Raw genomic sequence first — 55583 nt, forward strand, 5'->3', positions numbered from 1 at the left:
CCCGTTGGGCTGCAAAGCAGCCCCGAAACCTGCCTCCACGGTTTATGCAGGCACACCGCATGTCAGCAAGTTGCGCCTGCTTCGCAGCCGAGCGGGGATGAATCCCCTCGCCACAATAGATACACCTATTCCATAGAACTATGGCGCTCAGAGCCAGCAGGCATCCCAAAGCGGGTAGTCACCGAGGTTATCGACCAGCCCGGCTCGCAAAGGATTATTGATGATGTAGCGGGCAAAGGGCTCCAGGTCCTCGCCGTCACGGATCGCACGGTCGTGGTAGCCGGTTTGCCACAGCGGTCCGTGACGTCCGGTTTTTCTGTTAACCGCATGCGTACAGCGAGCCTTTACACCGCCGATGACTTCGCCAAGTGAGCCTCGTTGCAATTGCATCAGCCAATGAAAGTGGTCAGGCATGACAACCCAGGCGATGGATTGCGCGACTCCTTGCTCATGAGCCCGGCGCAGTTCGGCAACCAGTAATCGGCCGGCCTGCCAATCTGCAAATACGGGCTGGCGTTCGTGGATGACGGAGGTGATGAAATAGGCACGACCGTTTTCCGAGAAACGACCTTGGCGCAGACGGTGGGAATTGGGGCGGACTGGCATGTGAGCTTCCTTGCATGTGCTCCTGGCTTTTTCAAAGGTTAGTGGTTGGCCGCCCCGGTCGGCGCTGCAACTGTTGAACGAAATTTCTGAATCCGTAGGGCGATTTATCCGTGATCAAGCGAGGCGAGACATCACACAGTGGATCAAATGCCCCAGAGCTGAAACATGACGCTGCACCATCGCTGTGCAATACTTCGCGGCTTTTTCAGTGGCGACTTTTCCTACGTAATGCAGGTAATGCCTCTCCGAGGAACCCACTATTGCCGAGAGTTGTCGCTGAATGTTGTGACTTTTAGAGTGAAAAATCCTGCCCTGAGCTTTTTATACTGCACGCCCCGCTGATCTTTCAGGCCCGCCCTGCAAGACGCGTCAGCCCATGAAGCAGACGCGGTTTCCTGCCCAGCCAAGGCCTATCGGCCGACGCTTCGAAACCCGGTGGTCATATCCAATAACAAGACGAGGTTGTACCCCTATGCCAGTTGGCAATCCTCTGCCGCACGACGACACCGCTTCGGGCGGTCCGCTCAAACGTGAACTCGGCGAACGGCATATCCGCCTGATGGCACTCGGTGCCTGTATCGGCGTCGGTCTGTTTCTCGGTTCGGCCAAAGCCATCCAGATGGCCGGCCCGGCGATCATGCTTTCCTACATCCTTGGTGGTCTGGCGATCCTGGTGATCATGCGCGCACTCGGCGAAATGGCCGTGCATAACCCGGTGGCCGGTTCGTTCAGCCGCTACGCGCAGGACTATCTCGGTCCGCTGGCAGGCTTTCTCACCGGTTGGAATTACTGGTTTCTGTGGCTGGTCACCTGCGTCGCGGAAATCACTGCGGTGGCGGTGTACATGGGTATCTGGTTCCCGGATGTGCCGCGCTGGATCTGGGCCCTGGCGGCGTTGATCAGCATGGGCTCGATCAACCTGATCGCGGTGAAAGCCTTCGGCGAATTCGAATTCTGGTTCGCCCTGATCAAGATTGTCACCATCATTGCCATGGTCATCGGCGGCATCGGCATCATCGCCTTCGGTTTCGGCAATGACGGCGTGGCGCTGGGCATTTCCAACCTGTGGGCCCACGGCGGTTTCATGCCCAACGGCGTGACCGGTGTGCTGATGTCGCTGCAAATGGTCATGTTCGCCTACCTCGGTGTCGAGATGATCGGCCTGACCGCCGGTGAAGCGAAGAATCCGCAAAAGACCATTCCTGACGCAATCGGCTCGGTGTTCTGGCGGATTCTGCTGTTCTACGTCGGCGCGCTGTTCGTGATTCTGTCGATCTACCCGTGGAACGAAATCGGCACCCAGGGCAGCCCGTTCGTGATGACCTTCGAGCGTCTGGGCATCAAGACCGCCGCCGGCATCATCAATTTCGTGGTGATTACTGCGGCGCTGTCGTCGTGCAACGGCGGCATCTTCAGCACCGGGCGCATGCTCTACAGCCTGGCGCAGAACGGCCAGGCCCCGGCCGGTTTCGCCAAGACCTCGAACAACGGCGTGCCGCGTCGGGCACTGTTGCTGTCGATCGCGGTGTTGCTGCTGGGCGTAATGCTCAACTATCTGGTGCCGGAAAAGGTCTTCGTCTGGGTCACCTCGATTGCCACCTTCGGTGCGATCTGGACCTGGGTGATGATCCTCCTCGCCCAGCTGAAATTCCGCAAAGGCCTGAGCGCCAGCGAACGTGCCGGGCTCAAGTACAAAATGTGGCTGTACCCGGTCAGTTCGTATTTCGCCTTGGCGTTTCTGGTACTGGTGGTCGGCCTGATGGCGTACTTCCCGGATACCCGCGTGGCGCTGTATGTCGGGCCGGCGTTTCTGGTGTTGCTGACGGTGTTGTTTTACGTGTTCAAGTTGCAGCCGAACCAGGTTTCGCAAGACGCGGTGCGTTCGATTTCGTAAGTTCCAGCCGCTGAAAAAAACAAAGCCCCGGTCGCAAGATCGGGGCTTTTTTGGTTCGAGCGAGCTGATCGCCAGTCTTACGCCGCTACCACTTCCTGCGGCTCAAAACTGTCCGCCCGTGCCATCTGCCACATCCGCGAATAGAACTCGCCATTCACTTCGCCAGTAAGCAATTCCCCCGGTTTCAGAAACACATGCAGCTGCGAGAACAGTTTGATCTCGGTTGCCGACATGCGACGCACCAGATGCTTGGCCGACAGTTGCGATGGATGATCGAGCCCGGCGGCAGCGAGCATCTCCGCCAGCGCTTTGAGCGTGCTGCGATGGAAGTTGTAGACGCGCTGGGCCTTGTCCGGCACCACCAGAGCGCGTTGGCGCAGGGCGTCCTGGGTGGCGACGCCGGTCGGGCATTTGTTGGTGTGGCACGACTGCGACTGGATGCAGCCGATGGCGAACATGAAGCCGCGCGCCGAGTTGGCCCAGTCGGCGCCGATGGCCAGCACGCTGGCGATGTCGAAGGCGCTGACGATCTTGCCGCTGGCACCGAGTTTGATCTTGTCGCGCAGGTTCAGGCCGACCAGCGTGTTGTGCACGAACAACAGGCCTTCGCGCATCGGCACGCCGATGTGGTCGGTGAACTCCACAGGCGCTGCGCCAGTGCCGCCTTCCTTGCCATCGACGACGATGAAGTCGGGAAGAATGCCGGTTTCCAGCATGGCCTTGGCAATGCCCATGAATTCCCACGGATGGCCGAGGCAGAACTTGAAGCCCACCGGCTTGCCACCGGACAGTTCGCGCAGTTGCTGGATGAACTGCATCATTTCGATCGGCGTGGAAAACGCACTGTGGCGCGACGGCGAAACGCAGTCTTCGCCCATCAGGATGCCGCGGGTCTCTGCGATTTCTTTGGTGACCTTGTGCTTGGGCAGGATGCCGCCGTGGCCGGGTTTGGCGCCCTGGCTCATCTTGATTTCAATCATGCGCACTTGCGGATTCTGTGCCTGTACGGCGAAGCGCTCCGGGTCGAAACGGCCGTCGCTGGTGCGGCAGCCGAAGTAGCCGCTGCCCAGCTCCCAGGTCAGATCGCCGCCGTGTTCGCGGTGATACGGGCTGATGCTGCCTTCACCGGTGTCGTGGGCAAAGTTGCCGAGTTTCGCGCCCTGGTTCAAGGCGCGAATGGCGTTGGCGCTGAGCGAGCCGAAGCTCATTGCCGAAATATTGAAGATCGACGCCGAGTAGGGCTGCGTGCACTGCGGCCCGCCGACAGTGACGCGGAAACCGTTCGGGTCACTCAACGGCGCCGGGCGCATCGAGTGGCCGATGAATTCGAAGCCGGACTGGTAGACGTCGATCAGCGTGCCGAACGGTTTGTCGGCGGTTTCGTTTTTCGCTCGCGAGTACACCAGCGAACGCTGGGCGCGGGAAAAGGGCAGGGCGTCGCTGTCGGATTCGAGTAGATATTGACGAATCTCCGGGCGGATGCCTTCGACCAGATAACGGATGTTGCCCAGAATCGGATAATTGCGGCGCACTGCATGGCGCGTCTGCAACAAGTCGAACACGCCGAGCAGGCTCAGCACCCCAGTGACGGCAGTGATCGGCCACAGCCAGTCATGTTCGAGAAAGGGCAGGCTGGCGAGGGTGAAAATCACGCAGACGGCAAAGAAGGCGTAGCGGCTCAGCAAAGACAGGCTCATACGGTTTCCTTGGTTCGGACTCAATTTTGTGCAACGGCACGCATTTCTGTGGGAGCGAGCCTGCTCGCGAAGACGGCGGACCAGCCAACCTTGATGTCGGCCATGCGGGCCTCTTCGCGAGCAGGCTCGCTCCCACAAAAAGCGTTAAGCACACTGTTTCAGGCGTTCTGCGCCTGCAGAAAAATCGAAAACAGCTCGGACTGGGATTTGATCCCCAGCTTGCTGTACATGTGTTTCTTATGGACTTTCACGGTTTCCACGGAGATTTCCAGCTTGCGGGCGATTTCCTTACTGGAACAACCGCTGAGCATCAAACGCCCGACGTCCAGTTCCCGCGCGGTCAATTGAGCGCCCTTGAGCTGTTGCACCGAGGCTTCCAGTTGCACCCGCCAGTCTGCCTGCGCAGGTGCGACGGCGAGGGCCACGGTTTCGTTGATCTCGTATGGCAAGCGCTGGCGCAACAGACCCAGCACCCACGGTTGAATCAAAGACAGCAAAGCGATCTGTTCACCAGTGAAACGTTTTTCACTGCCCAGCGACAGGCACAGCGTGCGCTCGCCTTCGAGCTGGCAATTGAACTGGATTTCGTCGGCCACCACATTCAGACGAAAGTATCGCTGGTAGTACTCGGTCAGCTCGAAATGCTCCGGCGCGACTTCCGAGAGGCGATACAGGCCGGTGCGCGAGTGCTCGCGGCAGGCGATGTAGAACGGATCGAGCAGATACAGCCCGCGCAGGTAATCCTGGAACAGCGGGTCCGGGCTGCCGTCCTCGCCGGGGCATTCGGCGAAGACTTGCGGATGCTGATCGGCGCTGAACAGCAGCACCACCCAGCTATCGAACGCCACGTACTGCTCTAGCAGGCGCACCAGTTGCGCCCAGAAATTCGGCTTGTCGAGCGCGTCGATCAATTGCCCGACGGCGCGGTGCCAAGTGATGTCATTCAACGAAAGTGTCATCGATCTACCCCTATCGGGTTACCCCGGCCGCGTGATTCCCTGGCCGGTTGCTTGCTGCGCATACTGGCCCACAGACAGGCACCGGGCAATCTTTCCGGGCCGGGCCACATAACAAGGGATAACCATGAAAGTCGAACTCGCCCAACTGGCGGGCCGTGACAACGACACGGCTTACAACCTGCAACGCGCACTGGCGGCGATTGCTGCCTGCGCGGCCGACACGCAGATGATCGTGTTCCCGGAAACCCACCTGATGGGCTTCCCCAACGCCGAAACCGTGGCGCAGATCGCCGAACCGCTCGACGGCCCGACCGTCAGCGCCGTGCTCGCAGCAGCGCGTGAGCGTGACATCGCTGTGGTGATCGGCATGGCCGAGAACGACAACGGCCGCTTCTACAACACCACGCTGCTGATCACACCCGAAGGCATCGCCCTGAAATACCGCAAGACCCATCTGTGGGCTTCGGATCGCGGCGTGTTCGAAGCCGGCGACCGTTACGCCACCTGCGTGTGGAACGGTGTGCGCGTGGGCCTGTTGGTCTGCTACGACATCGAGTTCCCGGAAACCGCCCGCGCCCTGGCGCAACTGGGTGCGGAATTGCTCATCGTCACCAACGGCAACATGGACCCGTACGGCCCGACCCACCGCACCGCGATCATGGCCCGCGCCCAGGAAAACCAGGCGTTTGCGCTGATGGTCAATCGCGTTGATGCAGGGGATGACGGCCTGGTGTTTGCCGGCGGCAGCGCGCTGGTCGATCCGTTGGGTGCGCTGCTGTTCGAGGCCGGACGCGAAGAAGGGCGGTTCAGTGTCGAGCTGGATTTCACGCAACTGGAGATTGCGCGCAAGGATTATCGCTATCTGGATGATCAGCGTTTGAAGTTGCCGGGGGAGGTGGTGGAGCAGGCTTCTGGTCTGCGCGAGCTGCTGATTCCTTGACCTGCTGTACCTGATCGTTCCCACGCTCTGCGTGGGAACGCAGCCCGGGACGCTCCGCGTCCCAAGAGCGGACGCAGAGCGTCCATTGAGGCATTCCCACGCAGAGCGTGGGAACGATCAGCCACACCCGAAATTTTTGCCGAACCCGGCTCTGCCATAAATCCAATAACATTCGGAGTAAGTCGCCCATGGCTCGTTTGCAACGCACCCTTTCGCTAGGGTCGGTGGTGCTGTTCGGCATCGCCTACATGACGCCGATCATTGTCCTCGGCACTTTCGGCATCCTCGCCCAGTCCACCGCCGGCATGGTGCCGGCCGCCTACCTGACGGCGCTGGTGGCGATGTTCTTCACCGCCATGAGTTACGGGCGCATGGCCGCTGCCTTTCCGGTGGCCGGTTCGGCTTACAGCTACGTGCGCAAGGCAATCAGCCCGAAACTCGGTTTCATTGCCGGCTGGGCGGTGTTGCTCGATTACCTGTTCCTGCCCATGGCCATCTGGCTGATCGGCGCCGCTTATCTGGCCTCGGCGTTCCCGTCGATCCCGCAGTGGATCTGGGTGCTGGCGTTCATCGGCATCACCAGTGCGATCAACATCGTCGGGCTGAAACTGGCCAACGGCATCAACGCCTTGCTGATGCTGGTGCAGTTCCTCGTATTGATTGCCTTCGTTGCGCTGTGCGTGCACTACATCGGCGGCGATGCGAGCACGCCGCTGTGGTCGATCAAACCTTTCTTCAACGGCGACATGCAGATGCCGCTGATCATGAGCGGCGCGGCGATTGCCTGCTATTCATTCCTTGGCTTTGACGCTGTGAGCACCCTGACCGAAGAGACCCGCGATCCACGCCGCACCATTCCCCGGGCGATCATGCTGATCACCCTGATTGGCGGCCTGATCTTCGTCGGCGTTTCGTACTTCGTGCAGATCGCTCATCCATCGTTCCAGTTCGACAGCGTCGACTCGGCAGCCTATGAAATTGCGCGCAATATCGGTGGCGACCTGTTCGTGTCGATCTTCCTGATCGGCCTGATCGTCGGCCAGTTCGCCTCGGGGCTGTCGGCCCAGGCAAGTGGTTCGCGACTGTTGTTCGCCATGGGCCGCGACGGCGTCTTGCCGAAGTCGTTTTTCGGCACCTTGCACGCGCGTTTCGGCACCCCGGTCAACAGCATTCTGTTGTGCGCGGCGGTGGCGTTGCTGGCGCTGAAACTCGACGTTACCACCTCGACCTCGTTCATCAACTTCGGCGCGTTCCTGGCGTTCAGCCTGGTCAACCTGTCGGTGATCTTCCACTACTGGATCGGCGGCGAGAAAAAAGGCCCGCGCGAGCTGCTGCTGTTTCTGCTCTGCCCGCTGATCGGTCTGGTCGCCGACCTGTGGCTGATGGTCAGCCTTGATCATCTGGCGGTGTGGCTGGGGCTGAGCTGGCTGGCGATTGGTGTGGTGTATCTCGCCGTGCTGACGGGTGGTTTCCGCCGTCAGCCGCCGGAACTGGATTTTCAGGAAGCGACCTGAGCTTCGTGGCTTGGCTTCCCTCTGACGGGCATGGGATCCTTGGCGCTTTTGCGCCAAGGGATTCCTTTATGTCGACCATTCATATCGCCGCTGCGCTGCTGCTCAACCCGCAAGGCCAGACTCTGCTGGTGCGCAAGCGCGGCACCACGGCGTTCATGCAACCGGGTGGCAAGATCGAAGCCCACGAGTTGCCAGTGCACGCATTGGCCCGTGAGCTGGAAGAAGAACTCGGGCTGCAGATCGACCCGGCGCAGGCGATTTTCCTCAACAGCTTTTCCGCCCCCGCCGCCAACGAGCCGGGCTTCATTGTCCATGCGGAAATATTTCAACTGACCATCGATACTGACGTGTGTCCGGCGGCGGAAATCGAGGAAGTCATCTGGGTCGATCCGGCTACTGATCCGGCGCTCGAGCTGGCGCCATTGACACGCGAACACATCCTGCCGTTCTATCGCCGTTCATTGACTGCACTCGCCTGATCATTCCCGCAAAGGACTCCGCCATGATCCCGCTGCAAGACTTGCTGATATTTGCCGCCGCCGCATTGCTGATGGTGCTGACGCCGGGGCCGAACATGATCTATCTGATCTCGCGGTCGATCTGTCAGGGGCGCCGCGCCGGAGTGACTTCGTTGCTTGGCGTGGTCGGCGGGTTCTTCGTGCATATGTTCGCCGCGGCGGCGGGTTTGACGGCGGTGTTTCTCGCCGTGCCGATGGCTTATGAAGTGTTGAAATGGGCCGGCGCGTTGTACCTGCTGTGGCTGGCCTGGCAAGCGCTGAAACCCGGCGCACGTTCGCCGTTCGAAGCGCAGCAATTGCCGCCGGACTCGTCGCGCAAATTGATCACCATGGGCTTTCTCACCAGTGCGCTGAACCCGAAAATCGCCGTGTTCTATCTGTCGGTGTTTCCGCAGTTCATCAGCCCTGAGCACGGCTCGGTGTTCACCCAAAGCATCATCCTCGGCCTGACGCAGATCAGCGTCAGCTTCAGCGTCAATCTGTTGATCGCGCTGTTCGCCGCAGGCATTGCCTCGTGGTTCGTGCGCAATCCGACGTGGTTGGCGATGCAGCGTTATTTCATGGGCCTGGTGCTCGGCGGCCTCGCCGTACGGCTGATGCTCGAACAACGCCGGACCGCCTGAGGTGTGGATCGAACGGCTGGATGCCAGCCATGCCCTGGCTTACCGCGAACTGATGCTTGAAGCCTATGACCGGCATCCGCAAGCGTTCACCTCCAGCGTGCGCGAACGCGCGGTGATGCCATTGAGTTGGTGGGAAGGGCGCCTGACCAGCAAACTCGATGTGGTGCTGGGGGCATTCGATGCCGGGACGTTGGCCGGGATTGTCGGCCTGGCGTTCGAACCGCGCGAGAAGGCGCGCCACAAGGCCACGCTGTTCGGCATGTATGTCTCGGCGGATTTTCGTCGCAAGGGTCTAGGGTTTGATCTGGTCCAAGCGGCTCTGTCCGAGGCGCAAAAGCATCCGGCGCTGAAACTGCTGCAGCTCACCGTCACCGCCGGCAATGACGCGGCTTTTCAGTTGTACCAGCGTTGCGGCTTCATTCAGTACGGCCTCGAACCGCTGGCGGTGCGGGTGGGCGAAGACTACTTCGACAAGATCCACATGTGGCGCCAGCTCTGACCCACCACGACAATCCTTGTGGGAGCGAGCCTGCTCGCGAAGGCGTCCGTCCAGCCGACATCATCGCTGAATCATCCACCGCTTTCGCGAGCAGGCTCGCTCCCACAGGGGGAACTCTTGCTCGGAAAAATCAGCGTACGGCGCTGACACCATCGAGGGTCGAAAACGAGGTGTCCTTAGCGGTCAGGAGGAAATCGCGCATGTACGGCGCGTCGAGCATGTCGGTGCGAATCGCCGCGTACAGTGTCGCGAACAAGCCCTTTTCACCCAACCGTTTGCCCTTCACATAACCGCGCGAGCTGTATTCATGCAGCGCCCAGTGCGGCATGCCGCAGACGCCACGGCCGCTGGCGACCAGTTGCATCATCATCACCGTCAGTTCCGACGTGCGCACCTGCGCCGGTTCAATGTCGGCCGGTTCGAGGAAGCGGGTGAAGATGTCCAGGCGATCGCGTTCCACCGGGTAGGTGATCAGCGTTTCCGTCAGCAAGTCTTCGGGAACGATGTACGGCTTGCTCGCCAGCGCATGCTGATTGGCCACCGCGAGCATGGCTTCGTAAGTGAACAGCGGCACGTAAGTGATGCCGGCAATTTCCAGCGGATCGGAGGTCACCACCAGATCCAGATCGCCACGGGCCAGTGCCGGCAGCGGGGCGAAAGCGAAACCCGAAGCCAGGTCCAGCTCGACTTCCGGCCAGGCATCGCGGAACTGGTCGATGGTCGGCATCAGCCACTGGAAGCAGCTGTGGCATTCGATCGCCATGTGCAGACGCCCGGCGGTGCCACCGGCCAGCCGACCAATGTCCCGTTCCGCAGCACGCAACAGCGGCAGAGTGGCGTCGGCCAGTTGCAGCAGGCGCAGACCGGCGCTGGTGAAGCGCACCGGTTTGGTCTTGCGCACGAACAATTGCATGCCCATGCGCTCTTCCAGCTCTTTGAATTGGTGCGACAGTGCTGACTGTGTCAGATGCAAACGGTCGGCGGCGTCGACCAGGCTGTCGGCCTCGCGCAGGGCATGCAGGGTTTTCAGATGTCGGATTTCAAGCACCGGCGGGCTCCATGAAGAAAACTTGTGACGAATGCGTGGAAGGTGAGTTTGTCTCATGAAGCACGCTTTGTCGATCTGCCGGCCAGGATCCGGCGATGCAATCGACAGCCGACCGCTCGGCACTCTTCATCAAACTGTCATGCAACTGTGGCAGCGCGCTCGCACGAACTTCATCAGACTCGCGCTCTACTGGGGTGCTGCGTTTTGGTGTTTTTCATGTTCAAGAGATTGTTTTCAGTCGCGGCCGCGTTGGCCGCGCTTTTGTTCGGGGCCGGCTCGTTTGCAGCCGGACGCTGCGATGTCAACGTGCCGACCGAGCACGCCGAGCTGGCGCAGGTCAGTCTTGCCTATCAAAGTATCGGCCGCGCATCAGACCCGGCGCTGTTGCTGGTCATGGGCCTGGGTGGGCAGTTGATTCACTGGCCGGATGAAGTGGTTGTCGCTTTGTGCCAGCAGGGTTTCCGGGTGATCCGCTACGACAACCGCGACGTCGGCCTGTCGACCTGGCGGCAGGCGCCGATCGAGGCCAATCTGACCTTCGAAGTGCTGCGTTACAAACTCGGTCTGCCGGTCTCGGCCCCTTACAGCCTGACTGACATGGCCGAAGATGCGCTGGGTTTGATGACCGCGCTGAAGGTCGAGCAATTCCACGTGCTCGGCGCGAGCATGGGCGGAATGATCGCCCAGCACATGGCGGCGATGGCGCCGCAGCGGGTGGAAAGCCTGACGCTGATCATGACCACTTCCGGCGCTGAAGGCCTGCCGGCGCCGAGTGCGGCGCTGGTGCAGTTGCTCTCGCGGCGGGGTGCGCCGAACCGTGAAGTGGCGCTGGAGCAACAGGCCGATCTGCTCGCGGCACTCGGTAGCCCGGCGGTAAACGATGATCGCCAAGCGCTGTTGCAACAGGCGGCGGCGTCCTACGACCGCGCGTTCAACCCCGAAGGCGTCAAACGGCAGATCATGGCGATACTTGCCGAACCCAGTCGCGTGGCTTTGCTCAATCAACTGCGAGTGCCGACCTTGGTGGTGCATGGCACGGCAGATCCGCTGCTGCCGGTGATGCACGGCGTACATCTGGCGGCGCACATTCAGGGCAGTCAGTTGAAACTGATTCCGGGGCTGGCGCATCGTTTTCAGGAAGCGTTCAAGGAACCGTTGCTGGCGGCGGTGCTGCCGTATCTGCAGGCGCATCGCGAGGATACTTCGCATTGGGCGCAGGTCGATCCGGCGGCGCCGAACAATCTGCTGTAACAGTGCCAGCATCCTGTCGCCAAAAAAATATCAATGTGCCACTATTGTTTGCCGCGTTGTTGCCGATAAGGCGCAGGAACGTTTTCAGACATAGGGACTTGATCCATGATTTTTCGCGCTACACGTCAATGGGCCGCGCTGGCTCTGCTCGCCGTACTGACTCTCACCGGCTGCGCTCATGTGCAACCGCCCGTGGCCCTGGACAAACAGTTCTGGGATGCCAAAGAGCCGACCATCGGTGTGGCCATTACCGTCGTACCGTCGCCGGTGCTGGCGCTGACCGGCAATCAGGGCATCCTCGATTACGCCATCAATGCCGGCGTCAACAGCAAGCTCAGCGCCAATGTCGAGACCTGGCAGGTGCGCGATCTGGAAACCCTGCCCGACGCCATCGTCGCCAAGCTGCAAGCCAAGGGCTACAAGGCCAAGCGCATTGATGAAAAGGTCGATCTGAAGACCTTCAAGGAAGTCGATTTCCGCGAGGGCTACATGACCAAGGACCTGTCGCCGATGAAAGCTGCCCACGGCATCGACCGTCTATTGCTGGTGTCGATTTATGCCACCGGTGCCACCCGCAGCTACTACAGCATCGTGCCCACCAGCGTGCCGATGGCCCAGGTCGGCGGCCAGGGCATGGTGATCGATCTGTCGGACAACAAACTCTTGTGGTACCAGCCATTCGCCGCTGTGCAAGCCGCGCAAGGCGAGTGGGACGAGCCGTCCTACACCAACCTGTCCAACGCGTTTTATCAGGCGATGGATAACAGCCGTCAGCAAATGATCGCCCCGTTCGCGCAATGAAACGTCTGGCGCTGACCTTCGCGGCGATCTCGCTGCTGGCGTTGCCTGGCTGTGCGCAGAAACCGGCACCCGAGGCCGGTTTCAAGGATCAGGCCGCCATGAGCTATGTGCAGGCACACGGGCTGAAGGTCGACGTGCAACTGCCGGCGGAATTCGTCGGCGCCAGCACGGTGATCGACAGCAAGGCGGCGGTGAACGCGGCCAATTCCAGCTACACACTGGTGTCGAGCTCCGGCGCGGGCGCCGGGTTGGCGGGGATTCTGGTGGCCAGCCTGATCAACACGCAAATGGGTTCCGGTACGTTACAGCGCGATGCCGAAAAAGCCGCGCTGAACGAATCGCGGCCGCTGGCCGACCTGCTTGCTGGCGTGCCGTTGCAGGAGCGCTTGCAACAGCGTTTTCAGGCGGCGTCGCAGGTGTCCGGATTCAAGCAGGGGGCAGGTGCGGTCACGGCACGCTTGCTGATCGAACCGAAGCTGATGCTGACGCCCGATCGCGGCAGTTTCGTGCTGGTCAATCAGGTGCAATTGCAGGATATCGCCGGCTCGCCGCTGTACCGCATGCGCATCGAAGTGGCCAGTCAGCCGATACGTCGTTGCGGCAAGCAATGCATTGATGACGGCGCCCTTGAACTGGCCAAGGTCACCGCCGTGCTGGATGAATGCATTGATGAATCCATGCGCGTATTGAGTGCCGATCTGATGCAACCGACGCCACCGCCCGCCGCGCAGGAAACCCTGCGTTACGTGCTCGACGGCCAGCGCGTGGTCGAGCGCGGTTATCAACTGGCGCAGAACGGCAACTACTGGCGCTACCGCAATCTCTACGGTGCGGTGAAGTCAGTGCCGGTGCCGTTCGAGGATGCCTTGTCGTCCGCGCAACTGGCCCGAGTCTACGGTCGCTAGAGGCAGATGCGCGTGGGTTCAGGCATGCAGCCGGACCCACACGCTGACCAGCACCGTCGCCGCTATCAACCAGGCCACCGCCGCCACCGCCAGTGACGCTTCCAGGCGCATGCGGTCGACCATCACGTACAACGTCGCCAGATAGACGAAGTAGGGAATGATCGACCACATCCCAAACACGATCGTGGTCTTCAGGTCGTCGACCGAGCGGCCCTTGCCGACGATGTAGTGCGCAATCAGGGCAAAGGTCGGGAACAGCGGTACCAGCCCAGCGATGTAGTAATTTCTGGTCTTGGACAGTGCCGCGAGGATCAGCACCACTGCGGCGCCGATAGCGGCTTTGAGAATCAGATCCATCAGTGGCTCAGCCCGTACTTTTTGACTTTGTCGAACAGCGTGGTCTTGGCCATGCCCAGTTCCTGGCTGGCCTGGGTCAGGTTGCCGCCGCTGCGTTGCAAGGCGTCGACCAGCAGATTGCGCTCGAACGCTTCCACCGCTTCGGCAAACGCCAGACCCTGGCCGGCGCTGGCCCCGGATTTCTTGAAGGCCGGCAGGCCGAGGGCGAAGCGTTCGGCGACGTTGCGCAGTTCGCGCACGTTGCCCGGCCAGTCGTGGCTCATCAGGTTCGACAGGGTCTGGTTATCCAGCTCCGGCAGCGCGCGGTCGAAGCGCAGCGCCGACTGCTGGGTGAAATGCTCGAACAGTTGCAGGATGTCTTCGCGGCGTTCGCGCAGCGGTGGCAATTCCAGGGTCACGACGTTGAGGCGGTAGTACAAGTCGCTGCGAAACTCGCCGGCCTTGCTCGACTCATCGAGGTCGGACTTGGTCGCTGCGATCACCCGGCAATCCACTGCCACGCTCTGGTTCGAACCGAGGCGTTCGAGGGTGCGTTCCTGCAATACGCGCAGCAGTTTGATCTGCAACGGCAGCGGCATGCTTTCCACTTCGTCGAGGAACAGCGTACCGCCGTCGGCGTGCTCGATCTTGCCGATGCGGCGTTTGCCGGCGCCAGTGAAGGCGTTGGCTTCGTGGCCGAAGATCTCGCTTTCAAAGAGGTTTTCCGGCAGGCCGCCGCAGTTCAGCGCGACGAACTGTTTGCTGTGGCGCCGACTGAAATCGTGCAGGCAACGGGCGACCAGTTCCTTGCCGGTGCCGGTCTCGCCTTCGATCAAGACGTTGGCCGAAGTGTCGGCGACGTTGGCAATCAGTTCGCGCAGGTTCTGCATCGCTGGTGAACGGCCGATGATCCGCCCTTCAAGGGAGTCGCGTTCAGCCAGTTGCCGACGCAACGAGGAAACCTCACGGGCGAGGCTGCGTTGCTCCAGCGCCCGTCGCGCGACGTCTACCAGACGCTCCGGCGAAAACGGTTTTTCCATGAAGTCGTAAGCGCCTTTCTGCATCGCGCCGACGGCCATGGAAATGTCGCCGTGGCCGGTGATCAGCACCACCGGCAGGCTGCGATCACGCTGCTTGAGGCGGGTGAGCAATTCCAGGCCATCGATGCCCGGCAGGCGGATGTCGCTGATGACGATGCCGGCAAAGTTGTCGCCGACCTGCGCCAGTGCTTCTTCGGCACTGCCGACGCCGATGCACGGAATGTCTTCGAGGGTCAGCGCCTGTTGGCAGCCGAGCAGCACATGGGGGTCGTCTTCGACAATCAACACACTGAGTTCGTGGTTCATATTGGCTCGGCAGGAGTAGGGCTTACCAACGGTAAACTGAGGACGAAAGTGGTGCCACCGCCGGCCGGGTGTTCGACACCCAGGTGCCCGCCGGTAGCGGCGGCGAGGCTGGCGGACAGGGTCAGGCCCAGTCCCAGGCCTTGCTCGCCGGGCTTGGTGGTGAAGAACGGTTCGAACAGATGCTTGCGCGCTTCGGCGTCGATGCCGTGGCCATTGTCGCGCACCCGCAAGCGATACTTGCCGTTGAATTCTTCACCCTCCAGCCACAGCTGCGGCTGCGGTTGCGCGTGCATGGCGTCGAGGGCGTTGCCGATCAGGTTGACGAGGATCTGTTCGAGGCGGGTCTGATCGATCAGCAATTGCACATCGGCAAACTGCCGGTGAATCTGCAGCGCGGTGTTTTCCACGCGCGCGCCGAGCACTTGCAAGGCGGCGTCGACGGCTTTGCCGAGACTGGCCTGACCCTTGTTGTCGCCGCGCCGGGCAAACGAACGCAGGCTGGCGGTGATCCGGCCCATGCGGTCGATCAGGTCGTTGATGGTCTTGAGGTTGGTGCTGGCGACGTCGAGCTGGCCGCGCTCGAGAAAGCGCACGGTGTTGCCCGACAGCGTGCGCATCGCCGCCAGCGGCTGGTTCAGTTCATGGGCAATGCTGGTCGACATCTGGCCGATGGCGGCGAGTTTGCCGGCCTGCACCAGTTCATCCTGAGCGCGGCGCAACGTCTCTTCGGCCTGGCGGCGCTCGCGGATCTGACTCTTCAGGCGTTCGTTGCTGGCGCGCAGATCGGCGGTGCGTTCGGTAATCCGACGTTCGAGTTGGCTGTTGGCTTCCTGCAACGCTTCGCGGGCGGCGAGGCGGGTGGCGAGGACTTTGCGCCGCTCGTTCCAGGCAATCAGTAGGAAGGCGAACAGGGCGAACGCTACCGCCACCAGAATGCCTTGGTTGATCGCTTCGCGGCGCAGGTCCTGCAACGGCGTGAGCAGGGTGAAATTCCACGGCGTGTCGCTCAGCAGTCGGGTTTGCGCCAGATAGCTGATGTCGTCTTCGTCGGGCTGCAATTCGCTGTTGGCCGGGAAGGTCAGTTTCTCCACGCCTTCGGCCAGTGTCTCGCGGGCCAGCGGTTGCAGTTCGTTGAGTGGAAACCAGTAGTACTGCAGGCTGCGAGCGAGTTTTTCCTTGACCTCGTCGCTGAGCGGGATCACCGATTTCAGCCGCCTCGCCGGATCGCTGGAGAGAATGATGATGCCGTTCTCATCGCTGACGAACGCCTCCAGACGCGCGCGCTGCCAGCGTTCTTCCATGGCTTCCAGACGCACCTTGACCACCGCGACACCGATGATCTTGCCGTGCTCTTCGAGGCCGTGGGCAAGGTAGTAACCGGGTTCGCCATTGGTGCTGCCGATGCCATAGAAACGCCCGGGCTGGCCGCGCACGGCGTCTTTGAAATAGGCGCGGAAGGACAGGTCCTCACCCAGATAACTGTCGACATCGCGCCAGTTGCTGGTGGCCATGACCCGGCCGGTGGTGTCCATGACGTAGATGGCGCGGCTGCGGCTGCGGCGGTTCAGGCCTTCGAGGTAATCGTTGACCGTCTGCCGGTGCTCCGGGGTCGGGTCGGCCAGCAACTGCGGCACACTGGTTTCGAGTTCCAGCAGACTGGGCAGGTAGGTGTATTTGCTGATCTCGCTTTCGACCGCGCGGGCGTGCAGTTCCAGCTGACGCTGACCGTTCTCGCCGAGGCTGCGGATGCCGAAGTGTTCACTGGTCCAGAAGCCGATAAAACCCAGCCCAACCATCAGGGCGATGATCAGCGGCGGCAGGAACAGATGACGGATCAGACGGGGCTTCACGGCAAGTGATGGCTCTGCAGCGCGATAAAGAGTGGGGTCGCATTTCATCACAGATGCCTTGGGTCAACCACAACACTTGTTGTGCATCACCATTGGTTTGAGGTGAACCCTGTGGCGAGGGGATTTATCCCCGTTGGGCTGCGAAGCGGCCCCGGCATTTCATGATCAAACCGGATTTAACGGTTCGACGACTGCTTCGCAGCCGAACGGGGATAAATCCCCTCGCCACAGAAGCTCGCCACACCACAGGGTTCTGCGTGGTTTTTTAGTGCTGCAGGATTTTCTCGAGGAAGTGCTGCGCGCGTTCGGAGCGGGCGCTGATGTCGCCGAAGAATTCCTCTTTCGGGCAGTCCTCGATGATCTTGCCCTGGTCCATGAAGATCACCCGGTCCGCCACTTTACGGGCGAAGCCCATTTCGTGGGTCACGCACATCATGGTCATGCCTTCGTGCGCCAGTTGCACCATGACGTCGAGCACTTCATTGACCATTTCCGGGTCGAGCGCCGAGGTCGGTTCGTCGAACAGCATGACGATCGGGTCCATCGCCAGCGCACGGGCAATCGCCACACGCTGTTGCTGACCACCGGACAGTTGCCCCGGATGCTTGTGGGCGTGCGCCGACAAACCTACGCGCTCGAGCAGTTGCAGACCTTTTTTGGTCGCCTCTTCCTTGCTGCGGCCGAGCACCTTGATCTGCGCGATGGTCAGGTTTTCGGTGATGGTCAGGTGCGGGAACAGCTCGAAATGCTGGAACACCATGCCCACGCGCGAACGCAGTTTCGGCAGGTTGGTTTTCGGGTCAGCGATCGACGTACCGTCAACCACCACGTCACCTTTCTGGAACGGCTCCAGGGCGTTGACGCACTTGATCAGCGTCGACTTGCCTGAACCCGACGGGCCGCAGACCACGATCACTTCGCCTTTCTTGACCTCGGTGCTGCAATCAGTCAGCACCTGGAAGTCCCCATACCACTTGTTGATGTTTTTGATAGAGATCATACGGCGAACCTTTTTTGCAGACGCTTGACCAACCGCGAGGCGGCGAAGCTGATGATGAAGTACACGAGACCGGCGAAAATCAGGAACTCATTGGAGCGGCCGATGATGTCGCCGCTGGCGCGCGAGGCGTTGAGGAAATCCACCAGGCCCACGGTGTAGACCAGCGAGGTGTCCTGGAACAGGATGATGCTCTGCTGCAGCAGCAGCGGGGTCATCTTGCGGAACGCCTGCGGCAGGATGATCAGGCGCATCATCTGCCCGTAGTTCATGCCCAGCGCTTGCGCGGCACCCATCTGGCCCTTGGAAATCGACTGCACACCGGCACGGACGATTTCGCAGAAGTACGCCGCTTCGAACATCATGAACGCCACGACGCAGGAGGTAAACGCACCGATCGGCGTGTCTTCGCCGGTGATCCAGCGCAGCACGAACGGCACCGCCAGGTAGAACCAGGTGATCACCAGCAGCAGCGGAATCGAGCGGAAATAGTTGACGTAGGCGCCAGCGATGCTCGACAGCAGCTTGTTGTGCGACAAACGGCACAGCGCGAGGATCGTGCCGAGAATCATCCCGCCGATCACGCCCATGGCCATCAGTTTGAGGGTCATCACCATGCCGTTCCACAAACCGGGAATGGCCGGGACGATGCCACTGAAATCGAATTCCATTATTTACCCCCCACGGAGATCAGGCCGGGCACTGCGACTTTCTTCTCGACCAGGCGCATCAGCAGCATCAGGCTCATGTTGAGGGTGAAATAGATCAGCGTTGCCAGGGTGAACGCTTCGAACAGGTTGGCCGAGAACTCGGCGGTCTGTTTGGTCTGCGCCAGCAATTCCATCAAACCGATCAGGGACGCCACGGAGGAGTTCTTGAACACGTTGAGGAATTCCGAGGTGAGCGGCGGAATGATGATCCGGTAGGCCTGGGGCAGCAGCACGTTCCAGTAGATCTGTGGCAGTTTGAAACCCATCGCGCGGGCGGCGGATTCCTGGCCACGAGGCAGCGCCTGGATACCGGTGCGCACTTGCTCGCAGACACGGGCGGCGGTGAACAGACCGAGGCAGACGACAACGCTCAGGTAGGCCGAAGTAGTCGGGTTGAGGTCCTGCTTGTACCACTCCTGCAGATCCGGCGGCAGCAGATCGGGCACCAGGAAGTACCAGATGAACAGCTGCACCAGCAGCGGCACGTTACGGAACAGCTCGACGTAGCAGGTCGCAATGCCCGATACGATGCGGTTCGGCACGGTGCGCATGATGCCCAGCAGCGAGCCGAGCAGCAGGGCGATGATCCACGCCACGATGGCGATGGCAATGGTCCAGCCCAGACCGGAGATGAACCAGTCGAGATATGTCTCGCTGCCCACGCCGGTGGACTTGAAGAACACGCCCCAGTCCCAGTTGTAATTCATTAGGGTCTCCCCTCGATTCGATCGATGTACAAGTGCCCGCCTGGGGAACTCCGTTCCCTCCCCAGTCTTTTTTCAAAGACCGGGCACACGCGATCGGCTCGACAGCCACCGGTTCGAGTGTTTCCAGAAAAATGCCAGCAGGGAGTGACCATCCCCTGAAAAGGCAGGCGCCTCCTCAGGGGATAAGGTTAGTCAGAAAATCAGGACTTCTTGTCGTCAGCCGCTTTGTCGGTCGGATTGGCGATCAGGGTCTTGAGCTCGTCGCTCATCGGGAAGTTCAGGTTCAGGCCTTTTGGCGGAATCGGCTGCATGAACCACTTCTCGTAGATCTTGTTGATTTCGCCCGAAGCGTAGGTGGCCTTGATCGCGTCATCCACAGCCTTTTTGAACGGCTCGTCACCTTTGCGCATCATGCAGCCGTAGATTTCGTACGACTGTGGTGTGCCGGTCACTTCCCAATCGGCGGCTTTCTTGGCCTTGGCGGCTTCGCCGGCCAGCAGCGCGTCATCCATCATGAACGCAACGGCACGGCCCGATTCCAGCATCTGGAAGGATTCGCCGTGATCTTTGGCGGAGATGACGTTCATGCCCATCTGCTTGTCGGCGTTCATCGCCTTGAGAATGCGCTCGGAAGTGGTGCCGGCGGTGGTCACGACGTTCTTGCCTTTCAGATCGTCGAAATCCTTGTACTTGGAATCTTTCTTGGACAGCAGACGGGTACCGATTTCGAAGATGCCGACGGAGAAGTCGACCTGCTGCTGACGCTCGACGTTGTTGGTGGTCGAACCGCACTCGACGTCCACGGTGCCGTTCTGCACCAGCGGGATACGGGTCTGCGAGGTGACGAGGTTGTATTTGACTTGCAGGTTCGGCAGGTCGAGGTCTTTCTTGATCGCTTCGACGATCTTCAGCTGGATATCGTGCGAGTAGCCAACCGGCTTGCCGGACGCATCAGCGATGTAGGAGAACGGAATGGAGGCGTCACGGTGGCCCAGGGTGATGACACCGGACTCTTTGATCTTCTTCAGGGTGCCGGTGAGTTCGGCGGCGAAAACTGGCGTGCTGATCAGAGCGGCAGCAATGGCTGCGCCCAGGATATGGGGAACGATGCGCATCAAATTTTCCTCGACATTGTTTTTTTTATGGAGCCAGTTTGTCGGCCCTTTTTGTGCTTCGAATGCCTGACGGCTCCTGAAGGTGTTGGCACAGCAGGCATTCGTCGAGAGAGTGTAGAGCATGAGTCGTGCCAGAGCAGTCGAAGTCAGTTAAGCGATTGTTTTATAACGTTATTAAAGTTTTATGGCGGTAATTTGTTGAAGATGAGATCCGGTTAACCGAATCGACTGTGGAGTCGCGTTCGGAAAACCGAATGAATCCTTGCGGGCTCACTCTCACAAGGAACAGGCGAATGCCGCAGGTACGAAAAAGCCCCTGAATCTCTCGATTCAGGGGCTTTCGTTTGAACGGTGAGATCAAGCCGCCTCGATCTTCCGGTTCTGCTCAACCTTGCCCAGATACGTCGACAGCTTCTGCTGTTCCTCCGCTGTGGTGAACAAGCCTAGCTTGGTGCGGCGCCACAGGATGTCGTGCGCCGTAGTGGCCCACTCTTCGCTGCACAGGTAATCGACTTCGCGGGTGTAGAGCCCGCCGCCGATGTGCTCACCCATGTCGGCCAGGCTTTCCACGCCTTCGAGCATGCGCCAGGTGCGGCTGCCGTAGGTGACGGCCCAGCGTCGGGCGATTTCAGTCGGGACGAAATCGAACTTGTCACGAATTCGCGCGCTCAGCGCCTCTGGCGTGGTCATGTCTTCGCCGCCGGGCAGGGTGGCGGTGGCAGTCCAGCTCGGGCGCATTTGGGTGAAGAACGGCATCAGTTGCGCCATCGCCGATTCGGCGAGTTTGCGGTAAGTGGTCAGCTTGCCACCGAACACCGACAGCAACGGCGCTTCCTCAGCACTGCCCGACAGCGCCAGGGTGTAATCGCGAGTCACTGCCGACGGGTTGTCGGATTCGTCGTTGCACAGCGGGCGAACGCCCGAGTAGCTGTGCACGATGTCTTCACGGCTCAGCTGCTTCTTGAAGTGAGCGTTGACAACCTTCAGCACGTAATCGGTTTCGCCTTCGGTGATCGCCACTTTCGCCGGGTCGCCGGTGTACTCGCGGTCGGTGGTGCCGATCAGGGTGAAATGGTTCAGGTACGGAATGGTGAAAACGATGCGTTGATCTTCGTTTTGCAGAATGTGCGCGTGCTCGCCTTCATACAGTTTCGGCACGATGATGTGGCTGCCCTGAATCAGACGGATGCCATACGGCGATTCCATCTTCAGGTCGTCACGGATGAACTTGGCCACCCATGGGCCAGCGGCGTTGACCAGAGCCTTGGCTGTGATCGAAAACAAACTGCCGTCGGCGCGCTCCAGATGCAGATGCCACAAACCTTTGCTGCGGCGGGCACTGACACAGCGGGTCTGGGTATGCACGTGCGCACCTTTTTCGCGGGCGGCCATGGCGTTCAAGACCACGAGGCGGGCGTCATCGACCCAGCAGTCGGAGTATTCGAAGCCTTTCTTGATTTCGCTTTTCAGCGCGCTGTCGGCGCCGAACTTCAGGCTTTTCGAACCCGGCAATTTTTCGCGCTTGCCGAGGTTGTCGTAAAGGAACAGGCCGGCACGAATCATCCACGCTGGACGCAGGTGCGGGCGGTGTGGCAGGACGAAACGCATCGGTTTGACGATGTGCGGCGCTTTCGCCAGCAGCACTTCGCGCTCAGCCAGTGCTTCACGCACCAGACGGAATTCGTAATGCTCCAGATAGCGCAGGCCACCGTGGATCAGCTTGCTGCTGGCCGACGAGGTGTGGCTGGCCAGGTCGTCTTTTTCGCAAAGGAACACCGAAAGACCGCGACCGGCGGCATCCGCTGCGATCCCTACGCCGTTGATCCCGCCGCCAATCACGGCAACGTCATAGATCTCGGAGAGAGGGGGCGTACGCAAGGTAGAGGTGGACATCGGCTGGCCTCGGTTCTTTTGGTTTTATGTCTTGGAAATCGAACATTAATGTTCATTTGCGAAAATGGTAGCCGATAAACACGCGCGCAGCCAGTCGCGTTCGATTGAAAAAACTCATCGAAGGGCGATTAAAAGAAAATTTTCGAACATGAACGCGCGCGAGAGCGCAGAAGTGTGTTGTGTAATCGATTGTTTTCGCGAGCAGGCTCGCTCCCACATTTTGCAATGCATTCCAAGTGTGGGAGCGAGCCTGCTCGCGAAGGCGTCGGTTCGGTTAGCGAGGCAGAGGGATCAGACGACTTCCAGACGAATCTTGTGCTGACTCAACAACTGCGCCAGCGCCGGTACCGGCTGCTGATCGGTGACCAGGCAATCGATCAGGCTGATCGGCCCCAGTCGAATCATCGCGTTACGCCCGAACTTGCTCGAGTCCGCCGCCAGGATCACCTGCCGCGCATTGGCGATGATCGCTTGAGAAACCCGGACTTCCTGATAATCGAAGTCGAGCAGGCTGCCGTCCTCATCGATCCCGCTGATCCCGACCAGTGCGAAATCGACCTTGAACTGATTGATGAAATCCACACTCGCCTGACCGACCACACCGCCGTCACGCCGCACGTTACCGCCAGTCAGCAGCACATCGAAATCATCCTTGGCGCTGAGCATCGAGGCGACGTGCAGGTTGTTGGTGATGATTTTCAGGTGGCTGTGATTGAGCAGGGCGCGGGCGATCGATTCGGTGGTGGTACCGATATTGATGAACAGCGAGGCGTGATCGGGGATTTGTGCGGCGATGGCTTCGCCGATGCGTTGTTTTTCGTCGCGCATCTGATCGGCGCGCATCGCATACGCGGTGTTTTCGACACTGGAATCGTACGCGGCGCCACCGTGGTAGCGACGCAGCAGGTTGGCTTCCGCGAGCTGATTGATGTCGCGGCGGATGGTTTGCGGGGTGACAACGAACAGCGTGGCCATTTCCTCGATGCTCACATAGCCGCGTTCGCGGACCAGCTCGAGGATTTGCTGCTGACGGGGAGGCAGATTCATGGGGCTTCCTTTGGGCTGCCGTGCAAAATTTGCCCATGATGCCGCAGGAATCCGCTCCCGACCAGTTAGATACCTATGTGTAACTCAAGGCTGGCTTATTCAGCGTCCTCACGCGCCCAGTCACGGGTGCGGCTGACGGCTTTTTTCCAGCCTTTGTAGAGTTTCTCTTTCTCGACTTCGTCCAGGCTCGGTTCGAACTCGCGCTCGATCACTGCTTTGCCGCGCAGTTCTTCCAGGCTGCCCCAGAAGCCGCAGGCCAGGCCGGCCAGATAAGCCGCGCCGAGTGCGGTGGTTTCGCGCATTTGCGGGCGTTCGACCTGGGTGCCGAGGATGTCGGCCTGGAACTGCATGAGGAAGTTGTTCGCCACCGCGCCGCCGTCCACGCGCAGGGCTTTCAGGCGTTCGCCGGAATCCTGTTGCATGGCGTCGAGTACGTCGCGGGTCTGGTAGGCGATCGATTCCAGCGCGGCGCGGATGATGTGATCCACGCGTACGCCGCGCGTCAGGCCGAACAGCGCGCCACGGGCATACGGGTCCCAGTACGGTGCGCCGAGACCGGTGAACGCCGGCACCAGATACACGCCGTTGCTGTCCTTGACCTTGTTGGCAAAGTATTCGGTGTCGTGGGCGTCGTTGACGATTTTCAGTTCATCGCGCAGCCATTGCACGGTCGAACCGCCGTTGAACACGGCGCCTTCCAGAGCATAAGCCACTTCGCCGCGCGGGCCGCAAGCGATGGTGGTGAGCATGCCGTGCTGGGATTTCACCGCTTTGTCGCCGGTGTTCATCAGCAGGAAGCAACCGGTACCGTAAGTGTTTTTCGCTTGGCCCGGCTCGACACACATCTGGCCGAACAGTGCTGCCTGCTGGTCGCCGGCGATACCGCCGATGGCGATGCCGCTCTTGGTGCGACCGTAGATTTCCGAGGAGGCTTTGACTTCCGGGAGCATCTCGCGCGGGATGTCGAGGATCTCCAGCATCTTCGAATCCCACTCCAGCGAGTGAATGTTGAAGAGCATGGTGCGCGAGGCGTTGGTGTAGTCGGTGACGTGCACCTTGCCGCCGGTGAATTTCCAGATCAGCCAGCTATCGACGGTGCCGAACAGCAGTTCGCCGTTGCGCGCACGCTCGCGGCTGCCTTCGACGTTGTCGAGGATCCACTTCAGTTTGGTGCCGGAAAAATACGGGTCGGTGACCAGACCGGTGGTGTCGCGGATGTAGTCTTCGTGACCATCGCGCTTGAGCTGCTGGCAGATCTCGGTGCTGCGGCGGCACTGCCAGACGATCGCGTTATAGACCGGACGGCCGGTGGTCTTGTCCCAGACCACAGTGGTTTCACGCTGGTTGGTGATACCGATCGCGGCGACCTGGTCATGATGCAGGCCGGCCTGGGCCAGCGCTTCAACCATCACCGCGCTCTGGGTGGCGAAAATTTCCATCGGGTCGTGCTCGACCCAACCGGCCTGCGGATAGTGCTGAACGAATTCGCGCTGCGCGGTGCAGACCACGTTCGCGTCGCGGTCGAAAATGATCGCGCGCGAGCTGGTCGTACCCTGATCAAGGGCAATGATGTAGTTCTTGTTCTGAGTGTCGGTCATGTCGATTGCCTTGGACGAAAAAAACGAGAGTGGGCCGTGGCGCCGGCTCGGATGGGCAGGAGCCGGCGCCGACTGTTTCAAGAAGTTCTTGGTTTGCCGTCAATGGCCGGTTCTGCATCCTTTGTAGCAGGTGTGGCGCCGGTCAGGTGACGGGCAATCAGCCCGCGATACCCGGCAGCGCCGAGGCAGGCACCGACAATCGGTGCAAAAATCGGAATCAGGAAGTACGGAATATCGCGACCACCGGTGAAGGAAATTTCACCCCAACCGGTAAAGAAAGTCATCAGTTTCGGACCGAAGTCACGCGCAGGGTTCATCGCGAAACCGGTCAGCGGGCCCATCGCACTGCCGATCACGGCGATCAGCAAACCGATCAGCAGCGGCGCCATCGGGCCGCGTGGCAGGCCGTTGTTGTCATCGGTCAGGGCCATGATCACGCCCATCAGGATCGCGGTGATGATCATCTCGACCAGAAACGCCTGGGCCGTCGACAGCACCGGGTTCGGGTAGGTCGAGAACACCGACGCCAATTCAAGGCTGGCGGCCGAGCCACGAACCATCTGGTGGGTTTGTTCGTAATCGAAGAACAGATTGCTGTAGAGCGTGTAGACCAGCAACGCGCCGCAGAAGGCGCCGGCAATTTGCGAAAGGATGTAGAACGGCAGTTTGCGCTTTTCGAAGTCAGCGAAGATTGCCAGAGCGATGCTCACGGCCGGGTTCAGGTGCGCGCCGGAAACCCCGGCGGTGAGGTAGATCGCCATGCTCACGCCGACGCCCCAGATGATGCTGATTTCCCACAGGCCGAAGCTGGCGCCCGCGACTTTGAGCGCGGCGACACAACCGGTGCCGAAGAAGATCAGAAGGGCGGTGCCCAGAAATTCGGCCATGCATTGGCCGGAAAGCGATGGTTGCGGTAAAGCAGCTGTCATTGAAAACCTCGGTTCTTTTTCTTGTGTAGCGCCTTGCCAACGGAGCAGGGCGCGATCTTCACCGGGTCGGAATCCCCATTCGGTTCCCGGGTTACTGCTGGGTACTGCGCGGAACATGATTCTTACATTATTCAGATTCGAAAAAATATAGACAAGAAACAAACCTGTCAAAGGTCGAAAGTGAACCGTCGGTCACAATAAAACTATTCGCCGTATGAATGATCAGCGCCGCGATCAGCTTGAATGCAGCGCGAAGCCACGGGATTCGCGGCCTGGAATAGAGCCTTTTGCCCAACGATGACCTAGAATCCGCCGCAGGTTTTTCTAAGACTGCCGAACCCGGAGCTGCCATGACCCCAGCGTTGGACTTGTTGAAAAAAGTTCGTGCCGAACATCGCGTGCACAGTTACGAACATGATCCGAAGGCCGCGTCCTACGGGCTGGAGGCAGCAGAGAAGCTCGGGCTCGCACCGGCGCAAGTGTTCAAAACCTTGCTGGCCGCCAGTGAAAAAGGCGAACTGCTGGTGGCTGTGGTGCCGGTCGTCGGAACGCTCGATCTCAAGGGGCTGGCCCATGCCGCTGGAGTGAAGAAAGCTGAAATGGCTGATCCCGCTGCCGCGCAACGCTCCACCGGCTACCTGTTGGGCGGCATCAGCCCGCTCGGGCAGAAGAAGCGCCTGCGCACCTTCATCGACAATTCCGCTCAGGGGTTCGCAACTATCTATGTGAGTGCCGGGCGGCGAGGACTTGAAGTGGAACTGGCGCCAGCAGTATTGGCTGAGCACACCCAGGCGCAGTTCGCCGATATCGGCCGCGCGTAATAGTCGCGCCGGCTGTATGAAGAAAAAATTGCGCTTCTGTCACTGGCACTGATCCGGGCCGCCGTTGCATGCTCGGTCGACCAATTCAGGGAGAAAATCATGCAGCTTGCGTTTCATCAGGTCGACGCGTTCAGTGATCGGCCGTTCAGTGGCAACCCGGCGATGGTCTATCGGCTCGACAGCTGGCTGGCCGATGACTTGATGCAGAAGATCGCCGCCGAACACAACCTGGCGGAGACTGCGTTTCTGGTGCGCGAAGGTCAGGCCTGGCATATCCGCTGGTTCACCCCGAGCACCGAAGTGCCGCTGTGCGGGCATGCGACGTTGGCCAGCGCGTTTGTACTGTTCGAAATCTATAAGGAAAGCGCCGAGCGCATCGACTTCACCTGCAAGTCAGGTCCTTTGAGTGTCAGCCGTGAAGGCGACCGCTTGTGGCTGGATTTCCCGACCATCGTGCCGTCGGAAATCGGCGTGACGCTGGATGTCGAGCGGGCGCTCGGCGTTGAGGCTGTCGACGTTCTCGGCTCCAACGAACTTTTCGTCGTGCTGGATTCGGAACAGGCGGTGCTCGACTGTAAACCGGACATGGCGGCGCTGGCGAAACTGCCATGGCTGGGGGCGATTGTCACTGCGCGTGGCAACCAGCATGACTTCGTCTCGCGCTATTTCGCCCCGGCCATCGGTATCAATGAAGACCCGGTGACCGGCTCGACCCATTGCAGCCTGATTCCTTACTGGGCCAAACGTCTGGGCAAATCTAACCTGACCGCGTGCCAGCGCTCGGCGCGGGGCGGGGAGTTGTTCTGTCGGTTGGAGGGGGAACGGGTGAAGATTGGTGGCAATGCGACGCTGGTGGCCAGCGGTACCCTGTTTTTAGGCTGAGGCAATACCAACTGTGGGAGCGAGCCTGCTCGCGAAAGCGCTCTTTCAGTCAACATCTTCGGCGACTGAAACACCGCATTCGCGAGCAGGCTCGCTCCCACAATTTTTATCCAGTGCGGATCAAAGGCTGGTGCTGAATCGACGGACGCCGTTTTCCACCGCCGGAATCTGTGCCGCAGTGCTCCCCGAAGCCTGGAACAGCACCAGGTGATCCGCCGCTACGCGAATCCCGACCTGCGCGCCAACCAGATGATCGGCATGGCTGGGGAAGATCGATTCCAGTTGTGCACCGGTCGGCAGTTGCAGGCGATACAAGGTCGCCGCGCCGAGGAATGTCTTGCCGACAATCTGCGCCTTCAGTGAGCTATCCGGCGCATAAACAATGTCATCCGGACGCAACAGCACATCCACCGCACCGCCAATCGGCCAGGTGTAGGCGCGATTGCCGCGCAGTCCACCCAGTTCGGTCTGCACCGATTCCGGGGTGACGAGCTGACCGCGAATGAAATAACCCTGCCCGATGAAACTGGCGACATAAGGCGTCGCCGGTTCGTGGTAGAGGTTGTAGGGCGTGTCCCACTGTTCCAGCCGACCTTCCTTGAACACGCCAACGTGATCGCTGACGGCGAAGGCTTCTTCCTGATCGTGGGTGACCAGAATCGCACTGGTGCCACGGGCCTTGAGGATGTCGCGCACCTCATGGCTGAGCTTGCGGCGCAACTCGCCATCGAGGTTGGAAAACGGCTCGTCGAGCAACAGCAGTTGCGGCTCCGGCGCCAGGGCGCGGGCGAGGGCGACGCGCTGTTGCTGGCCACCGGACAACTCATGAGGGAAGCGCTTGCCGAGGTTTTTCAGATTGACCAATTCCAGCAATTCTTCGACCACGCGCGCCTTGTTCGGGTGCTTGCGAATGCCGAAAGCGATGTTGTCGGCCACGCTCAGGTGCGGGAACAGTGCGTAGTCCTGGAACACCATGCCGATCCGGCGTTTCTCTGGCGCCAGGGTGAAACCGGCGCTGGAAAGGGTTTCGCCACCGAGGGTGATTTCGCCTTCGTGCACCGGTTCGAAACCGGCGATCGCGCGCAGGGTGGTGGTCTTGCCGCAGCCGGACGAGCCGAGCAGGCAGCCGATGTCGCCGGCGTTGAGGTGCAGATTGAGGTTCTGCACCACGCGTTGATCTTGATAGCCGCAAGCGAGGTTGCGCAGGTTCAGCAGTAATTCATGGCTCATGCGTGGTGATATGCCGGTTCGACGAGGAACTCGAGCAGGGCCTTCTGTGCGTGGAGACGGTTTTCTGCCTGATCCCAGGCCACGGAGCGCGGGTCATCGAGCAGGTCGAGACTGATTTCTTCGCCACGGTGCGCCGGCAGGCAGTGCATGAACAGCACGTCCTCGGCAGCGAGGTCGAGCAGGGCACGGTTGACCTGGAACGGCGCGAACAGCTTGAGGCGCTTGGCAGTTTCCTCTTCCTGGCCCATCGAAGTCCAGACATCGGTGCTGACCAGATGCGCGCCACGCACGGCGTCTCGCGGATCGCGGAGGATGGTCACGCGATCGCCAGCCTGGGCGACGAAGTCCGGGTTCGGCTCGTAACCTTCCGGGCAGGCAACGCGCAACTGGAAGTCGAACTGGATCGCCGCTTCTATATAGCTGTTGCACATGTTGTTGCCGTCACCGATCCAGGCCACGGTCTTGCCCTGGATCGAGCCACGGTGTTCGAGGAAGGTCTGCATGTCGGCGAGCAATTGGCAAGGGTGCAGATCATCGGACAGGCCGTTGATTACCGGCACCCGCGAGTTGGCGGCGAATTCGGTGAGGGTGCTGTGGGCGAAGGTGCGGATCATCACCGCATCGAGCATGCTCGACATGACGATGGCGCAATCGCTGATGGGCTCGCCACGGCCCAGTTGGGTATCGCGCGGGGACAGGAAGATTGCCTGGCCGCCGAGCTGGATCATGCCGGCCTCGAAGGAGATCCGGGTACGGGTCGAGGATTTTTCGAAGATCATCCCCAGCACGCGGTTTTTCAGAGGCTCGAACAGTACGCCGCGGTTACGCAGGTCCTTGAGCTCAACGCCTCGACGGATCACGCCGACCAGCTCTTCGGGCGTGCAATCCATCAGGGAGAGAAAGTGCCTTGCGCTCATCATTGACTACCTTTTTGCTACAGACCGCAGATGCTCAAAGCCTTGTTTAACGGAACAACGGGCGAGACCTGCGGCGTAAGCCGCACGGGGCGACGAAATAGGGGAAGGCGCGATATTGACACTAAATGTCGCGTTTTTCCAATAGGGTACTTTTTCAGCGGGATTCGGAGCGCGGACCGAGCATTTCGATCACGCATGTTGAAGCCGGATTTAGTATAGCGGTGAGCCTCTTTGTACACTGGCCCCGCCGCGCTTGGCAATGCGCCGCGACGGCAACGCAGCTGTCCTGGTCGGTTTGCGAGTCTGTGCCACGGATTCGCTTGGTCGGATGTTCAGACTGAAACATTTGCTAAAGCAAAGTGCTGGGTTATAAATAAGTTTCGAGCGACGCAGGAAGCCTCCGCATGGAATCGAAAGAACAACTGTTAATGGAACTGCTGGGCCACACGGCTCGCTCCCTGACCCATCTCACCGCGTCAGTTACCTCGATGTCTTTCGAGTTGCTGCGCAGTGACGATGAAGTGGTCAAATCCGCCGGTCGACACATGATCGATCGCATGGCCACCATCAGCGCCGGGCTTGATGAGCACTGGCGTTTGATCGGCGAGCTCACCGGCGTGCACGTCGCCCACGAGCAGATCGAAACCATCCAGGAAATCCAGCTGGCTGCACCGCCGCAGTTGCCGCCGAACTGACGGCGGCGATTTATCGGCTGTCCTGATAACCGTCGATTCACAAGACGAACGTCGCTGGCGCCGTCTCTGCGCACGGGCCATAGTTTTGTTCCCGCGGGCGTGATTGCCTGCTCCCGAACAAGACAGAGACTGGCCATGACCAAGACTCTTCACCACCGTGCATGCCACCTGTGCGAAGCCATTTGCGGCCTGACCATCGAAACCACGGAAACCGATGGCAACGTCGCGATCACCTCGATCAAGGGTGATGCCCTCGACACCTTCAGCCGCGGCCATATCTGCCCGAAAGCCGTGGCCCTGCAAGATATTCAGAACGATCCCGATCGCCTGCGTCAGCCGATGCGCCGCGTCGGCAGCGAATGGCTGCCGATCGAATGGGACGAGGCGTTTGCGCTGGTGTCCGAGAAACTCGCGGCGATTCAGGAACGTCACGGGCAGAACGCCGTTGCGGTGTATCAGGGCAATCCGAGCGTGCACAACTACGGCCTGATGACCCACAGCAATTACTTCTTGGGGTTGCTGAAAACCCGCAATCGCTACTCGGCAACGTCGGTCGATCAACTGCCGCACCACCTCAGCAGTTACCTGATGTACGGCCACGGTTTGCTGTTACCGATTCCCGATATCGATCACACCGACTTCATGCTGATCCTCGGCGGCAATCCGCTGGCGTCCAACGGCAGCATCATGACCGTGCCGGACGTCGAGAAGCGCCTGAAGGCGATTCAGGCGCGCGGCGGCAAAGTGGTGGTGGTCGATCCGCGCCGCAGCGAAACCGCAGCGATGGCTGATCAGCACGTGTTCGTCCGCCCGGGCGGCGATGCGGCGTTGTTGTTCGGCATGCTCAATACGTTGTTCAGCGAAGGCCTGACCCGCGACAGTCATTTGCCGGTCGATGGCCTCGACGAGGTGCGCAACGCCGTGGCTGCGTTTAGCGCCGAAGCGATGAGCCCGCTCTGCGCAGTGCCGGCCGAGCAGATTCGCCAACTGGCGCGCGACTTCGCTGCCGCACCGAGTGCGGTCTGCTACGGGCGCATGGGCGTCTCGACGCAGGCGTTCGGCACCCTCTGTCACTGGGTGGTGCAGTTGATCAATCTGGTCACCGGCAATCTCGACCGCGTTGGCGGTGCACTGTGCACCGAACCCGCTGTGGATCTGGTGGCGTCGACCTCGGGCGGGCATTTCAACAAATGGCAGAGCCGGGTTTCCGGGCGTCCTGAATACGGCGGCGAGTTGCCGGTCTCGGCGCTGGCCGAAGAAATGCTCACCGACGGCGAGGGGCAGATCCGCGCGCTGATCACCGTCGCCGGCAACCCGGTGTTGTCGACACCCAACGGCCGGCAACTGGAGCAGGCGCTGGACGGCCTCGACTTCATGCTCAGCATCGACCTATACATCAACGAAACCACGCGCTATGCCGATCTGATCCTGCCGTCGACCTCGGCGCTGGAAAACGATCACTACGACACCACGTTCAATCTGTTCGCGGTGCGTAACGTCACCCGCTTCAATCGCGCCATCCTCGCCAAGCCCGAGGGTGCACTGCACGACTGGGAGATCTTCGTCGGGCTGGCCAAGGCCTTCGCTGAAAAAACCGCCAAGGAGCTGAAACCGACCATGCCGCCGGCGAACATGATCGACATGGGCCTGCGCATGGGCCGCTATGGCGATGCATCCGAACACAAGCTGTCGCTGGCGATGCTGTTCGATCATCCGCACGGCATTGATCTGGGGGCGCTGAAGCCGAATCTGGCGTCACGTCTGAAAACGCCGAGTCAGCGTATCCAGGCCGCACCGCCGGAAATTCTCGCCGACCTCGCACGCTTTGCCGCGTTGCAGGCGCCGGCAGCCGATGAATTGTTGATGATCGGTCGCCGCCATGTACGCAGCAATAATTCGTGGATGCACAATTTTCATCGGCTGGTGAAGGGCAAGCCACGGCATCAGTTGCTGATGCACCCGGATGACCTGGCCAGCCGTGGTCTGGCCGATGGGCAGCGGGTTCGGGTGAGTTCGCGGGTCGGGCAGATCGAGGTGGAAGTGCTCGCCAGTCTCGACATGATGAAAGGCGTGGTCAGCCTGCCCCACGGTTGGGGCCATGCGCGCCCGGGTGTGCAGATGGCAATCGCCAGTGGCCAGCCGGGGTCGAGCGCCAACGACCTGACCGACGAGTGCCAGCTCGACGAACTGTCGGGCAACGCGGCGTTGAACGGTGTGCCGGTGACCGTGGCGGCGGCTTGAGCGGGTCTGTCGGGGAGACCGAGCATGGCGCTCGGGATTCCGTTACAATGCGCCACCGTGCCGACCTCTGAGTCGGAAAGTTCAGCCGAGGTGCTCCATGGATATCATCGAAACGATTAAAGAGCAGATTGCCAACAACACCATTCTGCTTTACATGAAAGGCTCGCCGAATGCCCCGCAGTGCGGCTTCTCCGCAAAAGCTGCGCAAGCCGTGATGGCCTGTGGTGAAAAGTTCGCGTACGTGGACATCCTGCAGAACCCGGAAATCCGCGCCAACCTGCCGAAATACGCCAACTGGCCGACTTTCCCGCAACTGTGGGTCGGCGGTGAGCTGGTCGGCGGCAGCGACATCATGACCGAGATGGCTGCAGACGGTTCGCTGCAAAGCACCATCAAGGCGGCTGTGGAAGCGGCAGCGGCGAACAAGTCCGAAGCCTGATTCTACTTTCATATAGTTTCGCTCGACGACGCGTCTCCTGTAGGGGCTGTCGAGTGAAACGAGGCTGCGATCTTTTGATCTTCGGCCAACAAAAAGCCCCGCACCTCGAAAGAGGGCGGGGCTTTTTGTTGGTTATACGAGTTGACTGAGTATCAAGGCTGAAATCGATAAAGATCGCAGCCTCGTTTCACTCGACAGCTCCTACTCTTCGCCCATCTGCGACTGCAGATAGTTTTCCAGGCCGATCTTGTCGATCAGGCCGAGCTGGGTTTCCAGCCAGTCGATGTGTTCTTCTTCCGACTCGAGAATGTCTTCGAGCAGTTCACGGCTGCCGAAGTCGCCAACGGTTTCGCAATGGGCGATGGCGGCTTTCAGGTCGGCATGGCCGGTCTTCTCGATGCGCAGGTCGCATTCGAGCATTTCGCGGGTGTGCTCGCCGATGTGCAGCTTGCCCAGGTCCTGAACGTTCGGCAGGCCTTCAAGGAACAGAATGCGCTTGATCAGCTTGTCCGCGTGTTTCATCTCGTCGATGGATTCGTGGTATTCGTGCTTGCCGAGCTTGTTCAGACCCCAATCTTCATACATGCGTGCATGCAGGAAGTACTGATTGATCGCGACCAGCTCATTGGCAAGGATCTTGTTGAGATGCTGGATGACTGTGATGTCGCCTTTCATGATCGGAGTCCTGCCCTGTATTAACCGTATATAAGGCGGAGTTTGAGCTTGGCAGTTATAAGTGTCAAACCTAAGTTATTGAATAATAAATGAAAATTAATCGGAATAAGAATGTTTGTGTTCCGCGTCTGGACGCTAAGCAATTGATTTTCAGGCATAAAAAAACCGGACATCTAGTCCGGTTCTTTGAAATGGGGCATTTACGCAGCAGTAAATTCTACCGGGTAAGGGATCGCGGCCTGGGCGGTTTGCAGCTTGGTCAGGGTTTCGCGCACCACTTCCTTGGCAAGGCAGGCACATTTGCCACACTGGCTGGCGACGCCGGTGGCCTGGCGAACTTCTTTGTAGCTGCAGCAACCTTCATAGATCGCTTCGCGGATCTGTCCGTCGGTGACGCCAGTGCAGAGGCAAACATACATAAGTAAGAACCGTCGCTGGTTGTGACTCAATTGCGATGGATCTTAATGTTAACGAGAATGATTGTCAAAGTGCTTTCGGAACGCTTCGCAGCCAATTTCCCAGCGACTGACGAACGGTATTTTCCAAATGCGCGTCTGACCCCATGAATACGCAGTGGACAACCGAACAGGGAAAATCCGTTACGGACAGGCCAAACACGCAGTGTATGATGGTCGTCCCTTGCGAAGAGGGTTCGTGTCACAGGGCTGTCGCCTGAGGGTGACAGGCTGGCCCGGACCCTGAACTTCAAGTTTTTACACCAGGAGATATCAATGAGCGTACTCGTAGGCAAACAAGCCCCAGACTTCACCGTCCCGGCCGTACTCGGCAATGGCGAGATCGTTGACAGCTTCACCCTGTCCTCGGCCATCAAAGGCAAATACGGCCTGGTGTTCTTCTACCCGCTGGACTTCACCTTCGTCTGCCCGTCCGAGCTGATCGCTCTGGACAACCGCATGGCTGACTTCAAGGCGCGCAACGTTGAAGTGATCGCTGTGTCGATCGACTCGCACTTCACCCACAACGCTTGGCGCAACACTCCAGTGAACAATGGCGGCATCGGCCAGGTGAAATACACCATGGCTGCCGACATGAAGCACGACATCGCCAAGGCATACGACGTTGAATCCGAAGGCGGCGTGGCTTTCCGTGGCGCGTTCCTGATCGACGACAAAGGCGTGGTTCGCTCGCAGATCATCAACGACCTGCCGCTGGGCCGTAACATGGAAGAGCTGATCCGTCTGGTCGACGCGCTGCAATTCCACGAAGAGCACGGCGAAGTCTGCCCGGCCAACTGGAAGAAAGGCGACAAAGGCATGAACGCTTCGCCGGAAGGCGTTGCGGCTTACCTGACCGAGAACGCTGCGGCCCTGTAAGGCGCAACGTCGAGGTACAAAAAAACCGGCCCATGTGGCCGGTTTTTTCATGCGCGGGATTTGTTCGTCGAGGATCAGTCGTCGAAGTCTTCCCAGCCGCCCATCTGCTTCCAGCGATTGACGATGCCGCAGAACAGCTCAGCGGTCTTTTCGGTGTCGTAACGCGCCGAGTGCGCTTCACGGCCGTCGAAATCGATGCCGGCGGCCTGACAGGCTTTCGCCAGCACGGTCTGACCATACGCCAGACCCGCTAGGGTCGCGGTGTCGAAACTGGAGAACGGGTGGAACGGGTTGCGCTTCATGTCCAGGCGCGCAACTGCTGCGTTGAGGAAGCCCAGGTCGAAACTGCTGTTGTGCCCGACCAGAATTGCCCGCTTGCAGCCGTTGGCTTTCAGCGCCTTGCGGATGCCACGGAAGATGTCGGTCAGCGCGGTTTCTTCGCTGACGGCCATGCGCAGCGGGTGATCGAGCTTGATCCCGGTGAACTCCAGCGCTGCCGCTTCAACGTTGGCACCTTCGAATGGCTCGACGCGGAAGAAGTAGGTGTGATCCGGGTAGACGAAACCCTTTTCATCCATGGCGATGGTGGTCGCGGCAATCTCCAGCAAGGCATCGGTGGCTGCGTTGAAGCCACCGGTTTCTACGTCGACGACAACCGGCAGGTAGCCGCGAAAACGCGCTGCCATCGGATGACGGGAACCGCCGCCGCCACCTTGACCGTCCAGTTCATCGTCGAAATTGTCTTCACTCACGCGTGTTCCTCCAGCAGGCGCCAGCGCAGTTTTTCACCGGCGCGCAGCGGGATAACGGTCAGCTCGCCAAATGGCAGACTGGTCGGGGCGGTCCATTCTTCACGGACCAGGGTGATGCGATCGGTATTTGCCGGCAGGCCGTAGAAACGCGGGCCGTTGAGGCTGGCGAAGGCTTCGAGCTTGTCCAGCGCGTTACGCTGTTCGAACGCTTCGGCATACATCTCGATGGCGGCGTAAGCGGTGTAGCAACCGGCACAACCGCAGGCGGCTTCCTTGGCGTGCTGGGCGTGGGGCGCCGAGTCGGTGCCGAGGAAGAACTTGGCGCTGCCGCTGGTGGCGGCGTCGAGCAAGGCTTCCTGATGGGTATTGCGCTTGAGAATCGGCAAGCAGTAGAAGTGCGGTCGAATCCCGCCGACCAGCATGTGGTTGCGGTTGTACAGCAGGTGATGCGCGGTGATGGTCGCGCCAACGTTGGCCGAAGCCTCGTTGACGAACTGCACGGCGTCGCCGGTGGTGATGTGTTCGAACACCACTTTCAGCGTCGGGAAACGCTCAACCACGCGGCGCATGTGCTCGTCGATGAAGATCTTTTCGCGGTCGAATACATCGACGTCGCCACGGGTGACTTCACCGTGGATCAACAGCGGCATGCCGACTTCGGCCATGGCTTCCAGCGCCGGGAAGATCTTGTCGATGCTGGTCACGCCGGAATCGGAGTTGGTGGTCGCGCCGGCCGGGTACAGCTTGGCGGCGTAGACGAAACCGCTGGCCTTGGCCTGACGAATTTCTTCCGGTTGGGTGCGGTCGGTGAGGTACAGCACCATCAACGGCTCGAACTGACTGCCGGCCGGGCGGGCAGCGAGAATGCGCTGACGATAGCCGTCGGCTTCAGCGGCGTTGCGCACCGGCGGTACCAGGTTCGGCATGATGATCGCGCGCCCGAAGGTGCGGGCCACATCGGCAACGGTATTGGTCAACACGGCACCATCGCGAAGATGAATGTGCCAGTCGTCGGGACGCAGCAGGGTCAGGCGGTCGGACATGAGGGGATTCCAGGCGGGTCAAACTGAGGCGAATGCTACCGGAAAAGACTCTTGCAGGCACCCGCTATCAAGTTTTGCCACGCGCGTCCGATATCCCGGAGGTATGCCGTAAACATTGTGTGAATCGGTGTTTGTGTTTCACAAGCCAATGGAGCCTCCCGTGCGCCAGCGTTATTTAGCCCTGCTCAGTGTGTTTGCCAGCCTTCCCGCGATGGCGCTGACTTACCAGACCCGTCTGGAGAACATTGAGTGGACGGTCGCCGGCGACCAGTTCGAATGCCGCCTTACCCAGCCGATCACCGATTTCGGCTCGGGCGAGTTCGTGCGCAAGGCCGGTGAGCAGGCGATCTTTCGCCTGAACGCCTACAACGCCATGCTCGGCGGCGGTTCGGCGACCTTGCTCGCTGCCGCAGCACCTTGGCAGCCAGGGCGTGGCGACATCAATCTGGGCTCTGTGCGTCTGGGCAGCGGCAACGTGTTGTTCAACAGCTCGCAATCCCAGGCCGGGGGATTGATCAGCGGTCTGCTGGACGGTCGCAGCCCGGTGGTACGCCGTGCGTCTGGCGATGGCCGCGTCTCCGAAGTGCGTTTGTTGCCGGTGAAATTCAGCAAGGCGTTCAACGACTATCAAGGCTGTGTGGCGAAATTGCTGCCGCAGAATTTCGACCAGATCAAGCAGTCGCAGATCGGCTTCCCCGGCGAAGGCGTTGAGCTGGACCCGGCTGCCAAGGCCAAGCTGCAAGTGATGCTCGAATACATGAAGGCCGACCCGACGGTGAACCACATTGACCTCGACGGTCATTCCGACAACAGCGGCAATCGTCTGACCAACCGCGAATTGTCGCGCCGCCGCGCGCTGGCGGTGGTGGATTTCTTCAAGGCCAACGGCATTCAGGAATCGCAGATCACCGTGCGTTTCCACGGCGAGCAGTATCCGATCGTGCCGAACACCAGCAAGGCCAATCGTGCGAAGAACCGTCGGGTCAACGTGAAACTGTCGCGCGTCGCACCGACTACCGCCCCGGCTCCGGCGCCGCAAGCGGGTACGCCGGCCACGGCCGCAACGATTTCCTGACTCGCCGGTCATCGTCGCGCTCTCGACAGATTCTGTCGCTTTGTCGTCTTAAGCTGTCGCGCCTCTGTAAATTATCGCGTTTGAGCGGTAGACTCCCCGGCTTTCCGTAGAACCCCGTGGAGTGATGGCATGGCGGACGTAAACAAGGTCGTTCTGGCGTATTCCGGCGGCCTGGACACTTCGGTGATCCTCAAGTGGCTGCAGGATACTTATAACTGTGAAGTGGTGACCTTCACCGCTGATCTCGGTCAAGGCGAAGAGGTCGAGCCGGCCCGCGCCAAGGCTCAGGCCATGGGCGTCAAAGAAATCTACATCGACGACCTGCGCGAAGAATTCGTGCGTGATTTCGTGTTCCCGATGTTCCGCGCCAACACCGTTTACGAAGGCGAGTACCTGCTGGGTACTTCCATCGCCCGTCCGCTGATCGCCAAGCGCCTGATCGAAATCGCCAACGAAACCGGCGCCGACGCCATTTCCCACGGCGCCACCGGCAAGGGCAACGACCAGGTGCGTTTCGAACTGGGCGCCTACGCGCTCAAGCCAGGCGTAAAAGTTATTGCCCCTTGGCGCGAGTGGGACCTGCTGTCCCGCGAGAAGCTGATGGACTACGCCGAGAAGCACGCGATCCCGATCGAACGCCATGGCAAGAAAAAATCCCCGTACTCGATGGACGCCAACCTGCTGCACATCTCTTATGAAGGCGGCGTGCTGGAAGACACCTGGACCGAGCACGAAGAAGACATGTGGCGCTGGACCGTCTCCCCGGAGAAGGCTCCCGACACCCCGCAGTACCTGGAACTGACCTACCGCAACGGCGACATCGTCGCGCTGGACGGCGTCGAAATGACCCCGGCCACCGTACTGGCGACGCTGAACAAGATCGGCGGCGAGCACGGCATCGGTCGTCTCGACATCGTCGAAAACCGTTATGTCGGCATGAAGTCCCGTGGCTGCTACGAAACCCCGGGCGGCACCATCATGCTGCGCGCTCACCGCGCCATCGAATCGATCACTCTGGACCGCGAAGTCGCTCACCTCAAAGACGAGCTGATGCCCAAGTACGCCAGCCTGATCTACACCGGTTACTGGTGGAGCCCTGAGCGTCTGATGCTGCAACAGATGATCGATGCTTCGCAGGTCAACGTGAACGGCGTAGTGCGCCTGAAGCTGTACAAGGGCAACGTCATCGTCACCGGTCGCAAGTCCGACGATTCGCTGTTCGACGCCAACATCGCGACCTTCGAAGAAGATGGCGGCGCTTACAACCAGGCCGATGCGGCGGGCTTCATCAAGCTCAACGCGCTGCGCATGCGCATTGCTGCCAACAAGGGCCGCAAGTTGTTCTGAGTGGCTCAGACCCACGCGCAATAAAAAAGGCGGCCAGTTCAGGGCCGCCTTTTTTTTCGGAATTTTCATCGGGTTCATCAGGCCGTTTCTCTTGTCTGCCCGCTTGCGGGATGTGCCACGCCTGTCAGCTGGTTCGCCCCAGCAGGGTAACTGTCTGTGTGCACAGGTTGTAAACGACACACAGTGTTGCACCTGAGCTTTTCTTCGCCTGTTTGATCTGTTGCAGCGAAGTATGCGCCAGAGAGTCCGAAACATGATTCGACAGAAAAACCAGCACTCGCGGATTTTTTTTACCGGCGCTCCGAAGAGTGTCGAGAATCGCATCGAACTCCCTGGACGCATCAACGTCCCGGGCGTCGATGATGTTCAGTTCGCTTATCAGCGGTGACAGTTTGATCGTCTGCACCACGGGGTTCGCTTGGCCATCGATATCGGTTGGTGGGTCAGGCGCGTTGTGAATCCTGCATGGACGCTGGAATCCGCCGCTCCCAGTGTTGCTGGACACGACGCAGCTGGTTATCTCGAAAGTGCACGATCCATCGGATTTTCGTAACGGTACTTTTCGTTCGCTGTCGCGTTCCGAATGTTCAGCCGCCTTCAGGAAATTTTTGTCCTTGCCGAAATCCGAGGGCGAGTAGAGCGAGCGGTGGTTGAAGTTGAGCGTGATAAAAAAAAGAAATAACAAGTAAAACGGAAAGCTGATCAGAAACCAGACATAAATCTCCCGGTCCTTGTTGTCGAGAAACGGCAGCGATACCGCCGCTGAAGTTTCCGAGATAATGGCGAATATCGCGATGACGGTCATTGGGTTAGTGATCTTGTTCGTTATCTTGAGCATGATTCAAGTTCTATGCTGTTTGTTTGAGGTTGAATATTTCTATATATAGCAAAAGCCTTCATTGAACTTTCAGGCTGTTGTTTCAAGTTTTATAGAAGGGCTGCCGGCGCGTCGAATATGCAGTAGCGGCGGTTCGTTACGTCATATGTCGAATCGGCAGCCAGCAGAAGTGGTCCAAGAAATTTCAAATGGCTCAACTGGAATTCGGAGCTGCGTAGGACGTGTGCGCAGTAAACGGAAATTCGCTGCGGTCTTGAAGGACGGGAAGCAATTGCGATGGATGCGACGGGACCTATTTGTGGGAATTATCCTCAATGCCTGTAGGGAATGTCTCTCGATGCAAATGCGTGTAAAAGTTGCCATGCCTTGAAGCAAGTGACTGGGATATCGTGCGTGTTCTAAAAATTCGAACAGCGAAAACTGGACTTGCCCATGAATAAAGTGCTGATCGTGGATGACCACCCCGTCATTCGACTTGCGGTACGTATGCTGATGGAACGGCATGGCTACGAAGTCATTGCAGAAACGGATAATGGCGTTGATGCACTACAAATTGCTCGTGAACAAATACCGGATCTTGTCATTCTGGATATTGGAATACCCAAACTCGATGGGCTGGAAGTTATTGCTCGCCTGACGTCCACCGCCATGCCGGTGAAAGTGCTGGTGCTGACTTCCCAGGCTCCCGGACATTTTTCAATGCGTTGCATGCAATCGGGTGCAGCGGGTTATGTGTGCAAGCAGCAGGATCTGACCGAACTGCTGAGTGCGATCAAGGCAGTTCTGTCCGGCTACAGCTATTTCCCCAATCAGGCCCTGCACACCGTGCGTACGAGTTTGGGCAATGCGAGTGAGGCGGACATGGTTGATCGTCTGTCCGGGCGGGAAATGATGGTGTTGCAGCAATTGGCGCGCGGCAAGACCAACAAGGAAATCGCAGACGGCATGTTTTTGAGCAACAAGACTGTAAGCACTTACAAGACTCGCCTGTTGCTGAAACTCAATGCGCGTTCTCTGGTTGATCTGATCGAGTTGGCGCAGCGCAACGGCCTGGTTTGAACGATTCGACAGCTGAGACCGTCATGGGCCGATCAAGCTCGGTTGTCGCAGAAAATGAAAAGCCTCCGCTTCGGGAGGCCTTCAGGTATCACAGATCAAAATCGTAATCGGCCAATTGCCTTTGCAGTCGGCGCTCCTCAAGCAGGTTGTCGATTGTGCGACGCTTGCTGAGGTTGGTCTTCGCCACCTCGACCACCGGTTCGACCTCATCGGCCTCGACGGCAATAAAATCTTCTTCTACATCCAGTTGCTCTTTGTCGGTACTCATGAAGTCAACTCCCGGCTAAGACTGCCTTTGGCGCTCCTTATATCGACATTACTGCGGCGGGTAAAAAAGATTTTTTCAATCGATGGATACGAAAAACCGATGACGGCTCAATCGTCAGAAGTTTTATGTTTGTATTCGCACAAATCTTCGATGCGGCAGCTGCCACAGCGCGGTTTACGCGCCAGGCAAACATAGCGGCCATGCAAAATCAGCCAGTGATGGGAGTCGAGCAGGAATTCTTTCGGTACAAACTTCATCAGCTTCATTTCAACTTCCACCACATTTTTCCCCGGCGCGATGCCGGTGCGATTGCTGACGCGGAAAATGTGCGTGTCGACCGCCATGGTCAATTGACGGAAAGCGGTGTTGAGCACCACGTTGGCGGTCTTGCGCCCGACGCCGGGCAAGGCTTCCAGTTCTTCCCGGGTTTGCGGAACTTCACCGCCGTGGCGTTCAACCAGCAAACGGCAGGTTTCAATGACGTTCTTCGCTTTGCTGTTGTACAGGCCAATGGTCTTGATGTACTCGGACAGCCCCTCGACACCCAGCGCATGAATCGCGGCAGGTGTATTGGCGACGGGAAAGAGTTTGGCAGTCGCCTTGTTGACCCCGACATCGGTGGACTGCGCCGAAAGAATCACCGCAATCAGCAGCTCGAACGGCGAAGAGTAGGCCAGTTCGGTTTTCGGCTCGGGATTGTCTTCGTGCAGTCGGCGAAATATCTCAAGACGTTTTGCAGCATTCATGGGCGATGCGTTTCCTTGATGACAGAGTTGCGGCGTGTCCACGCCTGACGTACGGCGAGAAGCAGGCCCAGTAAAACGAAAGCGCCGGGGACCAGCGTAAACAGATGCAGCCCATCGGGGAACAAAATCAGACCTTGCCAATGCTCCGAAAGACCTCGGCCAAGGCTGCCATAACCGATGATCTCGCGCAGCCCGCCCACCACCAGCATGAGCGTGCCGAACAAGGCGCAGCGTTTGAAGCTGACAGCGACGGGCTCGCGGAAGGCACCGTGGTATTCAAGCACGACGCAGTGCAAGGCGATCAGCCCTATGTAGAGCTCAGACGTCTGCTGCCATGACAAAAGCCAGCGTTGCGCCACAATATCCGCGCAACTGGTCAACGTCGCAGCAAGCGTCAGGCTGGCGAGCAACGCACGGGTGCCCGTCAGGCGTTCGCGCAGCGGCGACATGCAAACGGCAAAAACGCCAAGTACCGCGCCGAGCATCAAGGTTATCCCCAGTGCAGCGCTAAATGTTTGTGTGGCGCCCAATAGCGGCACCAGCATCAATAAACTTACCGTGCGTTTCATGAGCCAGTCCCCAACAGCAGCGCCCGATGCTCATCGAAGTAACGCAGTGCGTCATGAATCGCGTTGATGGCGGCACGGGAGGTAATGGTCGCGCCAGCGATTTGATCGAACTGCCCCTGATCCTTTTTCAGCGCCCAACCGGCGTCTGTCGGCCCAGTACGGGATTTGCCGATGAAGGCCTGAAGCCAGGCATTCGGCCATTCACCGATGTGACCGCCCAATCCCGGCGTTTCGCGCTGCTCAAGGGTTTTCACGCCTAGAACTCTGCCGTTTGCATCGATGGCTACCAGCAGTTCCAGAGTGCCTGCGTAACCTTCGCTGCGACTGCGCAACAGCACCGCAACTGTCTGTCCGGAGCGGGTCGCTCGATAGCCGCCTGACAGCGTGCTATGGCGCAAAGCAGGCTCGGCGAGCGTCAGTGGTTGCTCCAGCGGCTGATTGTCGTAGAGCGCGGCAGGCATGACATCGAGCAATTGGCGGCTATCGAGCAAGCGCTGCTCGCTGGCAATCTGCGGTGCACTGCTGCGCTGCAGCACGTATGTTGCGCTCGCGCCAATGAGTGCCAGCAGCACCAGGGTCGCGAGACTTGCTGAGCGGTTCACGCGTTCACCTTCGACTGGCGGCTGGCGGCGAAGCGCTCCAGCGTCGGCACCAGCAGATTCATCAGCAATACCGCAAACGCGACGCCGTCCGGGTAACCACCCCAAGTGCGAATTAGATAGGTGAGCAAGCCGACGCCAATGCCGAACAGCAGGCGGGCGAGGGCGCTTTTCGCGCCGGACACAGGTTCGGTCACGATAAAAAATGCACCGAGCATGGTCGCGCCGCTGAGCAGATGAAACAGCGGCGAACCATGGGAATCCGAACCCGAGCCGTTCCAGCACAACAGGCTGATGACGAACAGGCTGGCGAGCATCCCCACCGGTGCATGCCAGGAAAAGATCCGCCGCTGCAACAGCCACAGGCCGCCGAGCAGAAACGCCAGATTTACCCATTCCACACCGCGCCCGCCGAAACGGCCGAAGGCCGGGTTGCTGGCGAACAGCTCATCGATGGTCAGGCTTTTATTGATGCGCAGACTGTCCAGTGCCGTGGCCTGCGCCCAGGCGTCCGGTGCTGGAGCCGGGTTGAAAACCTGTTGCAACGCCGAGAGGAAATCGAGGCCATGACCGGGCCAGTGGGTCATCGCTTGCGGAAACAGCACCATGCTCAGGGCAAAACCAAGCATCGCCGGGTTGAACGGGTTTTTGCCGACGCCGCCATACAGATGTTTGCCGAACAACAGACCTGAAGCGGTCGCAATGACAGTCAGCCACCAAGGGCAATAAGCCGGCAGCGCGGCGGCCAGCAACATCGCACTGACCAGCGCGCTGCCATCACGCAGCGCCGGTTGCACGGCTTGTCGACGCAGGTTGGCGACGGCAGCTTCGACGAGCAACGCGCTGATGACCGCCAACAGCAAATTGATCAACACGCCCCAGCCATACAACCAGAACAAAGCGAGCAGCCCCGGCAGCGCTGCGAGCAGCACGGTATTCATCGCCTGTTGCAGGCGATCGTCCGCTGCCTCAAGGGGTGGCATGGTCTTGCACCTGGCGCTCGGCGTCAGTCACGGCTTGCTCCAGTGCTGCGATCTGCTCCGGCGCAGCCTCCGCTGCCTGAGCCTTTTTCAACTCGGCGCGGCGCATGGCCAACTGGATCTTGGCTCGCTTGAGTTCGGCGTCGTTGCTCGCAGCAGAGACGGCGGGAATCACCGGTTGGCTGCTTTCCAGCTTCGCCAGTGCTTGCTCGGCGGCTTCGAATTGTTGCTGCAGGACGATCAGTTGCGACTGCTGTTCGAACGTCGGCGGATGGCCGAAAGCTTTCAGCGATTTATGCAACTGAGCCCGACTCATCGCCACATCGACCTTGGCCTTCTTCAGCGCCGCATCGGCGTTCGCGGCTTTTTGCGCACGCACCCGCTCCAGCGCAGCCTGCACCGGGTCGGCGGTCGAGACTTGCGGTTGTGCCGCACGCGCGGCTCGCGCTTCACGTTCAGCCTGCTTTTGCTGTTCTTCACGCAGCAGGCGCTGGTTGCGGCGCTCGAAACGCTGGCGCGCATGGTCACGTTTGATCGCGCGGGCGCGCTGTTCTTCGAGATCAAATGCGAGACCGCCAACCACTGGGATCGTGTTCGCAGGCAAAGGATGCATTTCGATGCAGTCGACCGGGCACGGCGCAACGCACAGATCACAACCGGTGCACTCGTCGATCAGCACCGTGTGCATGAGTTTTGCCGCGCCGACGATGGCGTCGACCGGGCAGGCCTGAATGCACTTGGTGCAGCCGATGCATTCGGCCTCGCGGATGAAGGCGACTTGCGGCGGTGCCGGGCCACGGCTGATGTCCAGTTCCAGGACCGGTATTTTCAACAGCTCGGCCAGGGCAGCGATGGTTTCATCGCCGCCCGGCGGGCACTTGTTGATCGGCTCGCCGTCAACAATGCCTTGCGCATAGGGTTTGCATCCGGGATGTCCGCACTTGCCGCATTGGGTCTGCGGCAGCAGGGCATCGATGCGTTGAAGCAGACTCATGTTTTGATCAATCCACTGAATCCGAGAAAAATCACTGCGACCAGTCCGGCGCTGATCAGATCGATCGGCAGGCCGCGAAAGGGCAGGGGAATATCGTTGTCGGCCGTGCGCTCGCGCAGGTCGCAGAACACACTCAACACCAGCCAGAAACCCAGCCCGGCGCCGAGACTCAATGCTGTCGCGTGCAGCAGGCCTTGATCATTTTGCGCATTGATCAACGCCAGCCCGAGTACGCCGGCATTGCCGAGCAGCAGCGGCCACAATCCGTCGAACGGCCAATCCGGCAGCCCGCGCGCCAGCAGTTTCAGCAGCGGCGCGATCAACAACACACTCAACGGCAGAAACACGAACAGGCGCAGCGCTTCAAGCTGCAACGGCAGCAGTATCCACTGCCAGATCGCCTGACCAATAACGCTGACTACCAGCATCAGGCACAACGTCGCCAATCCCAGCGCATGTACCTGGCGTCGGCTGCCCGCCAGCAGCGGAGCGACGCCCAGCGGCCAGTGCAACACGAAGTTGTTGAGCAGCGCAGCACTGATCAGCGTTAACGCGAGTTCGGTCATGGTTCTGCCAGCGAAACGGGCGAGTGTCTCTTAAGGGTAGGCACTATCGGGCCAGATATGAAAAATCCCACCGGCATGCAGAGCACGTCGGTGGGATCGTTTTATCGCAACGTCTTACTTGATGCGCTGACCCGGCTTGGCGCCGCTGTCAGGGCTCAGCAGGTAGATCTCTTCACCGCCGGGACCGGCTGCCATCACCATGCCTTCGGAAATACCGAACTTCATTTTCCGTGGCTTGAGGTTGGCGATCATCATGGTCAGGCGACCGTCGAGCTTGGACGGATCCGGATACGCGCTCTTGATCCCGGAGAACACGTTGCGTTGCTCGTCACCGATGTCGAGGGTCAGACGCAGCAGCTTGTCCGCGCCTTCGACGTGTTCGGCCTTGACGATCAAAGCGACGCGCAAATCGATGGCGGCAAAGGCGTCGAAATCGATTTCCGGCGACAGCGGATCCTTGGCCAGTTCGCCGTTGCCCGCAGGGGCGGCTGCGCCAGTGTCGGTCTGGCTGGCGGTCAGGTCTTCCTTGGAGGCGTCGGTCATGGCTTGCACTTTTACCGGGTCGATGCGGGTCATCAACGGTTTGAATTCGTTGAGCTGGTGATTGGCCAGCAGGGTGGTGTGGTCATTCCAGGTCAGCGGCGCGACGTTGAGGAACGCCTCGGCATCAGCGGCCAGCAGCGGCAGTACCGGTTTGAGGAAGATCACCAACTGGCGGAACAGGTTGATGCCGGTGGCGCAGATTGCCTGGACTTCATCCTGCTTGCCTTCCTGCTTGTTCAGCGACCACGGGGCCTTGTCGGCGATCCACGCGTTGGCGCGGTCAGCCAGGGCCATGATTTCACGCATGGCGCGGGCAAAATCGCGGGCCTCGTAGGCGTCGGCAATGCTCGGCGCGGCGGCGAGGAAAGCCTCGGTCAGCTCCGGCGCGGCATTGTTGTCGACCAGCAGGCCGCCGTTGCCTTTGTGGATAAATCCGGCGCAACGGCTGGCGATGTTGACCACTTTGCCGACCAGGTCGGAGTTGACCTTCTGCACGAAGTCTTCGAGATTCAGGTCAAGGTCATCGACGCCACGGCCCAGCTTGGCCGCGTAGTAATAGCGCAGGTATTCCGGCGACAGGTGGTCGAGATACGTGCGGGCCTTGATGAAGGTGCCGCGCGACTTGGACATTTTCTGGCCGTTGACGGTCAGGTAGCCGTGCACGTTGATGCCGGTCGGCTTGCGGTAGCCGGCGCCTTCGAGCATCGCTGGCCAGAACAGCGCATGGAAATTGACGATGTCCTTGCCGATGAAGTGGTACAGCTCGGCAGTCGAATCCTTGCCCCAGAACGCGTCGAAGTCCAGCTCCGGCGTGCGGTTGCAGAGGTTCTTGAAGCTGGCCATGTAACCGATCGGCGCATCCAGCCACACGTAGAAATACTTGCCCGGTTCGCCCGGAATCTCGAAACCGAAATACGGCGCATCGCGGGAAATGTCCCACTGCTGCAGGCCGGCATCCAGCCATTCGGCGATCTTGTTGGCCACGGCGTCCTGCAGGGTGCCGCTGCGGGTCCAGGTCTGCAGCATCTGCTGGAAATCCGGCAGCTTGAAGAAAAAGTGCTGGGAATCCTTGAGCACCGGGGTGGCGCCAGAGATAGCCGACTTCGGATCCTTCAGGTCGGTCGGTGCGTAGGTCGCGCCGCATTTTTCGCAGTTGTCGCCGTACTGGTCTTCGGTGCCGCATTTCGGGCAGGTGCCCTTGATGAAGCGGTCGGCCAGGAACATTTTCTTTTCCGGGTCGAAATACTGGGTGATCGAGCGCTGGGCGATGTGCCCGGCGTCACGCAGCTTGAGGTAGATCTGGCTCGACAGCTCACGGTTTTCTTCGGCGTGTGTGGAGTGGAAATTGTCGAAATCGACGAGGAAGTCGGCAAAGTCGGCGCTGTGTTCAGCCTGCACGTTGGCGATCAGTTGTTCCGGGGTGATGCCTTCCTTTTCCGCGCGCAGCATGATCGCCGAACCGTGGGCGTCGTCGGCGCAGACATAGATGCATTGGTTGCCGCGATGCTTCTGGAAGCGCACCCACATATCGGTCTGGATGTATTCCAGCATGTGGCCAAGGTGGATCGAACCGTTGGCGTAGGGCAGGGCGCTGGTGACGAGGATCTTGCGTGGCTCGGACATGGGGCTTCGCTACTTGATGAAACGGAGGTCGGCCACTATAAAGCGCCGGCGCATATTTTTCACCCCTGCGCCACTGGGTACTTTGAGAGCTCGTGTGGTGAGGGGATTTATCCCCGTTCGGCTGCGCAGCAGTCGTGGATATCGTTACACACGCAGCTCCTGATGTACCGGGGGCGTAGGTTTTGGGGCGGCTTCGCCACCCAACGGGGATAAATCCCCTCACCACAGTGGCTTTTCAGCGCAAGTAATCTGTTCGCCTCAAATCGGTGTCCAGCGTACGATAGCCGCCATCTTTTCCAGTCTTGTTATCGGAGTTGCCCATGAGCGCCGTCACTCGCGCAGCGGTGGAAGCCGTCCTCAGCCAATACACCGACCCTTACCTGAACCAGGACCCGGTCAGCGCCGGGTGCGTGAAAAACATCGAGATCATCGGTGACCGCGTCAATGTGCAGCTGGAAATCGGCTACGCCGCCGGTTTGTTCAAGAGCGGCTGGGCGCAATTGCTGCAACTGGCCATCGAAAACCTCGACGGCGTGGTCATCGCCCGCGTGGAGGTCACCAGCGTGATCGCCGCGCACAAGGCCCAGGCGCAGATTCCCGGGCTGGCCAACGTCAAGAACGTCGTCGCCGTCGCGTCCGGCAAGGGCGGCGTGGGCAAATCCACTACCGCTGCCAACCTCGCGCTGGCGCTGGCCCGTGAAGGCGCCAAAGTCGGCATCCTCGACGCCGATATCTACGGCCCGAGCCAGGGCATCATGTTCGGCATTCCCGAGCGCACCCGGCCCGAGGTCAAGGATCAGAAGTGGTTCGTGCCGCTCAAGGCCCACGGTGTGGAAGTCATGTCGATGGCGTTCCTGACCGACGACAACACGCCGATGGTCTGGCGCGGGCCGATGGTTTCCGGGGCGCTGCTGCAACTGGTCACGCAAACCGCGTGGGGAGATCTGGATTATCTGGTCATCGACATGCCGCCAGGCACCGGCGACATCCAGCTGACCCTGGCGCAGAAAGTCCCGGTGGCGGGCGCGGTGATCGTCACCACGCCGCAGGATCTGGCGCTGCTCGACGCGCGCAAAGGCGTGGAAATGTTCCGCAAGGTCAACATCCCGGTGCTGGGCGTGGTGGAAAACATGGCCGTGCACATCTGCTCGAACTGCGGGCATGCCGAGCATCTGTTCGGTGAAGGCGGCGGCGAGAAACTGGCGACCCAGTACGGCGTCGAACTGCTGGCCTCGCTGCCGCTGTCGATGCTGATCCGCGAACAGGCCGACGGCGGCAAGCCAACCGTGATCGCCGAGCCGGACAGCCAGATCGCCATGGTCTATCAGGAACTGGCCCGCCACGTCGGCGCGCGGATCGTGTTGCAGGAAGCGGCCACGCCGGCGATGCCGAATATCACCATCAGCGACGATTGATCCATCGGCAGCGCTGAAAAACCTGTGGGAGCGAGCCTGCTCGCGAAAGCGGTAGATCAGACAACCAATGGGTTGAATGACACACCGCATTCGCGAGCAGGCTCGCTCCCACATTTGTTTCAGGGTGACAGTCAGATCCGCAAGCCGCCATCCATCTCCAGAATCCGCCCGGTGTAGTAGTCGTTTTCGAAGATATACGCCGCCGAATGGGCGATCTCTTCGGGCTTGCCCATGCGCTTGAGCGGAATTCCCGACGTCATCTTCTCCAGCGCTTCCGGCTTCATGCCCAAAGTCATCTCGGTTTCGATGAAGCCCGGTGCGATGCCCGCGACACGAATGCCGTAACGCGCCAGTTCCTTCGCCCAGGTCACGGTCGCCGCCGCGACGCCAGCCTTGGCTGCGGAATAGTTGGTCTGGCCGACGTTGCCCGCACGGGAGATCGACGAAATGTTGATGATCGCACCGCTGGTCTTCAGCTCGACCATCTTCGCTGCGACTTCACGGGTGCAGAGGAACACGCCAGTCAGGTTGACGTCGATCACCGCCTGCCACTGCGCCAGGCTCATCTTGGTCATCTCACCGTCCTTGACCTTCAGCAACAGACCATCGCGCAGGATCCCGGCGTTGTTGATCAGGCCGTGGATGGCGCCGAAGTCTTCCGCCACTTGCGCGACCATGTGCTCGACCTGTTCTTCATTGGCGACGTTGCACAGGTAGCTGCGCGCTTCGACACCTTTGGCTTTGCAGGCGGCCACGGCGGCGTCGAGTTTTTCCTGATTCAGATCGACCAAGGCCAGTTTCGCGCCCTTGCCGGCGAAATACTCGGCCATGGAACGGCCCAAACCCTGGCAACCGCCGGTGATAATGATTACTTTGTCGTTGAGTTGCATTCGCATGTCCCGCTGGCAGGTCTGAGTTGTTTTTGTTGTCGGCAACGCTCGATCGGCACCGGTCAGGCCTGATTGCATACGAACATTTGCCCGATGCGCGCCGGTTACTTTTCGCTGCGCGCCTGTCCGTTTTCTAGACGGAACCCATTTAAGGAGTCACAAATTGAGCGCTGAAGTGGCGAAGAATGCCCGAGAATTGCTTCTCAAGGAATACCGTGGAGTGCTGTCGACCCACTCCAAATCGATGCCGGGTTTTCCCTTTGGCTCGGTTGTGCCGTATTGCCTGGACGAGCAGGGTCGGCCGCTGATCCTGATCAGCCGCATCGCGCAGCACACGCATAACCTGCAGAAAGATCCGAAGTGCTCGATGCTGGTGGGCGAGCGCGAGGCCGACGACGTGCAGGCGGTCGGGCGGCTGACCTATCTGGCCCAAGCGCAGAAACTCGAAGACCCGGCCGCGATCGAGGCTGCCGCCGAGCGTTATTACCGCTATTTCCCCGACTCGCAGAATTATCACCAGGCCCACGATTTCGATTTCTGGGTGCTCAATCCGGTGCGCCATCGCTACATCGGCGGCTTTGGTGCGATCCACTGGATCGATAACCTGACTCTGGCTAACCCGTTCGCCGGCAAGGCTGAAATCAGCATGGTCGAGCACATGAACAGCGATCACGCCAAAGCCATTGCCCATTACGTCGAGCTGACCGGGCTGTCCAACAGCACGCCGGCGCAACTGGCCGGGATCGACAGCGAAGGCATGCACCTGCGCATTGGTCAGGCCGTCTATTGGTTGCCCTTCGCGGCACCATGTAATACGCCGACACAAGTGCGCGAGGCCTTGGTTTCTCTGGCTCACGCCCAGTCCTGGCCGAAAAAAGCGCAAAGTTAAGCTTGAATTCACGCAAGGGCGACGTCATCTAAGGCTTACTGCAAGGCATTTCTTGCGTTGAGGAAACTTTGATGCGCCCTTTTCTGTTGCTCTTTCTGCTGTTTCCAGTGCTGGAGCTGTTCGTATTCGTCAAAGTGGCAGGCTCTATCGGGTTCTTCCCGGCCCTGCTGCTGATCATTCTCGGCTCGATGTTCGGTGTGTTCGTGCTGCGCGTCGCCGGTCTGGCCACCGCATTGCGTGCCCGGGAGAGCCTGAACCGCGGCGAATTGCCCGCGCAGACCATGCTCGAAGGCCTGATGCTGGCACTGGCCGGCGGCCTGTTGATCATTCCCGGCTTCATCAGTGACGTGGTCGGTCTGGTGATGCTGTTGCCGGTCACCCGTCGTCTGCTGGCGAACAAGATGCGCCAGCGCGCTGAAGACCAGGCGATGCGCCAGCGTGCCTTCGCCGACGACCTGCAACCCCGTGGCGGCCCGGCCCCGCGCGAGCCGCTCGGTCGAGAGCCGAATGTGATCGAAGGCGAGTTCGAACATCGCGACAACAAGTGACATCAGCATCGACACGGCACCTGCGGGTGCCGTGCTCGTTTATGGCTGTTATTTACCGTGTCTGGATGAAAAATTTTTTCCGCCAGCCCTTGTAATCGGCTTGTACGCCCCTATGTATCGGTCACCGAAAGGTTTCCGGTATTCAAACCGGACAGACTTGCGCGGTTCGCTCGACGGACCGCAACCGGCGCAGGCCGGATTCGTTAAACCCGCCGGGACTACACCGGCCGATGAAAACCACAATTAGGAGAGATCGACAATGAAGCTTCGTCCTCTGCATGACCGCGTCGTCATCCGTCGCAGCGAAGAAGAAAAGAAAACCGCTGGCGGTATCGTCCTGCCAGGTTCGGCTGCTGAAAAAGCCAACCACGGTGTGATTCTCGCTGTAGGCCCGGGCAAAGCTCTGGAAAACGGTGAAGTGCGTGCACTGTCCGTGAAGGAAGGCGACAAGGTTGTGTTCGGTCCTTACTCCGGCAGCAACACTGTGAAAGTCGATGGCGAAGACCTGCTGGTAATGAGCGAGAACGAAATCCTCGCGGTTATCGAAGGCTGATATCCCCGTTCATTTTCCCGCTACTACAAAGTATTTAAGGAATATCGATCATGGCTGCTAAAGAAGTTAAGTTCGGCGATGCCGCCCGTACCAAGATGCTCAAAGGCGTCAACGTTCTGGCTGACGCGGTAAAAGCGACCCTGGGCCCGAAAGGCCGTAACGTGGTTATCGAGAAGAGCTTCGGCGCTCCAACCATCACCAAGGACGGCGTTTCCGTCGCCAAAGAAATCGAACTGGATGACCGCTTCGAAAACATGGGCGCGCAGCTGGTCAAAGACGTTGCCTCCCGTGCCAACGATGACGCTGGTGACGGTACTACCACCGCTACCGTTCTGGCTCAGTCGATCGTCAACGAAGGCCTGAAAGCCGTCGCTGCCGGCATGAACCCGATGGACCTCAAGCGCGGCATCGACAAGGCGACCATCGCCATTGTCAAAGAGCTCAAAGCCCTGTCCAAGCCATGCGCTGACTTCAAAGCCATCGCTCAGGTCGGCACCATCTCGGCCAACTCCGACAACTCCATCGGCGACATCATTGCCGAAGCCATGGAAAAAGTCGGTAAAGAAGGCGTGATCACCGTTGAAGAAGGCTCGGGCCTGGAAAACGAACTGTCGGTTGTAGAAGGCATGCAGTTCGACCGTGGCTACCTGTCGCCATACTTCGTCAACAAGCCGGACACCATGGTTGCCGAGCTCGACGGCCCGCTGATCCTGCTGGTTGACAAGAAGATCTCGAACATCCGCGAAATGCTGCCAGTGCTGGAAGCCGTTGCCAAAGCCGGCCGTCCGCTGCTGATCGTGGCCGAAGACGTTGAAGGCGAAGCCCTGGCGACTCTGGTTGTGAACAACATGCGTGGCATCGTCAAAGTCGCTGCCGTCAAGGCACCGGGCTTCGGCGACCGTCGCAAGGCCATGCTGCAGGACATCGCTGTTCTGACCGGCGGTACCGTTATCTCCGAAGAGATCGGTCTGAGCCTGGAAAGCACCACCCTGGAGCACCTGGGTAACGCCAAGCGCGTGACCCTGTCCAAGGAAAACACCATCATCGTTGACGGTGCTGGCGTGCAGGCAGACATCGAAGGCCGTATCGCTCAGATCCGCGCCCAGGTTGCCGAAACTTCCTCGGACTACGACCGTGAAAAACTGCAAGAGCGTCTGGCCAAGCTGTCCGGCGGCGTTGCAGTGATCAAGGTTGGCGCTGGTTCCGAAGTTGAAATGAAAGAGAAGAAAGCCCGCGTTGAAGACGCCCTGCACGCAACCCGCGCAGCCGTTGAAGAAGGCGTGGTACCTGGCGGTGGCGTGGCGCTGATCCGTGCTCTGGAAGCACTGACCGAGCTGACCGGCGACAACGCTGACCAGAACGTCGGTATCGCTGTGCTGCGTCGCGCTGTTGAAGCGCCGCTGCGTCAGATCGCTGCCAACTCCGGTGACGAGCCAAGCGTAGTCGTCAACGAAGTGAAGAACGGCAAAGGTAACTTCGGTTACAACGCTGCTTCCGGCGAATACGGCGACATGATCGAAATGGGCATCCTGGACCCAACCAAGGTAACCCGTTCGGCTCTGCAAGCTGCAGCCTCCATCGGCGGTCTGATCCTGACCACCGAAGCAGCGGTTGCCGACGCACCGAAGAAAGAAGGTGCGGCTGGCGGCGGTATGCCAGACATGGGCGGCATGGGTGGCATGGGCGGCATGATGTAAGCCAGCCCCGGCCCTGTAACGCAAAACCCCGCCTGTGCAAGCAGGCGGGGTTTTTTATTGCCCGAATCTCAGACTTACCCACATCCCCTGTGGGAGCGAGCCTGCTCGCGAAAGCGGTCTGTCATCCGACATACAAACCAGTTGGCCCGGCAATTCGCGAGCAGGCTCGCTCCCACAGGTGCTTTGTTTCAGGCATTGACCGGCTGTGTGTTCATCGCCGTCGAAGTCTTGCCAGCCGGGCGATAAAGCACCCAGTAATAAGCCCCCAGACAAATCAGCCAGCAAAAAATCGCCGTCCACACGTTGTGCGAAAAGAAGTGCGCGCCTTGCATCATGCGACTGATCGAGAACACCGAACCCAGCGCAAAGGCGAACACAAACGCCTGCCGCGCCAGTCGTGGACGGCGGTCACGCAGCACGAAGAACAGTGCAAACAGAGTGAACCCGGTCGCCGCATGGCCACCCGGCCAGCAACGTCCCGGCTTGTCCGTGGCGGGGCGATGCTCCATCAGTTTGCTGTAGGTCTCGTGACCGCCGAATTGCTCCAGGCTCCATGGGCACTGCACGGCGGTGACGGCTTTGACCGGCGTAACAAACGAAGTCGCCAGCCCCAGCGACAGCACCAGACAGCCCAATTCACGCTTGAATGGTTTCAGCCGTTCGATGAAAAACGCACCGATGAAACCCAGAATGGCAAACACCGAGAAGCCGATCACCAGCTGTTTCGCCCGGTCATGCAGGATGTCTTCAAGAAAATAGCTGTGCCGCCCGATGAAATCGCCGGCCACCGGGTCGTAGAACATTTGCGCCAGAACCATGTCCAGATCGGTCAGTTCGAGCAACAGCAAAATGATCGCCGCCGCTGCGGGAATGCCCAGACACAACCACCAGTTCAGCGGTCTTGAAGCGGGAAGGGCAGAGGTCGACACCATGGCAGGTTCCTTGGTCGATGAACGGAGGAGAGAGCGTAATCGCGCGGAGTCTGCGCGCACTGGCGTCGGCGATTTGTTAACCGAAAGTGAAAAAAACGTCGCAGCGCGCGCAGTGCAGGTTTATCGAAAAACGCCCCTAGCCCTGAGCCACACTTGGCCGTAAGCTGCGCGGGCCAAGACGGCCGTTACCCCGTTCGGAGGAGATGTCCATGCGAATTCTGCTGGTCGAAGACAACCGTGACATCCTGGCCAATCTGGCCGATTACCTGGGCATGAAAGGCTATACCGTCGACTGCGCACAAGACGGCTTGTCCGGTCTGCATCTGGCGGCGACCGAGCATTACGACTTGATCGTGCTCGACATCATGCTGCCCGGCATCGACGGCTACACCTTGTGCAAGCGCCTGCGTGAAGACGCCCGGCGTGATACGCCAGTGATCATGCTCACCGCCCGTGACCAACTCGACGACCGTCTGCAGGGCTTCAAGTCCGGTGCCGACGATTACCTGATCAAACCATTTGCGCTGTCCGAACTGGCCGCCCGCGTCGAAGCGGTCATGCGCCGTGCTCAGGGCGGCGGTCGCCGGGCATTGCAGGTCGGTGATCTGAGCTACGACCTCGACACCCTGGAAGTGACCCG

The 55583-nt window shown here is 59.8% G+C and carries 56 protein-coding genes (1 of these 56 running past the window's edge); 24 read left to right on the top strand and 32 right to left on the bottom strand.

Translation table 11 applies throughout. The features are described from left to right. Nucleotides 1–147 precede the first annotated feature (147 nt). Nucleotides 148–606 carry an REP-associated tyrosine transposase gene (locus AC0IXA_RS24355; RefSeq protein ID WP_129997588.1) on the bottom strand — a complete coding sequence of 153 codons (459 nt, stop codon included), beginning with the start codon at nucleotides 604–606 and terminating at the stop codon, nucleotides 148–150. Between the two features lie 472 nt (nucleotides 607–1078). Here AC0IXA_RS24355 and AC0IXA_RS24360 point away from each other — a divergent pair, with 472 nt between their 5' ends. Beyond that, on the top strand, nucleotides 1079–2500 hold the full coding sequence (locus AC0IXA_RS24360; RefSeq protein ID WP_471814654.1) for an amino acid permease: 1422 nt from the start codon (nucleotides 1079–1081) through the stop codon (nucleotides 2498–2500). Nucleotides 2501–2577: 77 nt separating this feature from the next. Here AC0IXA_RS24360 and AC0IXA_RS24365 read toward each other — a convergent pair whose 3' ends face one another. Together AC0IXA_RS24365 and AC0IXA_RS24370 are read right to left on the bottom strand one after the other, a co-directional pair. Further along, a complete protein-coding gene (locus AC0IXA_RS24365; RefSeq protein ID WP_122691339.1) occupies nucleotides 2578–4197 on the bottom strand; it encodes an FMN-binding glutamate synthase family protein in 1620 nt (539 codons plus the stop codon). Between the two features lie 158 nt (nucleotides 4198–4355). Then, nucleotides 4356–5156, bottom strand: coding sequence for a helix-turn-helix transcriptional regulator (locus tag AC0IXA_RS24370; RefSeq protein ID WP_125917676.1), 801 nt, complete (start codon nucleotides 5154–5156; stop codon nucleotides 4356–4358). A 124-nt stretch (nucleotides 5157–5280) separates the two neighbouring features. Here AC0IXA_RS24370 and AC0IXA_RS24375 point away from each other — a divergent pair, with 124 nt between their 5' ends. The 5 genes from AC0IXA_RS24375 to AC0IXA_RS24395 all read left to right on the top strand — a co-directional run bounded on the left by AC0IXA_RS24375 (nucleotide 5281) and on the right by AC0IXA_RS24395 (nucleotide 9250). Then, nucleotides 5281–6096 carry a carbon-nitrogen hydrolase family protein gene (locus AC0IXA_RS24375; RefSeq protein ID WP_471814655.1) on the top strand — a complete coding sequence of 272 codons (816 nt, stop codon included), beginning with the start codon at nucleotides 5281–5283 and terminating at the stop codon, nucleotides 6094–6096. A gap of 188 nt (nucleotides 6097–6284) precedes the next feature. Further along, nucleotides 6285–7610, top strand: a complete 1326-nt coding sequence (locus AC0IXA_RS24380; RefSeq protein ID WP_341638880.1) for an APC family permease — start codon at nucleotides 6285–6287, stop codon at nucleotides 7608–7610. A gap of 68 nt (nucleotides 7611–7678) precedes the next feature. Beyond that, a complete protein-coding gene (locus AC0IXA_RS24385; protein WP_071173448.1) occupies nucleotides 7679–8089 on the top strand; it encodes an NUDIX hydrolase in 411 nt (136 codons plus the stop codon). A 23-nt stretch (nucleotides 8090–8112) separates the two neighbouring features. Further along, a complete protein-coding gene (locus AC0IXA_RS24390) occupies nucleotides 8113–8751 on the top strand; it encodes a LysE family translocator (RefSeq protein ID WP_101162108.1) in 639 nt (212 codons plus the stop codon). Between the two features lies 1 nt (nucleotide 8752). Then, nucleotides 8753–9250 carry a GNAT family N-acetyltransferase gene (locus tag AC0IXA_RS24395; protein WP_341638882.1) on the top strand — a complete coding sequence of 166 codons (498 nt, stop codon included), beginning with the start codon at nucleotides 8753–8755 and terminating at the stop codon, nucleotides 9248–9250. Nucleotides 9251–9380: 130 nt separating this feature from the next. Here AC0IXA_RS24395 and metR read toward each other — a convergent pair whose 3' ends face one another. Further along, nucleotides 9381–10298, bottom strand: a complete 918-nt coding sequence (gene metR / locus AC0IXA_RS24400) for a transcriptional regulator MetR (protein ID WP_016773382.1) — start codon at nucleotides 10296–10298, stop codon at nucleotides 9381–9383. 216 nt (nucleotides 10299–10514) lie between these two features. Here metR and AC0IXA_RS24405 point away from each other — a divergent pair, with 216 nt between their 5' ends. From AC0IXA_RS24405 to AC0IXA_RS24415, 3 genes are all read left to right on the top strand, one after another. Continuing rightward, complete coding sequence (locus AC0IXA_RS24405; protein ID WP_471814656.1) at nucleotides 10515–11549, top strand: alpha/beta fold hydrolase; 1035 nt, start codon at nucleotides 10515–10517, stop codon at nucleotides 11547–11549. Between the two features lie 105 nt (nucleotides 11550–11654). Then, on the top strand, nucleotides 11655–12350 hold the full coding sequence (locus AC0IXA_RS24410) for a hypothetical protein (protein ID WP_024014168.1): 696 nt from the start codon (nucleotides 11655–11657) through the stop codon (nucleotides 12348–12350). Further along, the gene (locus tag AC0IXA_RS24415; RefSeq protein WP_471814657.1) at nucleotides 12347–13255 is read left to right on the top strand and encodes a hypothetical protein; all 909 of its coding nucleotides are present in this window, start codon (nucleotides 12347–12349) and stop codon (nucleotides 13253–13255) included. Before AC0IXA_RS24410 ends, AC0IXA_RS24415 begins: the two co-directional genes overlap by 4 nt. 18 nt (nucleotides 13256–13273) lie before the next feature. On the opposite strand, the gene AC0IXA_RS24420 is transcribed toward AC0IXA_RS24415, so the two are convergent. From AC0IXA_RS24420 to AC0IXA_RS24470, 11 genes are all read right to left on the bottom strand, one after another. Then, nucleotides 13274–13603: a GlpM family protein gene (locus AC0IXA_RS24420; protein WP_172834034.1), complete on the bottom strand. Its 330-nt coding sequence runs from the start codon at nucleotides 13601–13603 to the stop codon at nucleotides 13274–13276. Nucleotides 13604–13611: 8 nt separating this feature from the next. Next, the gene (gene aauR, locus AC0IXA_RS24425) at nucleotides 13612–14937 is read right to left on the bottom strand and encodes a two-component response regulator AauR (RefSeq protein WP_016773388.1); all 1326 of its coding nucleotides are present in this window, start codon (nucleotides 14935–14937) and stop codon (nucleotides 13612–13614) included. Next, nucleotides 14934–16835, bottom strand: coding sequence for a two-component sensor histidine kinase AauS (aauS, locus tag AC0IXA_RS24430; RefSeq protein ID WP_073473185.1), 1902 nt, complete (start codon nucleotides 16833–16835; stop codon nucleotides 14934–14936). Before aauS ends, aauR begins: the two co-directional genes overlap by 4 nt. A 217-nt stretch (nucleotides 16836–17052) precedes the next feature. Next, nucleotides 17053–17787 carry an amino acid ABC transporter ATP-binding protein gene (locus tag AC0IXA_RS24435; RefSeq protein ID WP_016773390.1) on the bottom strand — a complete coding sequence of 245 codons (735 nt, stop codon included), beginning with the start codon at nucleotides 17785–17787 and terminating at the stop codon, nucleotides 17053–17055. Further along, on the bottom strand, nucleotides 17784–18455 hold the full coding sequence (locus AC0IXA_RS24440) for an amino acid ABC transporter permease (RefSeq protein ID WP_016773391.1): 672 nt from the start codon (nucleotides 18453–18455) through the stop codon (nucleotides 17784–17786). Before AC0IXA_RS24440 ends, AC0IXA_RS24435 begins: the two co-directional genes overlap by 4 nt. Further along, nucleotides 18455–19201: an amino acid ABC transporter permease gene (locus AC0IXA_RS24445; RefSeq protein WP_016773392.1), complete on the bottom strand. Its 747-nt coding sequence runs from the start codon at nucleotides 19199–19201 to the stop codon at nucleotides 18455–18457. Before AC0IXA_RS24445 ends, AC0IXA_RS24440 begins: the two co-directional genes overlap by 1 nt. 200 nt (nucleotides 19202–19401) lie before the next feature. Beyond that, nucleotides 19402–20316: a glutamate/aspartate ABC transporter substrate-binding protein gene (locus AC0IXA_RS24450; protein ID WP_095181779.1), complete on the bottom strand. Its 915-nt coding sequence runs from the start codon at nucleotides 20314–20316 to the stop codon at nucleotides 19402–19404. A 357-nt stretch (nucleotides 20317–20673) separates the two neighbouring features. Continuing rightward, on the bottom strand, nucleotides 20674–22209 hold the full coding sequence (gene glpD, locus AC0IXA_RS24455; RefSeq protein WP_471814658.1) for a glycerol-3-phosphate dehydrogenase: 1536 nt from the start codon (nucleotides 22207–22209) through the stop codon (nucleotides 20674–20676). Nucleotides 22210–22500: 291 nt separating this feature from the next. Next, entirely contained in the window at nucleotides 22501–23256 is a 756-nt protein-coding gene (locus tag AC0IXA_RS24460; RefSeq protein ID WP_007953179.1) for a DeoR/GlpR family transcriptional regulator, read from the bottom strand. Nucleotides 23257–23351: 95 nt separating this feature from the next. Continuing rightward, nucleotides 23352–24854, bottom strand: a complete 1503-nt coding sequence (gene glpK, locus AC0IXA_RS24465) for a glycerol kinase GlpK (RefSeq protein ID WP_471814659.1) — start codon at nucleotides 24852–24854, stop codon at nucleotides 23352–23354. 77 nt (nucleotides 24855–24931) lie between these two features. After that, entirely contained in the window at nucleotides 24932–25783 is an 852-nt protein-coding gene (locus tag AC0IXA_RS24470; protein WP_016773396.1) for an MIP/aquaporin family protein, read from the bottom strand. A 350-nt stretch (nucleotides 25784–26133) separates the two neighbouring features. Between AC0IXA_RS24470 and ybaK the strand changes: the two genes are divergently transcribed. Together ybaK and AC0IXA_RS24480 are read left to right on the top strand one after the other, a co-directional pair. Then, nucleotides 26134–26604 (top strand): Cys-tRNA(Pro) deacylase, encoded by a 471-nt coding sequence (gene ybaK / locus AC0IXA_RS24475; RefSeq protein WP_095181783.1) that lies wholly within the window; start codon nucleotides 26134–26136, stop codon nucleotides 26602–26604. Nucleotides 26605–26703: 99 nt separating this feature from the next. Next, complete coding sequence (locus AC0IXA_RS24480) at nucleotides 26704–27486, top strand: PhzF family phenazine biosynthesis protein (RefSeq protein WP_341638887.1); 783 nt, start codon at nucleotides 26704–26706, stop codon at nucleotides 27484–27486. A 120-nt stretch (nucleotides 27487–27606) separates the two neighbouring features. Here the strand turns inward: AC0IXA_RS24480 and AC0IXA_RS24485 are convergent, their stop codons facing one another. Further along, nucleotides 27607–28716 (bottom strand): ABC transporter ATP-binding protein, encoded by a 1110-nt coding sequence (locus tag AC0IXA_RS24485; protein ID WP_471814660.1) that lies wholly within the window; start codon nucleotides 28714–28716, stop codon nucleotides 27607–27609. Further along, a complete protein-coding gene (gene argF, locus AC0IXA_RS24490) occupies nucleotides 28713–29633 on the bottom strand; it encodes an ornithine carbamoyltransferase (RefSeq protein ID WP_471814661.1) in 921 nt (306 codons plus the stop codon). Before argF ends, AC0IXA_RS24485 begins: the two co-directional genes overlap by 4 nt. 404 nt (nucleotides 29634–30037) lie before the next feature. On the opposite strand from argF, the gene AC0IXA_RS24495 reads away from it, so the two are divergent. The 3 genes from AC0IXA_RS24495 (at nucleotide 30038) to grxD (ending at nucleotide 33008) form a co-directional block, all read left to right on the top strand. After that, nucleotides 30038–30328 carry a hypothetical protein gene (locus tag AC0IXA_RS24495; RefSeq protein WP_016773401.1) on the top strand — a complete coding sequence of 97 codons (291 nt, stop codon included), beginning with the start codon at nucleotides 30038–30040 and terminating at the stop codon, nucleotides 30326–30328. Nucleotides 30329–30463: 135 nt separating this feature from the next. Further along, nucleotides 30464–32569 (top strand): molybdopterin oxidoreductase family protein, encoded by a 2106-nt coding sequence (locus AC0IXA_RS24500; RefSeq protein WP_341638889.1) that lies wholly within the window; start codon nucleotides 30464–30466, stop codon nucleotides 32567–32569. 97 nt (nucleotides 32570–32666) lie between these two features. Next, nucleotides 32667–33008, top strand: a complete 342-nt coding sequence (gene grxD, locus AC0IXA_RS24505) for a Grx4 family monothiol glutaredoxin (RefSeq protein WP_016773402.1) — start codon at nucleotides 32667–32669, stop codon at nucleotides 33006–33008. A 201-nt stretch (nucleotides 33009–33209) separates the two neighbouring features. On the opposite strand, the gene bfr is transcribed toward grxD, so the two are convergent. Next, on the bottom strand, nucleotides 33210–33683 hold the full coding sequence (gene bfr, locus AC0IXA_RS24510) for a bacterioferritin (RefSeq protein ID WP_016773403.1): 474 nt from the start codon (nucleotides 33681–33683) through the stop codon (nucleotides 33210–33212). Nucleotides 33684–33883: 200 nt separating this feature from the next. After that, nucleotides 33884–34102 (bottom strand): bacterioferritin-associated ferredoxin, encoded by a 219-nt coding sequence (locus AC0IXA_RS24515; protein WP_003227725.1) that lies wholly within the window; start codon nucleotides 34100–34102, stop codon nucleotides 33884–33886. A gap of 312 nt (nucleotides 34103–34414) precedes the next feature. On the opposite strand from AC0IXA_RS24515, the gene AC0IXA_RS24520 reads away from it, so the two are divergent. Then, nucleotides 34415–35017 carry a peroxiredoxin gene (locus AC0IXA_RS24520; RefSeq protein WP_003227723.1) on the top strand — a complete coding sequence of 201 codons (603 nt, stop codon included), beginning with the start codon at nucleotides 34415–34417 and terminating at the stop codon, nucleotides 35015–35017. A gap of 74 nt (nucleotides 35018–35091) precedes the next feature. Here AC0IXA_RS24520 and rnt read toward each other — a convergent pair whose 3' ends face one another. After that, nucleotides 35092–35769, bottom strand: a complete 678-nt coding sequence (gene rnt, locus AC0IXA_RS24525; RefSeq protein WP_016773404.1) for a ribonuclease T — start codon at nucleotides 35767–35769, stop codon at nucleotides 35092–35094. Then, on the bottom strand, nucleotides 35766–36812 hold the full coding sequence (pyrC, locus tag AC0IXA_RS24530; protein ID WP_016773405.1) for a dihydroorotase: 1047 nt from the start codon (nucleotides 36810–36812) through the stop codon (nucleotides 35766–35768). The genes rnt and pyrC overlap by 4 nt, the downstream gene beginning before the upstream one ends. Before the next feature lie 160 nt (nucleotides 36813–36972). Between pyrC and AC0IXA_RS24535 the strand changes: the two genes are divergently transcribed. Further along, nucleotides 36973–37887: a flagellar protein MotY gene (locus AC0IXA_RS24535; RefSeq protein ID WP_471814662.1), complete on the top strand. Its 915-nt coding sequence runs from the start codon at nucleotides 36973–36975 to the stop codon at nucleotides 37885–37887. A 129-nt stretch (nucleotides 37888–38016) separates the two neighbouring features. Further along, nucleotides 38017–39234 (top strand): argininosuccinate synthase, encoded by a 1218-nt coding sequence (locus AC0IXA_RS24540; protein WP_007953201.1) that lies wholly within the window; start codon nucleotides 38017–38019, stop codon nucleotides 39232–39234. A 124-nt stretch (nucleotides 39235–39358) separates the two neighbouring features. Here the strand turns inward: AC0IXA_RS24540 and AC0IXA_RS24545 are convergent, their stop codons facing one another. Then, nucleotides 39359–40072, bottom strand: coding sequence for a hypothetical protein (locus AC0IXA_RS24545; protein ID WP_471814663.1), 714 nt, complete (start codon nucleotides 40070–40072; stop codon nucleotides 39359–39361). 432 nt (nucleotides 40073–40504) lie between these two features. Here AC0IXA_RS24545 and AC0IXA_RS24550 point away from each other — a divergent pair, with 432 nt between their 5' ends. After that, nucleotides 40505–41131 carry a response regulator transcription factor gene (locus AC0IXA_RS24550; protein WP_016773408.1) on the top strand — a complete coding sequence of 209 codons (627 nt, stop codon included), beginning with the start codon at nucleotides 40505–40507 and terminating at the stop codon, nucleotides 41129–41131. A gap of 88 nt (nucleotides 41132–41219) precedes the next feature. On the opposite strand, the gene AC0IXA_RS24555 is transcribed toward AC0IXA_RS24550, so the two are convergent. From AC0IXA_RS24555 to metG, 8 genes are all read right to left on the bottom strand, one after another. Next, complete coding sequence (locus AC0IXA_RS24555; protein WP_016773409.1) at nucleotides 41220–41399, bottom strand: PA3496 family putative envelope integrity protein; 180 nt, start codon at nucleotides 41397–41399, stop codon at nucleotides 41220–41222. 107 nt (nucleotides 41400–41506) lie between these two features. Continuing rightward, nucleotides 41507–42145: an endonuclease III gene (gene nth / locus AC0IXA_RS24560; RefSeq protein ID WP_016773410.1), complete on the bottom strand. Its 639-nt coding sequence runs from the start codon at nucleotides 42143–42145 to the stop codon at nucleotides 41507–41509. Continuing rightward, nucleotides 42142–42714, bottom strand: coding sequence for an Rnf-Nqr domain containing protein (locus tag AC0IXA_RS24565; protein WP_471814664.1), 573 nt, complete (start codon nucleotides 42712–42714; stop codon nucleotides 42142–42144). The genes nth and AC0IXA_RS24565 overlap by 4 nt, the downstream gene beginning before the upstream one ends. Then, a complete protein-coding gene (locus tag AC0IXA_RS24570; RefSeq protein WP_471814665.1) occupies nucleotides 42711–43316 on the bottom strand; it encodes an RnfABCDGE type electron transport complex subunit G in 606 nt (201 codons plus the stop codon). The genes AC0IXA_RS24565 and AC0IXA_RS24570 overlap by 4 nt, the downstream gene beginning before the upstream one ends. Next, nucleotides 43313–44296, bottom strand: coding sequence for an RnfABCDGE type electron transport complex subunit D (locus tag AC0IXA_RS24575; RefSeq protein ID WP_471814666.1), 984 nt, complete (start codon nucleotides 44294–44296; stop codon nucleotides 43313–43315). The genes AC0IXA_RS24570 and AC0IXA_RS24575 overlap by 4 nt, the downstream gene beginning before the upstream one ends. Further along, nucleotides 44283–45287 carry an electron transport complex subunit RsxB gene (rsxB, locus tag AC0IXA_RS24580; RefSeq protein ID WP_471814667.1) on the bottom strand — a complete coding sequence of 335 codons (1005 nt, stop codon included), beginning with the start codon at nucleotides 45285–45287 and terminating at the stop codon, nucleotides 44283–44285. The genes AC0IXA_RS24575 and rsxB overlap by 14 nt, the downstream gene beginning before the upstream one ends. Then, entirely contained in the window at nucleotides 45284–45853 is a 570-nt protein-coding gene (locus AC0IXA_RS24585; protein ID WP_471814668.1) for an Rnf-Nqr domain containing protein, read from the bottom strand. The genes rsxB and AC0IXA_RS24585 overlap by 4 nt, the downstream gene beginning before the upstream one ends. Nucleotides 45854–45967: 114 nt before the next feature. Further along, nucleotides 45968–48019, bottom strand: a complete 2052-nt coding sequence (gene metG, locus AC0IXA_RS24590; protein WP_160768452.1) for a methionine--tRNA ligase — start codon at nucleotides 48017–48019, stop codon at nucleotides 45968–45970. A gap of 320 nt (nucleotides 48020–48339) precedes the next feature. On the opposite strand from metG, the gene apbC reads away from it, so the two are divergent. Continuing rightward, nucleotides 48340–49434, top strand: coding sequence for an iron-sulfur cluster carrier protein ApbC (gene apbC / locus AC0IXA_RS24595; RefSeq protein ID WP_024014150.1), 1095 nt, complete (start codon nucleotides 48340–48342; stop codon nucleotides 49432–49434). Between the two features lie 131 nt (nucleotides 49435–49565). Here apbC and AC0IXA_RS24600 read toward each other — a convergent pair whose 3' ends face one another. Further along, nucleotides 49566–50324, bottom strand: coding sequence for an SDR family oxidoreductase (locus AC0IXA_RS24600; RefSeq protein ID WP_471814669.1), 759 nt, complete (start codon nucleotides 50322–50324; stop codon nucleotides 49566–49568). Nucleotides 50325–50487: 163 nt separating this feature from the next. Between AC0IXA_RS24600 and AC0IXA_RS24605 the strand changes: the two genes are divergently transcribed. The 4 genes from AC0IXA_RS24605 to groL all read left to right on the top strand — a co-directional run bounded on the left by AC0IXA_RS24605 (nucleotide 50488) and on the right by groL (nucleotide 54011). Next, nucleotides 50488–51213: a HugZ family pyridoxamine 5'-phosphate oxidase gene (locus AC0IXA_RS24605; RefSeq protein WP_341638895.1), complete on the top strand. Its 726-nt coding sequence runs from the start codon at nucleotides 50488–50490 to the stop codon at nucleotides 51211–51213. 71 nt (nucleotides 51214–51284) lie between these two features. After that, nucleotides 51285–51761 carry an FxsA family protein gene (locus AC0IXA_RS24610; RefSeq protein ID WP_016773418.1) on the top strand — a complete coding sequence of 159 codons (477 nt, stop codon included), beginning with the start codon at nucleotides 51285–51287 and terminating at the stop codon, nucleotides 51759–51761. Nucleotides 51762–52020: 259 nt separating this feature from the next. Further along, nucleotides 52021–52314: a co-chaperone GroES gene (locus tag AC0IXA_RS24615; protein ID WP_007916610.1), complete on the top strand. Its 294-nt coding sequence runs from the start codon at nucleotides 52021–52023 to the stop codon at nucleotides 52312–52314. Nucleotides 52315–52364: 50 nt separating this feature from the next. Further along, on the top strand, nucleotides 52365–54011 hold the full coding sequence (groL, locus tag AC0IXA_RS24620; RefSeq protein ID WP_016773419.1) for a chaperonin GroEL: 1647 nt from the start codon (nucleotides 52365–52367) through the stop codon (nucleotides 54009–54011). 188 nt (nucleotides 54012–54199) lie between these two features. Here the strand turns inward: groL and AC0IXA_RS24625 are convergent, their stop codons facing one another. Further along, a complete protein-coding gene (locus AC0IXA_RS24625; RefSeq protein ID WP_341638896.1) occupies nucleotides 54200–54943 on the bottom strand; it encodes a phosphatase PAP2 family protein in 744 nt (247 codons plus the stop codon). A 209-nt stretch (nucleotides 54944–55152) separates the two neighbouring features. Here AC0IXA_RS24625 and colR point away from each other — a divergent pair, with 209 nt between their 5' ends. Beyond that, a protein-coding gene (gene colR, locus AC0IXA_RS24630; RefSeq protein ID WP_016773421.1) for a two-component system response regulator ColR crosses the window boundary here: on the top strand, nucleotides 55153–55583 show its 5' portion. It continues 253 nt past the right edge of the window; 431 of the gene's 684 nt are visible here — the first part of the coding sequence; its start codon is at nucleotides 55153–55155; its stop codon lies beyond the right edge, outside the window.

The sequence above is a fragment of the Pseudomonas sp. AC083 genome, from assembly GCF_979253165.1.

What these genes read in the sequence shown, in the direction of transcription:
- AC0IXA_RS24355 (WP_129997588.1), bottom strand. Translation starts at nt 606, where the DNA reads ATGCCAGTCCGCCCCAATTCCCACCGTCTGCGCCAAGGTCGTTTCTCG.
- AC0IXA_RS24360 (WP_471814654.1), top strand. Translation starts at nt 1,079, where the DNA reads ATGCCAGTTGGCAATCCTCTGCCGCACGACGACACCGCTTCGGGCGGT.
- AC0IXA_RS24365 (WP_122691339.1), bottom strand. Translation starts at nt 4,197, where the DNA reads ATGAGCCTGTCTTTGCTGAGCCGCTACGCCTTCTTTGCCGTCTGCGTG.
- AC0IXA_RS24370 (WP_125917676.1), bottom strand. Translation starts at nt 5,156, where the DNA reads ATGACACTTTCGTTGAATGACATCACTTGGCACCGCGCCGTCGGGCAA.
- AC0IXA_RS24375 (WP_471814655.1), top strand. Translation starts at nt 5,281, where the DNA reads ATGAAAGTCGAACTCGCCCAACTGGCGGGCCGTGACAACGACACGGCT.
- AC0IXA_RS24380 (WP_341638880.1), top strand. Translation starts at nt 6,285, where the DNA reads ATGGCTCGTTTGCAACGCACCCTTTCGCTAGGGTCGGTGGTGCTGTTC.
- AC0IXA_RS24385 (WP_071173448.1), top strand. Translation starts at nt 7,679, where the DNA reads ATGTCGACCATTCATATCGCCGCTGCGCTGCTGCTCAACCCGCAAGGC.
- AC0IXA_RS24390 (WP_101162108.1), top strand. Translation starts at nt 8,113, where the DNA reads ATGATCCCGCTGCAAGACTTGCTGATATTTGCCGCCGCCGCATTGCTG.
- AC0IXA_RS24405 (WP_471814656.1), top strand. Translation starts at nt 10,515, where the DNA reads ATGTTCAAGAGATTGTTTTCAGTCGCGGCCGCGTTGGCCGCGCTTTTG.
- AC0IXA_RS24410 (WP_024014168.1), top strand. Translation starts at nt 11,655, where the DNA reads ATGATTTTTCGCGCTACACGTCAATGGGCCGCGCTGGCTCTGCTCGCC.
- AC0IXA_RS24415 (WP_471814657.1), top strand. Translation starts at nt 12,347, where the DNA reads ATGAAACGTCTGGCGCTGACCTTCGCGGCGATCTCGCTGCTGGCGTTG.
- aauR (WP_016773388.1), bottom strand. Translation starts at nt 14,937, where the DNA reads ATGAACCACGAACTCAGTGTGTTGATTGTCGAAGACGACCCCCATGTG.
- aauS (WP_073473185.1), bottom strand. Translation starts at nt 16,835, where the DNA reads ATGAAATGCGACCCCACTCTTTATCGCGCTGCAGAGCCATCACTTGCC.
- AC0IXA_RS24435 (WP_016773390.1), bottom strand. Translation starts at nt 17,787, where the DNA reads ATGATCTCTATCAAAAACATCAACAAGTGGTATGGGGACTTCCAGGTG.
- AC0IXA_RS24440 (WP_016773391.1), bottom strand. Translation starts at nt 18,455, where the DNA reads ATGGAATTCGATTTCAGTGGCATCGTCCCGGCCATTCCCGGTTTGTGG.
- AC0IXA_RS24445 (WP_016773392.1), bottom strand. Translation starts at nt 19,201, where the DNA reads ATGAATTACAACTGGGACTGGGGCGTGTTCTTCAAGTCCACCGGCGTG.
- AC0IXA_RS24450 (WP_095181779.1), bottom strand. Translation starts at nt 20,316, where the DNA reads ATGCGCATCGTTCCCCATATCCTGGGCGCAGCCATTGCTGCCGCTCTG.
- glpD (WP_471814658.1), bottom strand. Translation starts at nt 22,209, where the DNA reads ATGTCCACCTCTACCTTGCGTACGCCCCCTCTCTCCGAGATCTATGAC.
- AC0IXA_RS24460 (WP_007953179.1), bottom strand. Translation starts at nt 23,256, where the DNA reads ATGAATCTGCCTCCCCGTCAGCAGCAAATCCTCGAGCTGGTCCGCGAA.
- glpK (WP_471814659.1), bottom strand. Translation starts at nt 24,854, where the DNA reads ATGACCGACACTCAGAACAAGAACTACATCATTGCCCTTGATCAGGGT.
- AC0IXA_RS24470 (WP_016773396.1), bottom strand. Translation starts at nt 25,783, where the DNA reads ATGACAGCTGCTTTACCGCAACCATCGCTTTCCGGCCAATGCATGGCC.
- ybaK (WP_095181783.1), top strand. Translation starts at nt 26,134, where the DNA reads ATGACCCCAGCGTTGGACTTGTTGAAAAAAGTTCGTGCCGAACATCGC.
- AC0IXA_RS24480 (WP_341638887.1), top strand. Translation starts at nt 26,704, where the DNA reads ATGCAGCTTGCGTTTCATCAGGTCGACGCGTTCAGTGATCGGCCGTTC.
- AC0IXA_RS24485 (WP_471814660.1), bottom strand. Translation starts at nt 28,716, where the DNA reads ATGAGCCATGAATTACTGCTGAACCTGCGCAACCTCGCTTGCGGCTAT.
- argF (WP_471814661.1), bottom strand. Translation starts at nt 29,633, where the DNA reads ATGAGCGCAAGGCACTTTCTCTCCCTGATGGATTGCACGCCCGAAGAG.
- AC0IXA_RS24495 (WP_016773401.1), top strand. Translation starts at nt 30,038, where the DNA reads ATGGAATCGAAAGAACAACTGTTAATGGAACTGCTGGGCCACACGGCT.
- AC0IXA_RS24500 (WP_341638889.1), top strand. Translation starts at nt 30,464, where the DNA reads ATGACCAAGACTCTTCACCACCGTGCATGCCACCTGTGCGAAGCCATT.
- grxD (WP_016773402.1), top strand. Translation starts at nt 32,667, where the DNA reads ATGGATATCATCGAAACGATTAAAGAGCAGATTGCCAACAACACCATT.
- bfr (WP_016773403.1), bottom strand. Translation starts at nt 33,683, where the DNA reads ATGAAAGGCGACATCACAGTCATCCAGCATCTCAACAAGATCCTTGCC.
- AC0IXA_RS24515 (WP_003227725.1), bottom strand. Translation starts at nt 34,102, where the DNA reads ATGTATGTTTGCCTCTGCACTGGCGTCACCGACGGACAGATCCGCGAA.
- AC0IXA_RS24520 (WP_003227723.1), top strand. Translation starts at nt 34,415, where the DNA reads ATGAGCGTACTCGTAGGCAAACAAGCCCCAGACTTCACCGTCCCGGCC.
- pyrC (WP_016773405.1), bottom strand. Translation starts at nt 36,812, where the DNA reads ATGTCCGACCGCCTGACCCTGCTGCGTCCCGACGACTGGCACATTCAT.
- AC0IXA_RS24540 (WP_007953201.1), top strand. Translation starts at nt 38,017, where the DNA reads ATGGCGGACGTAAACAAGGTCGTTCTGGCGTATTCCGGCGGCCTGGAC.
- AC0IXA_RS24545 (WP_471814663.1), bottom strand. Translation starts at nt 40,072, where the DNA reads ATGCTCAAGATAACGAACAAGATCACTAACCCAATGACCGTCATCGCG.
- AC0IXA_RS24550 (WP_016773408.1), top strand. Translation starts at nt 40,505, where the DNA reads ATGAATAAAGTGCTGATCGTGGATGACCACCCCGTCATTCGACTTGCG.
- AC0IXA_RS24555 (WP_016773409.1), bottom strand. Translation starts at nt 41,399, where the DNA reads ATGAGTACCGACAAAGAGCAACTGGATGTAGAAGAAGATTTTATTGCC.
- nth (WP_016773410.1), bottom strand. Translation starts at nt 42,145, where the DNA reads ATGAATGCTGCAAAACGTCTTGAGATATTTCGCCGACTGCACGAAGAC.
- AC0IXA_RS24565 (WP_471814664.1), bottom strand. Translation starts at nt 42,714, where the DNA reads ATGAAACGCACGGTAAGTTTATTGATGCTGGTGCCGCTATTGGGCGCC.
- AC0IXA_RS24575 (WP_471814666.1), bottom strand. Translation starts at nt 44,296, where the DNA reads ATGCCACCCCTTGAGGCAGCGGACGATCGCCTGCAACAGGCGATGAAT.
- rsxB (WP_471814667.1), bottom strand. Translation starts at nt 45,287, where the DNA reads ATGAGTCTGCTTCAACGCATCGATGCCCTGCTGCCGCAGACCCAATGC.
- AC0IXA_RS24585 (WP_471814668.1), bottom strand. Translation starts at nt 45,853, where the DNA reads ATGACCGAACTCGCGTTAACGCTGATCAGTGCTGCGCTGCTCAACAAC.
- metG (WP_160768452.1), bottom strand. Translation starts at nt 48,019, where the DNA reads ATGTCCGAGCCACGCAAGATCCTCGTCACCAGCGCCCTGCCCTACGCC.
- apbC (WP_024014150.1), top strand. Translation starts at nt 48,340, where the DNA reads ATGAGCGCCGTCACTCGCGCAGCGGTGGAAGCCGTCCTCAGCCAATAC.
- AC0IXA_RS24600 (WP_471814669.1), bottom strand. Translation starts at nt 50,324, where the DNA reads ATGCAACTCAACGACAAAGTAATCATTATCACCGGCGGTTGCCAGGGT.
- AC0IXA_RS24610 (WP_016773418.1), top strand. Translation starts at nt 51,285, where the DNA reads ATGCGCCCTTTTCTGTTGCTCTTTCTGCTGTTTCCAGTGCTGGAGCTG.
- AC0IXA_RS24615 (WP_007916610.1), top strand. Translation starts at nt 52,021, where the DNA reads ATGAAGCTTCGTCCTCTGCATGACCGCGTCGTCATCCGTCGCAGCGAA.
- groL (WP_016773419.1), top strand. Translation starts at nt 52,365, where the DNA reads ATGGCTGCTAAAGAAGTTAAGTTCGGCGATGCCGCCCGTACCAAGATG.
- AC0IXA_RS24625 (WP_341638896.1), bottom strand. Translation starts at nt 54,943, where the DNA reads ATGGTGTCGACCTCTGCCCTTCCCGCTTCAAGACCGCTGAACTGGTGG.